The sequence below is a fragment of the Corynebacterium sp. LK10 genome (assembly GCF_008042455.1).
Classification (GTDB): domain Bacteria; phylum Actinomycetota; class Actinomycetes; order Mycobacteriales; family Mycobacteriaceae; genus Corynebacterium; species Corynebacterium jeikeium_D.
The window spans coordinates 57,672-115,342 of sequence record NZ_NOVT01000018.1 but is presented as its reverse complement, the minus strand read 5'-3'; the positions used below and the strand labels follow the sequence as shown (position 1 = coordinate 115,342).

53 protein-coding genes, 1 pseudogene and 1 riboswitch (2 of these 55 cut by a window edge) are annotated in these 57,671 nt (G+C 58.5%); of the genes and pseudogenes, 24 read left to right on the top strand and 30 right to left on the bottom strand.

Annotated elements, in window-relative coordinates; all coding sequences use genetic code 11:
* A protein-coding gene (locus CHU70_RS07830) for a M20 family metallopeptidase (RefSeq protein ID WP_049193643.1) crosses the window boundary here: on the bottom strand, positions 1-1,011 show its 5' portion. It extends 405 nt beyond the left edge of the window; 1,011 of the gene's 1,416 nt are visible here — the first part of the coding sequence; its start codon is at positions 1,009-1,011; its stop codon lies off the left edge, out of view.
* A 135-nt stretch (positions 1,012-1,146) separates the two neighbouring features.
* Positions 1,147-2,529, bottom strand: coding sequence for a M18 family aminopeptidase (locus CHU70_RS07825; RefSeq protein ID WP_048732931.1), 1,383 nt, complete (start codon positions 2,527-2,529; stop codon positions 1,147-1,149).
* A gap of 264 nt (positions 2,530-2,793) precedes the next feature.
* Between CHU70_RS07825 and CHU70_RS07820 the strand changes: the two genes are divergently transcribed.
* Positions 2,794-2,991 (top strand): hypothetical protein, encoded by a 198-nt coding sequence (locus CHU70_RS07820; protein ID WP_048732933.1) that lies wholly within the window; start codon positions 2,794-2,796, stop codon positions 2,989-2,991.
* 2 nt (positions 2,992-2,993) lie between these two features.
* On the opposite strand, the gene CHU70_RS07815 is transcribed toward CHU70_RS07820, so the two are convergent.
* From CHU70_RS07815 to thiC, 3 genes are all read right to left on the bottom strand, one after another.
* Entirely contained in the window at positions 2,994-4,469 is a 1,476-nt protein-coding gene (locus tag CHU70_RS07815; protein WP_242451377.1) for a glycosyltransferase family 87 protein, read from the bottom strand.
* Positions 4,470-4,649: 180 nt separating this feature from the next.
* Positions 4,650-5,633, bottom strand: a complete 984-nt coding sequence (locus CHU70_RS07810) for an HtaA protein (protein WP_224784255.1) — start codon at positions 5,631-5,633, stop codon at positions 4,650-4,652.
* A gap of 380 nt (positions 5,634-6,013) precedes the next feature.
* On the bottom strand, positions 6,014-7,720 hold the full coding sequence (thiC, locus tag CHU70_RS07805) for a phosphomethylpyrimidine synthase ThiC (RefSeq protein WP_147719113.1): 1,707 nt from the start codon (positions 7,718-7,720) through the stop codon (positions 6,014-6,016).
* Positions 7,719-7,840, bottom strand: a riboswitch (TPP riboswitch). Its footprint overlaps the gene before it by 2 nt.
* 384 nt (positions 7,841-8,224) lie before the next feature.
* Between thiC and CHU70_RS07800 the strand changes: the two genes are divergently transcribed.
* The gene (locus tag CHU70_RS07800) at positions 8,225-8,755 is read left to right on the top strand and encodes a hypothetical protein (protein ID WP_242451376.1); all 531 of its coding nucleotides are present in this window, start codon (positions 8,225-8,227) and stop codon (positions 8,753-8,755) included.
* On the top strand, positions 8,752-10,599 hold the full coding sequence (locus CHU70_RS07795; RefSeq protein WP_070607617.1) for a hypothetical protein: 1,848 nt from the start codon (positions 8,752-8,754) through the stop codon (positions 10,597-10,599). The genes CHU70_RS07800 and CHU70_RS07795 overlap by 4 nt, the downstream gene beginning before the upstream one ends.
* On the opposite strand, the gene CHU70_RS07790 is transcribed toward CHU70_RS07795, so the two are convergent.
* From CHU70_RS07790 to CHU70_RS07775, 4 genes and pseudogenes are all read right to left on the bottom strand, one after another.
* Complete coding sequence (locus tag CHU70_RS07790; RefSeq protein WP_070546444.1) at positions 10,581-11,060, bottom strand: SDR family oxidoreductase; 480 nt, start codon at positions 11,058-11,060, stop codon at positions 10,581-10,583. The two genes, CHU70_RS07795 and CHU70_RS07790, sit on opposite strands and share 19 nt — an antisense overlap.
* Positions 11,061-11,181: 121 nt before the next feature.
* Positions 11,182-12,420 carry a methyltransferase domain-containing protein gene (locus tag CHU70_RS11510; RefSeq protein WP_083280599.1) on the bottom strand — a complete coding sequence of 413 codons (1,239 nt, stop codon included), beginning with the start codon at positions 12,418-12,420 and terminating at the stop codon, positions 11,182-11,184.
* Between the two features lie 249 nt (positions 12,421-12,669).
* Positions 12,670-13,152, bottom strand: coding sequence for a hypothetical protein (locus tag CHU70_RS07780; protein ID WP_048732946.1), 483 nt, complete (start codon positions 13,150-13,152; stop codon positions 12,670-12,672).
* 125 nt (positions 13,153-13,277) lie between these two features.
* Positions 13,278-14,481, bottom strand: a pseudogene (locus tag CHU70_RS07775) (IS110 family transposase).
* A 384-nt stretch (positions 14,482-14,865) separates the two neighbouring features.
* Here CHU70_RS07775 and CHU70_RS07770 point away from each other — a divergent pair.
* Positions 14,866-16,362, top strand: coding sequence for an MFS transporter (locus tag CHU70_RS07770; protein ID WP_070605523.1), 1,497 nt, complete (start codon positions 14,866-14,868; stop codon positions 16,360-16,362).
* Entirely contained in the window at positions 16,349-16,894 is a 546-nt protein-coding gene (locus CHU70_RS07765) for a TetR/AcrR family transcriptional regulator (RefSeq protein WP_070607818.1), read from the top strand. Before CHU70_RS07770 ends, CHU70_RS07765 begins: the two co-directional genes overlap by 14 nt.
* A gap of 6 nt (positions 16,895-16,900) precedes the next feature.
* Here CHU70_RS07765 and CHU70_RS07760 read toward each other — a convergent pair whose 3' ends face one another.
* Complete coding sequence (locus CHU70_RS07760) at positions 16,901-18,103, bottom strand: alpha/beta hydrolase (protein ID WP_147719115.1); 1,203 nt, start codon at positions 18,101-18,103, stop codon at positions 16,901-16,903.
* Positions 18,104-18,492: 389 nt separating this feature from the next.
* Here CHU70_RS07760 and CHU70_RS07755 point away from each other — a divergent pair, with 389 nt between their 5' ends.
* Together CHU70_RS07755 and CHU70_RS07750 are read left to right on the top strand one after the other, a co-directional pair.
* Positions 18,493-20,082, top strand: a complete 1,590-nt coding sequence (locus CHU70_RS07755) for a Re/Si-specific NAD(P)(+) transhydrogenase subunit alpha (RefSeq protein WP_101738966.1) — start codon at positions 18,493-18,495, stop codon at positions 20,080-20,082.
* 6 nt (positions 20,083-20,088) lie between these two features.
* Complete coding sequence (locus CHU70_RS07750; RefSeq protein WP_147739793.1) at positions 20,089-21,564, top strand: NAD(P)(+) transhydrogenase (Re/Si-specific) subunit beta; 1,476 nt, start codon at positions 20,089-20,091, stop codon at positions 21,562-21,564.
* A 49-nt stretch (positions 21,565-21,613) separates the two neighbouring features.
* Here the strand turns inward: CHU70_RS07750 and CHU70_RS07745 are convergent, their stop codons facing one another.
* The 5 genes from CHU70_RS07745 to CHU70_RS07725 all read right to left on the bottom strand — a co-directional run bounded on the left by CHU70_RS07745 (position 21,614) and on the right by CHU70_RS07725 (position 25,871).
* Positions 21,614-22,081, bottom strand: a complete 468-nt coding sequence (locus tag CHU70_RS07745; RefSeq protein WP_038628248.1) for a GNAT family N-acetyltransferase — start codon at positions 22,079-22,081, stop codon at positions 21,614-21,616.
* Between the two features lie 87 nt (positions 22,082-22,168).
* Complete coding sequence (locus CHU70_RS07740; RefSeq protein WP_147719116.1) at positions 22,169-23,053, bottom strand: biotin-dependent carboxyltransferase family protein; 885 nt, start codon at positions 23,051-23,053, stop codon at positions 22,169-22,171.
* 18 nt (positions 23,054-23,071) lie between these two features.
* The gene (locus tag CHU70_RS07735; RefSeq protein ID WP_147719117.1) at positions 23,072-23,725 is read right to left on the bottom strand and encodes an allophanate hydrolase subunit 1; all 654 of its coding nucleotides are present in this window, start codon (positions 23,723-23,725) and stop codon (positions 23,072-23,074) included.
* 71 nt (positions 23,726-23,796) lie between these two features.
* Complete coding sequence (locus CHU70_RS07730) at positions 23,797-24,570, bottom strand: LamB/YcsF family protein (protein ID WP_147719118.1); 774 nt, start codon at positions 24,568-24,570, stop codon at positions 23,797-23,799.
* 89 nt (positions 24,571-24,659) lie between these two features.
* Positions 24,660-25,871 carry an NRAMP family divalent metal transporter gene (locus tag CHU70_RS07725; RefSeq protein ID WP_147719119.1) on the bottom strand — a complete coding sequence of 404 codons (1,212 nt, stop codon included), beginning with the start codon at positions 25,869-25,871 and terminating at the stop codon, positions 24,660-24,662.
* 148 nt (positions 25,872-26,019) lie between these two features.
* On the opposite strand from CHU70_RS07725, the gene CHU70_RS07720 reads away from it, so the two are divergent.
* Positions 26,020-26,709: a GntR family transcriptional regulator gene (locus CHU70_RS07720; RefSeq protein WP_147719120.1), complete on the top strand. Its 690-nt coding sequence runs from the start codon at positions 26,020-26,022 to the stop codon at positions 26,707-26,709.
* Positions 26,710-26,736: 27 nt separating this feature from the next.
* On the top strand, positions 26,737-27,702 hold the full coding sequence (locus tag CHU70_RS07715) for an NADP-dependent oxidoreductase (RefSeq protein ID WP_242451375.1): 966 nt from the start codon (positions 26,737-26,739) through the stop codon (positions 27,700-27,702).
* Positions 27,703-27,715: 13 nt separating this feature from the next.
* Here the strand turns inward: CHU70_RS07715 and CHU70_RS07710 are convergent, their stop codons facing one another.
* The 7 genes from CHU70_RS07710 to CHU70_RS07680 all read right to left on the bottom strand — a co-directional run bounded on the left by CHU70_RS07710 (position 27,716) and on the right by CHU70_RS07680 (position 32,793).
* Positions 27,716-28,237, bottom strand: a complete 522-nt coding sequence (locus CHU70_RS07710) for a hypothetical protein (protein ID WP_038628219.1) — start codon at positions 28,235-28,237, stop codon at positions 27,716-27,718.
* Positions 28,234-28,551, bottom strand: coding sequence for a hypothetical protein (locus CHU70_RS07705; protein WP_147719122.1), 318 nt, complete (start codon positions 28,549-28,551; stop codon positions 28,234-28,236). Before CHU70_RS07705 ends, CHU70_RS07710 begins: the two co-directional genes overlap by 4 nt.
* Before the next feature lie 92 nt (positions 28,552-28,643).
* Entirely contained in the window at positions 28,644-29,336 is a 693-nt protein-coding gene (locus tag CHU70_RS07700) for a metal-dependent transcriptional regulator (protein WP_038628213.1), read from the bottom strand.
* Positions 29,337-29,339: 3 nt separating this feature from the next.
* On the bottom strand, positions 29,340-30,158 hold the full coding sequence (locus CHU70_RS07695) for a metal ABC transporter permease (RefSeq protein WP_049189328.1): 819 nt from the start codon (positions 30,156-30,158) through the stop codon (positions 29,340-29,342).
* The gene (locus tag CHU70_RS07690) at positions 30,151-30,981 is read right to left on the bottom strand and encodes a metal ABC transporter permease (protein WP_049189327.1); all 831 of its coding nucleotides are present in this window, start codon (positions 30,979-30,981) and stop codon (positions 30,151-30,153) included. The genes CHU70_RS07695 and CHU70_RS07690 overlap by 8 nt, the downstream gene beginning before the upstream one ends.
* Positions 30,971-31,639: a metal ABC transporter ATP-binding protein gene (locus CHU70_RS07685; protein WP_222865490.1), complete on the bottom strand. Its 669-nt coding sequence runs from the start codon at positions 31,637-31,639 to the stop codon at positions 30,971-30,973. The genes CHU70_RS07690 and CHU70_RS07685 overlap by 11 nt, the downstream gene beginning before the upstream one ends.
* A gap of 23 nt (positions 31,640-31,662) precedes the next feature.
* Positions 31,663-32,793, bottom strand: a complete 1,131-nt coding sequence (locus CHU70_RS07680) for a metal ABC transporter substrate-binding protein (RefSeq protein WP_070827871.1) — start codon at positions 32,791-32,793, stop codon at positions 31,663-31,665.
* A gap of 275 nt (positions 32,794-33,068) precedes the next feature.
* Between CHU70_RS07680 and arsC the strand changes: the two genes are divergently transcribed.
* The 8 genes from arsC (at position 33,069) to CHU70_RS07640 (ending at position 42,227) form a co-directional block, all read left to right on the top strand.
* A complete protein-coding gene (gene arsC, locus CHU70_RS07675; RefSeq protein ID WP_147719123.1) occupies positions 33,069-33,413 on the top strand; it encodes an arsenate reductase (glutaredoxin) in 345 nt (114 codons plus the stop codon).
* A 197-nt stretch (positions 33,414-33,610) separates the two neighbouring features.
* The gene (locus CHU70_RS07670) at positions 33,611-35,005 is read left to right on the top strand and encodes an MFS transporter (RefSeq protein ID WP_147719124.1); all 1,395 of its coding nucleotides are present in this window, start codon (positions 33,611-33,613) and stop codon (positions 35,003-35,005) included.
* A 156-nt stretch (positions 35,006-35,161) separates the two neighbouring features.
* Positions 35,162-35,329, top strand: coding sequence for an antitoxin (locus CHU70_RS07665; protein ID WP_016422348.1), 168 nt, complete (start codon positions 35,162-35,164; stop codon positions 35,327-35,329).
* Positions 35,330-35,471: 142 nt separating this feature from the next.
* Complete coding sequence (locus CHU70_RS07660; protein ID WP_242451374.1) at positions 35,472-36,569, top strand: iron ABC transporter permease; 1,098 nt, start codon at positions 35,472-35,474, stop codon at positions 36,567-36,569.
* Positions 36,566-37,426 (top strand): ABC transporter ATP-binding protein, encoded by an 861-nt coding sequence (locus CHU70_RS07655; RefSeq protein WP_147719126.1) that lies wholly within the window; start codon positions 36,566-36,568, stop codon positions 37,424-37,426. Before CHU70_RS07660 ends, CHU70_RS07655 begins: the two co-directional genes overlap by 4 nt.
* A 111-nt stretch (positions 37,427-37,537) precedes the next feature.
* Positions 37,538-38,563, top strand: coding sequence for an ABC transporter substrate-binding protein (locus tag CHU70_RS07650; protein WP_070439421.1), 1,026 nt, complete (start codon positions 37,538-37,540; stop codon positions 38,561-38,563).
* A 117-nt stretch (positions 38,564-38,680) separates the two neighbouring features.
* Positions 38,681-40,399, top strand: a complete 1,719-nt coding sequence (locus CHU70_RS07645) for an ABC transporter ATP-binding protein (protein ID WP_242451373.1) — start codon at positions 38,681-38,683, stop codon at positions 40,397-40,399.
* 1 nt (position 40,400) lies between these two features.
* Positions 40,401-42,227, top strand: coding sequence for an amino acid ABC transporter ATP-binding/permease protein (locus tag CHU70_RS07640; protein WP_070429479.1), 1,827 nt, complete (start codon positions 40,401-40,403; stop codon positions 42,225-42,227).
* Positions 42,228-42,234: 7 nt separating this feature from the next.
* On the opposite strand, the gene CHU70_RS07635 is transcribed toward CHU70_RS07640, so the two are convergent.
* The 3 genes from CHU70_RS07635 to CHU70_RS07625 all read right to left on the bottom strand — a co-directional run bounded on the left by CHU70_RS07635 (position 42,235) and on the right by CHU70_RS07625 (position 45,389).
* Positions 42,235-42,879, bottom strand: coding sequence for a bifunctional 2-polyprenyl-6-hydroxyphenol methylase/3-demethylubiquinol 3-O-methyltransferase UbiG (locus tag CHU70_RS07635; RefSeq protein WP_069359606.1), 645 nt, complete (start codon positions 42,877-42,879; stop codon positions 42,235-42,237).
* A 104-nt stretch (positions 42,880-42,983) separates the two neighbouring features.
* Positions 42,984-44,279, bottom strand: coding sequence for an alpha/beta fold hydrolase (locus CHU70_RS07630; RefSeq protein ID WP_070429480.1), 1,296 nt, complete (start codon positions 44,277-44,279; stop codon positions 42,984-42,986).
* 15 nt (positions 44,280-44,294) lie between these two features.
* Entirely contained in the window at positions 44,295-45,389 is a 1,095-nt protein-coding gene (locus CHU70_RS07625; RefSeq protein ID WP_147739792.1) for a trimeric intracellular cation channel family protein, read from the bottom strand.
* A gap of 57 nt (positions 45,390-45,446) precedes the next feature.
* Between CHU70_RS07625 and CHU70_RS07620 the strand changes: the two genes are divergently transcribed.
* Together CHU70_RS07620 and CHU70_RS07615 are read left to right on the top strand one after the other, a co-directional pair.
* Positions 45,447-46,043: an HD domain-containing protein gene (locus CHU70_RS07620; RefSeq protein ID WP_070866550.1), complete on the top strand. Its 597-nt coding sequence runs from the start codon at positions 45,447-45,449 to the stop codon at positions 46,041-46,043.
* Positions 46,044-46,213: 170 nt separating this feature from the next.
* On the top strand, positions 46,214-47,248 hold the full coding sequence (locus tag CHU70_RS07615; protein WP_016422338.1) for an NADP-dependent oxidoreductase: 1,035 nt from the start codon (positions 46,214-46,216) through the stop codon (positions 47,246-47,248).
* Here CHU70_RS07615 and CHU70_RS07610 read toward each other — a convergent pair.
* Entirely contained in the window at positions 47,245-48,570 is a 1,326-nt protein-coding gene (locus CHU70_RS07610) for an MFS transporter (protein WP_242451372.1), read from the bottom strand. The genes CHU70_RS07615 and CHU70_RS07610 overlap by 4 nt on opposite strands.
* 142 nt (positions 48,571-48,712) lie before the next feature.
* Here CHU70_RS07610 and CHU70_RS07605 point away from each other — a divergent pair, with 142 nt between their 5' ends.
* The 4 genes from CHU70_RS07605 (at position 48,713) to nagB (ending at position 52,718) form a co-directional block, all read left to right on the top strand.
* The gene (locus CHU70_RS07605) at positions 48,713-50,470 is read left to right on the top strand and encodes an ABC-ATPase domain-containing protein (RefSeq protein WP_147719128.1); all 1,758 of its coding nucleotides are present in this window, start codon (positions 48,713-48,715) and stop codon (positions 50,468-50,470) included.
* A gap of 111 nt (positions 50,471-50,581) precedes the next feature.
* Positions 50,582-51,370: a MerR family transcriptional regulator gene (locus CHU70_RS07600; RefSeq protein ID WP_147719129.1), complete on the top strand. Its 789-nt coding sequence runs from the start codon at positions 50,582-50,584 to the stop codon at positions 51,368-51,370.
* 89 nt (positions 51,371-51,459) lie between these two features.
* A complete protein-coding gene (locus tag CHU70_RS07595) occupies positions 51,460-51,771 on the top strand; it encodes a hypothetical protein (RefSeq protein WP_070767398.1) in 312 nt (103 codons plus the stop codon).
* Positions 51,772-51,932: 161 nt separating this feature from the next.
* A complete protein-coding gene (gene nagB / locus CHU70_RS07590) occupies positions 51,933-52,718 on the top strand; it encodes a glucosamine-6-phosphate deaminase (RefSeq protein ID WP_147719130.1) in 786 nt (261 codons plus the stop codon).
* A gap of 63 nt (positions 52,719-52,781) precedes the next feature.
* Here the strand turns inward: nagB and CHU70_RS07585 are convergent, their stop codons facing one another.
* The gene (locus CHU70_RS07585; RefSeq protein WP_147719142.1) at positions 52,782-53,405 is read right to left on the bottom strand and encodes a cation transporter; all 624 of its coding nucleotides are present in this window, start codon (positions 53,403-53,405) and stop codon (positions 52,782-52,784) included.
* A 32-nt stretch (positions 53,406-53,437) separates the two neighbouring features.
* On the opposite strand from CHU70_RS07585, the gene CHU70_RS07580 reads away from it, so the two are divergent.
* Positions 53,438-54,523: a biotin/lipoate A/B protein ligase family protein gene (locus tag CHU70_RS07580; protein WP_147719131.1), complete on the top strand. Its 1,086-nt coding sequence runs from the start codon at positions 53,438-53,440 to the stop codon at positions 54,521-54,523.
* Between the two features lie 279 nt (positions 54,524-54,802).
* Here the strand turns inward: CHU70_RS07580 and CHU70_RS07575 are convergent, their stop codons facing one another.
* The 3 genes from CHU70_RS07575 to CHU70_RS07565 all read right to left on the bottom strand — a co-directional run.
* Positions 54,803-55,375 (bottom strand): histidine phosphatase family protein, encoded by a 573-nt coding sequence (locus CHU70_RS07575; RefSeq protein ID WP_049172631.1) that lies wholly within the window; start codon positions 55,373-55,375, stop codon positions 54,803-54,805.
* 77 nt (positions 55,376-55,452) lie between these two features.
* Positions 55,453-57,036 carry a cation:proton antiporter family protein gene (locus CHU70_RS07570; protein WP_126107934.1) on the bottom strand — a complete coding sequence of 528 codons (1,584 nt, stop codon included), beginning with the start codon at positions 57,034-57,036 and terminating at the stop codon, positions 55,453-55,455.
* A gap of 76 nt (positions 57,037-57,112) precedes the next feature.
* Positions 57,113-57,671: the 3' portion of an ankyrin repeat domain-containing protein gene (locus CHU70_RS07565; protein ID WP_147719132.1), read on the bottom strand. Its footprint extends 458 nt past the window's final position; 559 of the gene's 1,017 nt are visible here — the last part of the coding sequence; the start codon falls outside the window, past its right edge; its stop codon occupies positions 57,113-57,115.

Below are 57,671 nucleotides of genomic sequence, written 5' to 3'. Positions count from 1 at the left end.
AGGAGCCCACGGATCGGCAGCGAACACCTTGGACTTGCCAACCGCCTTCGTCGCCGCATGCCACGCACGATTGACCGCAATGTCGGCGTTGACCACCATCGGGTACGGAATCTGCCAGTCGAAAGTCGCCTGTGCACCGTGAGCCTGGCAGACGCCGTTGACGACGGCCTCGATACGCTGGCAGACAATCTCCCAGTCGGCCTCATCCACCGAGCGGATGGACACTTCCAGGTTGGCCGTATCCGGAATCACGTTGCCGGCCTCACCTGAATGCAGTGAGCCGACATTGACAATGTTCATGTGCTTCGGATCCACATCGCGGGAGACAATCGTGTTCAGCATGAGAGTCGCCTCGCTGGCGATGAGCACCGGGTCAATCGACAGCTGCGGGTTCGAGGAGTGTCCGCCACGGCCACGAATCGCGATGGAGACGATGCCCGACATAGTTGTCACTCGCCCAGCGCAAATCCCCACATGCCCCACCGGATGCGGCGCGACGTGGAAGGCATAGACCTCATCTAAGTCATCGGCGGCGCCCTTGTCGACCAGCTCACGAGCACCGCCCGGCAGCATTTCTTCGGCGTGCTGGAAGATGCACAGCACCTTGCCGTGCAGTTGATCGCGCATTCCAGAGAGCACCTTCGCCGTGCCCAGCAGCATCGCCGTGTGAACATCATGCCCACAGGCGTGCATCACACCTGGCGTGCGCGAGGCGTACGGCAGTCCCGTTTCCTCCTGAATCGGCAGGGCGTCAATATCCGCGCGGTAGCCAATCACACGGCCAGTGCTGGGGTCGCCCGCTGTTCCCTCGATGACGCCAATTACGGACGTCGGGGTCAACCGGTACGTCGGGATGTCCCACTGATTGAGCAAATCCTCAATCATGTCCGAGGTCCTGTACTCCCGGAAGCTCAGCTCCGGATTCTGGTGCAGTTGGCGACGCCATGCCACCGCCTCTTCGATAGGTACTTCAAGGCGGTGCGACGGCAGGGTGTCGTTAGCATCAGTCATGGTTCATAGCATGACAGAAAATAGGCTCCACGACGAGCAGCTACGGAAATTCCCTCACCCATTTTCGCTTCACGACGGCCACAGCGCCCCAACATCTCCACTGCTAGAGACGACTTCAGCGCTGCCAGCGAGCTGCTAGTGTCCGGCACCCCAGAAATCCACGGTGAGTTCGGCCAACCACCATGGATCAATCGTGCCGCACATCTCACGCGCCGAGTGCATGGAGACCATCGCAGCTCCGATATCGATGGTGTCGATACCCAGTCGCGTTGCAGTGATCGGGCCGATAGTGGAGCCGCATGGCTTGTGGTTCGCAGATACAAAATACTGCACCGGCACTTCCTGGCCAATGCGCTTGGAGGTTTCCGCTGCGATTCGGACAACCTCGGCCTGACCAACCGCCGTGGTGGCGTAGCGCTGGTTGGCATTGATCTTTACCACTGGGCCAGCATTGAGCTCCGGCTGGTGCCCCGGCTCGTGTTCGCCTGCATAGTTCGGGTGCACACCGTGTGCGCCGTCGGCCGAGAGACAGATGGAACCGCGGTAGAGCTGCTGGGTGCGTTCCAGGTCAGCGCCTGTAGCCGCTGCGATGCGGGACAGAACGTCGGCAAGCAGTGGACCTGCAGCGCCCGTAGTGGAGGCGGACCCGACTTCCTCGTGGTCGAAAGCGACCATGACGGGGATGGTGGTTGACGTGCTCCAGTTTTGGCGGAGCAAGGTCTCGAAGGCAACCAGGGAGGAGTGGACGCTGAGCAGGTTGTCGAGTCGACCTGAAGCCAGGAACTCATCGTGAGCACCGAAGGTGCGCGGCTGCTGGGTGTCGAAGGAAATGAGGTCCCAGGCGACGATGTCGTCGATAGACAGGCCCGCAGCATTGGCGATGACCTGGTACACATCGGTGCCGAAAGTATCCAGTCCGATGATTGGTGCAGTGTGATTCTGCTTGTGGAGCTTCAACCCCTCTTCGTTAACCGCACGATTGAGGTGGATAGCCAACTGCGGAATACGCGCAACCGGGCCAGTGCGAGCAAGGTGCTCATTGCCGCTTTTATCAATTACCCGACCGGCGAACTCAATTTCGCGGTCGGTCCAGCTTCCCAACAACGCGCCGCCGTAGACTTCAACGGCGACCTGCGTATAGCCTGCGGCGGAGGTGCGCGCGTTGGGCTTCACACGAAAACCGGGCGAATCCGTGTGGGAACCCACAATACGGAAACCGGTGAAATCGGCAGCCGGCGTCTCCGGGACGATCCAAGCAACGGCAGCGCCATCGCGACGCAGGACGTAGGCACCGGGTTTACTTGGCCACTGTTCGTGCTCATCGATGACCGTGGCACCGGCTGCACTCAGACGGTCAACGACCTGTTGTGCCGCATGAAATGAGCTTGGCGACGCAGCCACAAAATCAATTAAATCCTCAACGTGACTGAGCGCTGCCGCCGGAACTCTGCGCGATGCCGCTTCCGAGGTATCCGCCGAATCCGGGGACTCAGGGGTGGGTGCCGAAGAAATAGCCATAACCAAACTCCTACTTCACATTTGATTCCGGATTTCATTGTATTGGAGCCCACAACTGACCGTGACCGAGCATTGAGCCGGTCCACAGTGTGATGCAGCTTTCATGTTGGGAACGGTATCCACTTAGTCACTTTTGCCCGTTTTAACTCGATATCGGGCATATTCAGACATATAGTGGCAACCGCATCAAAGAAAACCATTTGAATACAGAACCTCTCAAACCGGAGTCCCGACCGGATTCCGACCACAGAAAGGGTTTATACCGTGAGCCTTGAAAACCTGTTCCCCCGCTCTTTCACTACCAAGCGCGCCTTTTTCTCTCAGCCGCTGCGCGAGGCTCTTACCCGCGACACCAGCAGTGACGCTAACGCAGTCCACTTCGGCCACCAGGTTAAGAGCGCCCGAAACGAGATCTACAGCGACATGTCCGCCCGTGACATCGTCTCTATGCTGAGCCGCTAAATCTAGCGCTTCCTCAAGTCGAATAAGACCATTGGCTCTGGCTGAGGAAATTTCAACGTCTCCGCGGCAGCTAATTCACTGCCAAAACCAGCTCCAACCTCGCCTGCATCACCATCGCCGTACCGATGTACCGCAAATGCGTGGCAGCCACCAACAACTAGCATCAATGCCAGCGTCAAGAGCATCGCAGTAATCCCCGAGTACACAAATCCGCCGGTATACGGCGTAGCAGCAATCGGGTTTGTCACAGGAAACGTCAGCAGGACCACTAGCAACGCAATACCGATATACGGCCACTGTCTGGTCAATCGGGTCCGCGCCATGGCGGCCAAACCGAACACAGACGTGACCAGCATCAACATGTAGTGGGTCCAAAGAATCGATGAGAATGTAGCTGCAATAAGCCACGCGCCCGTGATCAGAAATTCAAACCGGTAGACCGGGTTCAACCACGCAACTGCCGTGACCATCAACACCACGCCAAGCGCAATACACAGCGGAATCGTTTTCACGTGACTCGGGTAATCACGAACCACTGTTACTAATAAATCAGGTTTGCCCAGGTCTGTGGCTAAAGTCGACGCCAACGACTGATTCGCACCGCCGACCAAGACCGATGAACCAATGTCGCCGATTCGATCAATCCAATCCGAAATTACCGACATATCAACGCGGATAAACATCCAGACCGCCAGTACCGCCGTGGTGGCCAGCGACCAGAGGGCTGCGCGCCGTCGATAAGCGAAAAAGAGCATCACAGCGATGAGCGCATACGGAGTCAATTTAATGGATGCGACGATGCCGAGCACGATGCCCGCGAGCCAAGGACGAGTGCGCGAGGCAGCAAGACCATAGGCGACACCCGCGACGATCAGCGGTGTCGTCTGACCGATCCAGAACGAATTAATAGTGGTCGGCAGAGCGAATACGCATGCGGTAACCAGCGCTGCGATACCCCAGGGCATGGTGGACCGAAACCACAGGTGGTAGGAAGCTACGACGAGGACCACGACGGCCATTCCGGAGAGAAACAGCAACCAAGCAACCGAGGTTTCAAAGCTCATGACGTGGGATATCACTCCCAGAGCCTTTGCGAACAAAGGGTTTTGCACAAAGGGATGCGTAAATGGCGCAGACACTTCCTGCGCCAGGCGTGGCCAGACCTCTCCACTCATGGCAGTGAAATCGATTGGATCGGCGTCATAAAGATGGGACTCAAGTCCCCTGTCCATAAGTAGCCCGCCTACCCAGAGCGAAGCCCAATCGTCCGGCTGAGTACGACCATTCCAGGCCAACAGCGAGGCAAGACCACCGAGCTGCGAGACCAGAATAAGAGGCCAGCTCATCACAGGCGATTGCGCCAGCGCGGGGGTCTGACTGGGTTTGCGAGCCCGCATTTTTCGCGAGACCTGTGACCGAGACTTCGCAGCAGCACGTTGCGACTCCGCAGCCTGTGACGATGCGCCATCCTGTGACACAGGTCCTTCTGCCTGACTATGCCGTCCCACGTTCCTCCTCATCGCTGGTAAGCGCCTCTATCTAATGTAGTGATTCCAATACGGCAGTGGTTACACCCCGCAAGAACCCACAAGGTATGACGGCTTACTTTGAACAAAGTGCCAGGAGGACGACAGTTGGCGGCCGTGATGGCCGGAGGACTATCGAATCTGTGAAATAGTGCCGATGGTCGTAATCAGCTGATCTCCATCGCTGTCGACCACGGCGGCTATGGGCATGCGCTCCATCTCATCCGGGCCGACATCGTAGCCCTGCGAGACCTCTGCCGTAATAATCTTTCCGGTCGGGCCTTCCTCAATGCGCGGATTACGAACGACCACATGAACCAGACTGAACTTCGCGGTGATGTGAACTTCTCCGCGGTAGCTCTCCCCTTCGACATCACTGTTGTCATTGTCGCGGGTGAATGAGACGACACCGGCCTCAGGCTCTAGGGCACCGTTCTTGGCAGTGACGCCACCACCCAGTGCGCCGAATACCTTCTCCAGCGCAGATACAGAAATTACTAAATCCTCGCTGGAGGGAGCCGGGGCATTCTTGCCCGGAGCATCCGAATAATTCAACGGGATGTAGATTTCCTCGGCCTCATTAATGGAGCCGGCTGCCGGGTAAACATAAATGCCCCAGTTTTCACCAGCTGGGGTCTCTGGCGGGTCAACAACAATGCGAGCCTCAAAGCTGCCGTCATCTGTCATCGGAGTGGCTTGACGAGCGATAGAACGTCGCATGTCGACGCCCTGGTTCGGTATCGCCTCGAGAGTTCCAGCCGGCGTGACCCAGGCAATGTTGTCGTGCGGATGTTTCCGCGACGAGGACGGAGCACCTTCACTTGGCTTCCAGGAGTCTGGGAACGCACTGTAGAGAACGTAAACGCCATTGGGCACACCCGGAGGAATTGGAAGCGGGTAACCACCACGGTTGGCCGACGGATTAAAACCACTGCCGCGAACAATGAGAACATCGCCGCGATGAACTGTGGCGCCTTCAGCTGGTGTGCCGTCCTCAAAAGTGACAGAAACTTCCGGGGATTCGACATACTGCGGATCCTGCGGCTGGAAGTTCTCCGCTGGATTAATCACATTGGGAAAGTTGTCTGGCACGATTGGCTTCGCAGTTTCAGCCATTGCTGGGGACACAAACGCTGAAAGGACCATGGCGCCGGACAGCGAAACCGCAGTAACACCTCTGCGCGCACTCTGCCTCACCGGTCGACGCTTGCCTTCTCCAACGGGCGATGATTCGGAGCCGGACGAAAGGCGAGTTTCGTGAGCCCCCGCAAGATGGCGGTGGGAATGATCGAAAGTCAAGAACTTCAGACTGTGCATACAAGCAATGTACACCTGCATATTAGGCTCACCTAACGCATTTATTAAGGCGCGCCTTATCCACCCCCGTTTGAGTCTCAACGCTGGGATTGGAAGAAATAGCTGAGAGCAAAAGAAAGCCGCGGCCAAGCCCAATAGAGCTCGACCGCGGCTTGCTTCAGCAGCTTTGAGGCAACCAATTACTCCGCGGTAATCGGCAGGTAGACGCGACCACCCTGATCAGCGAACTCCTGGGACTTCTCAGCCATGCCGGCCTCGATAGCTTCAACGGAGTCCAGACCGTGTTCCTTCGCGTAGTCCTGCACATCCTTGGAAATACGCATGGAGCAGAACTTCGGACCACACATGGAACAGAAATGCGCGGTCTTTGCCGGCTCTGCAGGCAGGGTCTCGTCGTGGTAGTCCAGCGCAGTGTCCGGATCCAAGGCCAGCGCGAACTGGTCATGCCAACGGAACTCGAAGCGGGCCTTCGACAGCGCGTCGTCACGCTCCTGAGCACGCGGCAGCCCCTTTGCCAGGTCAGCGGCGTGCGCGGAAATCTTGTAAGTAATCACGCCGACCTTGACGTCGTCGCGGTTCGGCAGACCCAGGTGCTCCTTCGGCGTGACGTAGCAAAGCATGGCGGTGCCAGCCTGCGCAATGATTGCCGCGCCGATAGCCGACGTGATGTGGTCATAGCCCGGCGCGATGTCGGTTGCCAGCGGGCCGAGGGTGTAGAACGGAGCTTCCTCACACCACTCCTCTTCCCACTTCACGTTGTCAGCGATCTTGTGCATCGGAACGTGGCCTGGGCCTTCAATCATGACCTGGCAGCCGCGGGACTTGGCGATCCTGGTCAGCTCGCCGAGGGTCCGCAGCTCAGCCAGCTGGGCCTCATCGTTAGCGTCGGCAATGGAGCCCGGACGTAGGCCGTCACCGAGGGAGAACGCGACATCGTACTGTGCCAGAATGTCGCACAGCTCAGCGAAGCGCGTGTAGAGGAAGCTCTCCTGGTGATGCGCGAGGCACCATGCGGCCATAATCGAACCACCGCGGGAGACAATGCCGGTAACGCGGTTGGCGGCCAGTGGCACGTAGCGCAGCAGCACACCCGCGTGAACGGTCATGTAGTCCACGCCCTGTTCGCACTGCTCAATGATGGTTTCGCGGTAGATTTCCCAGGTCAGCTTGGCCGGGTCACCCTTAACCTTCTCCAGCGCCTGGTAAATCGGCACCGTACCAACCGGCACCGGGGAGTTACGCAGAATCCACTCGCGGGTTTCGTGAATGTCCTTACCGGTGGACAGATCCATGATGGTGTCCGCGCCCCAACGAGTCGCCCAGACCATCTTCTCCACCTCTTCGGAGATGGACGAGGTCACAGCCGAGTTACCAATGTTGGCGTTGATTTTGGTGGCAAAGCGCTTGCCAATAATCATCGGCTCGGTCTCCGGGTGCTTGTGGTTGGCCGGAATCACGGCACGCCCCGCAGCAACCTCTTCGCGAACAACTTCCGGATCCACATTTTCACGAGCGGCAATGAATGCCATCTCCGGGGTGACAATTCCCGCTCGGGCCCATGCCAGCTGCGTCTTGACCTTCGGGGCCTCCTCAGAGCCTGCAACCGCCGGCACTGCCGGAGCCTTCGGCCAAGAGTCACGAGTCTTAGCCAACCCCTCCTTCAGGTTCAGTTCCGGGTTTTCCTCGGTGTAAATACCCGAGGTGTCGTACGCATCGAAGTGAGTGCCGTCCGTCAGGTTGATTCGACGGACTGGAATGCGCAGGTTCGCCTCACCGAAATCGTTGCTAAACGCAACCTCGTCGTAATGCTTGTTGCTGCGGTAAATCGGGCCAGTTGTAACCTCGCCCTCTTTCGGCGGAGCGGATACAGATACACGTGCGGCCATGAAGCAACACATCCCTTTCCTACGCTGGTATTACCCAGATTCAGGTTCGTCCGGTCGACGCTCGATCCCTAGCGTCCTCTCAGTGCCGGAATTTCGGTTGGCACTCCCGTGGTTTTGTAATGCGCCTCATAGTCTAACCAATCGTTCGGATTACTTCGGTCATTACACCCACGATTGCCGCAAATGCTTAACGACGGCGCGGAGAACGCACCCCAAAGATGCAGGTTGTGGCTACGCAGAGGCGTCGTTTTGCACGGCGACCGCGTTGTCCACACCCCCTAAAAGTTATCCACAGCCGGTCTATTTTTTCGGCTTCTCAGCAAGCGCAATTGCGACCGCGGTGTTATATCTTTCTCACACAAATTCTTTGGGGAGGGAAAATTGAAAAAGGCGACTACTGCCGCCCTACTGTCAGCACTTCTATGGGGAATAACGGGGACTAGTTGCGCATCGACCGAGGCATCCGGCGAGGACGTTCAACCTGTCGGCGACAATGCGACAACCATGACTACTGACTCGGGCGTGACGTTACCTGCGGGTGTGCTTCCACCCAACAATCCGCCGGAGCCCGGTGATGCTCCACTTGGTCCCGATGGGCACTACAACTACGACGCACCCGAATTCGTCCTGACCAATCCGTGTGACGACCCTGAGATTATGGGGCGCCTCGACAGGCTGGGGTTCCAGGAGCAGTCTGAGGTTTCAGAGCGAATTAAAGGTGTCAAACAAATAGGTTGCGGGCTTCAAACCAGTCATATTTTGCCACTCGGGCTCTGGCACACATCGGTGGCCCATTCCCGGCTCGAGAACTATGACGCTCACCCCACCACGCACCACTCAGAAGGCCTCCATTGGGTGACTTTCAAACAAACCAACCCGATTGGTCTCTCGTACTGCATTGCATCCGTAGAGACCCCGAAAGGCGCACTGGGTTTTATAACGCACATCTCAGAGGAAGAATCCACTGATTTCGATGAAACCCTCTGCAATCCTGCCAATGAACTCATGACCAATTACCTGGGGGAAATGTCTTGATTTCTGCAAATATTTCGACGATTGATCACGCAATTAGCGGACTAACTGGAGCAATCATGCTTCCCGGCTCGTCTATGACGATGCAGCCAAACCTGGCCGGCTACTCACAGGTTCCGTCACTCCAGCTGGTGGCGACAGAGCACAGTCTGGCAATTTCCGGCAGTTCAGGAAGCTCTGCAGCCGTCGGCTTGTCTCTGGGCAAACAACTCACCTGGGCGCAAACGAATCTCGCTGACTTCCGTCGCGTGATTACTGAACACGAATCCACTATGAACCGGATTCTTCGAAGCATTAACCCGTTCAATGGTGACGGCGCTTCCCTTGCTGAAGTAGCGCGCACAAGTGGTGTATTTCAGCGTCGGCCGATGTTTGAAGCTGGAAGTCTCACTTTCGCGCCAGTCACTCTTTCTGCGGAACTTGGTCTCGATGCGAAGTCCCTACTATCCATGTTTTCCTCGACAAACGATGGTGCCGTAGCCGAGGCGATCGCCTACTGGAACAACTTCGCTGAAACTATGACCACGTTGGCCAGCAATCTAACCTTCATCTCATCCGGCTTGGTGTCGAGCAACAGCGGTGCTGTTTTCTCTGCTGCGGATACGACAATGAAAGGTCTGGCCGCACGCGCTACCAGCATCGCCACCGCATCTGAGGTCATGGCCGGGCACCTTGCCGTATTGCCATCTGTGAAGGCGATGGCCGTCAATGCACTATCAGCGATCGAAGCCGAATCCAAGGCACTCCAAAACCCTGGCGCGCAAAAGGCTTTTGAACAGGCCGAGGTAGCAGCCTTTCTCTCTGGTCCGTATACCGCACAGCTACAGACAGCTATTCCCCGAATTCCTAACCTGGTTTCTGCCGATGCGGGAAGTGGTGTGACTGCCGAGGTGTCCGTTGGAGCCACAGTCGCCGGGCGTTCTGGAACTAGCCAGTTCAGCCTTTCGCCTGCGGGGATGACTGGAAGCATGCAGGCCGCCAGCACACCAGTTGGTGCCACCTCAACTGTTCCGGATTCTCCAACACCACAATCCACAACCGCGAGCCCTTCCGCTCCTTCGCACGTGCAACCGAGCACTTCGACTTTGTCGAACCCCACAAATCCGTCTGCTACCCCTGTGCACCCAGCATCACCTAGCAGCCCAACGAGCTCCACAATCTCGCCAACATCCCCGACCAGCACATCAACCATGGCTCAACCGAGCACGGCGAATCCAGCCATGGTCACCCCTTCGGGAGCGAGCGCCCCACTTCAACGCACATCACCGCAAGGAGTCTCGCCTTACGGAGTTCACGGCAACCGGCCGGCTGGCTCCCTCGGCGCAGGTCGCACTGCGGGGCTCACACCAGCGGGCAATATCCCGGCACTGCCGTCTTCTGGAAACGCAAGCCCCCGTCCACCGGCCTCGGGACTTCCGACTTCGAGTCCCGGTCGTATGCCAGCGCCAACAGCGGGGCGCGGGATGGGAACCGGCTTGGGGCCCGGGGTTGCTGGTTCTGCCTTGCCAAACGCCTCGAATAGCCCTGCACAGCGCGGAAGTGGATTGATGAATTCCCTAATCAGCGCGCGCAACAGTACTGCTACCGGAGCTACGGGTACTGCTGGCGGAACCACGGGCGCCGCTGCTGGAAACCGTGGCGCAGGGGCTTTCGCGGCCACCACAGCGGGCAATCGTGGCGGACTGCTCCAAAAGGGCTCCGCACCGTCGGCACGCAAACTGACAAATGTAGCCACCATCAGGGATAACGATGCCGGCGCTTTCGAGCAGAACGAATACCAGAAGGAGCTTTTCGGGGATGCGCCAATTACTATCCCGGCGGTGATTGGTCACAACGTCCGATCGTAAAGCTCCGACCGTAAGCCTCCGAGCATAAAGTCAGCGCGCAAAAGCTGATCTTTACCCGCTCGGGCGCCACGGGGGATCAGGCTGGCAATCGACGACGTCATCACGATCTTCGCGCCCGGCTCCAACAGTGGCACGAACGCACGGCAGCCGCAGACCGCCCCGAGCAGGTTGATGTCGAGCGCGCGGTGCCACGTGTCCATGGTGACGTTCTCGATCGCCCCGCCGACCGCGATGCCCGCGTTGAGCACGAGCACGTCCACCGCGCCTATCGCCGCGGCCGCCGCCTCCCGGTCCGCGTCGGAGGTGACGTCCAGCTCGCGGTAGGTGCACGCATCGCCGAGCTTGACGACGTCCTCGTTCGCCGAGTCATGCAGATCGGTCGCGATGACCGAATCGCCGCGTGCGACGAAGCGCTTGGCCAGTTCGAGGCCGAAGCCGGAAGCGGCGCCGGTGATGAGCACGCGCCGCGGGCCGCGTGGTTCGGGGGAACGGCCGAAGGGGCCCTCGCCGGATGCGGCGGCGAGGCCGGTCCGGGCCGGCGAAATCGCTCCGCCCGTGCGGCGGTCAACCCCGTGTACGGATCTACGTGAGCATCGACAGCAGGAACACGGAGTCCTCGTCTGCGTCGACCCGGTGTGGGACCATGGTGGGCAGGTGTGCGACGGTCCCCGGCGTGAGGACCTCGGTGCGGTCGCCTACGGTGAAGCGCACCTGGCCCTCGATGCATTGCACCATAATCGGGTGTGCAGCGCGGTGATCGGGCAAGGCCTGGCCGGAGCGGAAACGCATGGCGATGATGTTTACCCCGTCGGCCGTCTGCAGACGTTTCACCGCCGGGCCGTCGCCGTCCTTGGCGGGCGGAGCGGCGGCGACGACGTCATGAAGGCTCAGAGCCTCCGGATCGGCGGTCAATTCAGCTTGCTGGTCGTCGTCGAGGAACTCAATCTCGGGCCCGCGTCGGACGGCGGGCGATGCTTCGCGCCCGCTTTCGGAAGCGTTGGAAACGGCACCCGTCGCATCGGCGGCGTCGGCGGAATCGGCGGTGTCGCGCAGACGGGCCACGATGCCTATCGAGGCGAGGGCGTCGTCGTTCTCGACGAAAACGCTGCGCATGCCGAGAACGCGCTTACGCGCCGCGGGGTGCTTGATCATGTTGCCTGCGATGCGGGCAACTCCGGAGATCCCTTCGTCTTCGATCATCTGGGAGGGCTTGAGCAGGCCCATCTCCGCAATGCGGACGTGCTCGACCTCGAATCCGTGTTCTTCGAGGAGGTTTCGCCACTCCGCGACGGTAAGTGGTCGGGCGTTGACCCGGATGGCCTTGGACATCGCGATGCGAATCTCATCTTTCGTCGCCGCATCCAGGTCGTCGGGGGTCAACGCCAGTTCGTGGATCGCGTAGCGGCCGCCGGGAACGAGAATCCGACGAACCTCGTCGAGAATCGCCGCCTTGCCCTTGTCGCCTTGCATGGTGAGCATCGCCTCGCCCACGACGGCGTCCGCCGAGTCATCGCCGAGCCCCGTCGCTTGGGCCTTGCCTTCGGTGACCCGGCCCCTGTGGCCAACGACCTTGCCGGTCGTCTTGGCGGCGTCGGGGTCCTCGTCGATGCCGACGTAATCCCCCGGTGCGCGATTCAAGATTTCCGTCGCCGTAATCCCCAGTCCCGGTGCGAGTTCGACGACGCGGGCGTCGGTGAGGCGAGCCCGGTCGAGAATCCACTCCGTCATCTTCCGGCCACCGGGTCGAAGGACCTTTTTGCCCAGTCGGGCCAGTAGCCAGTGGCCCTGGAGTTGTTCGAAATCTCTGTCGCGTGCATTCATGGTGCGTCTCACTCGTCGTGTGGCCGGGCCGACGGTGTCGGCGGCTGCGCCGGCCCGTTAACCCGCATGTAAAATACTGCTTTAGCAATTAACTTAGCCTTACCTGGCATATTTGTCGAGGGGTTGGCCCGAAACGCCGAACCGGGCCGTTGCAACGTAGATGTCCGACGACCCGGTCGATCCGAAAAAGGCGAGGTACCTGTCCTTCGGCGTCTGGTCTATACCGTCATCCGGTGTCGTTTGGTGGGCTCAGTCGATGCTGCGGTCCATGGTCCAAGCCAGCACCTCGGCATCGTTGATGGCGGTCATGGGCAGCGAGTCGACCTCGTCCGAATCCGCTGAATTCGATCCGTCGGCCGTGATGCGGGCAACGTCGCCGTCGTAAAGCGTCTCGTCGCCGAAGGATGCCGAGCCGCAGGCGACGAAGAAGTGGGTGAACCGCGACAACGGCACGTCGATGGTGCGGCCTGCGGGAACCCGGCCGATGCGCAACGTCGCGCCGGTGGTGCCGATGGTCAGCGGCGCGAGGCCCGGTGTGCCCGACGCGACCGGGACCAGCGTGCCGTCGGTGAGAGCATCGTTGAGGTCGACCTCGTCGTGGGAGGGAGCGGCACCGAGATCGTCGGGCGGCAACCAGGCCTGGACGACCCGCAACTTCTTGCCGTCGAGGTAACCGGAGGCATTGAGCTCGGAGTGGCGGATCCCGCGCCCGGCGCTGATTCGCTGCGCCATGCCGGGGTCCCTATGTGGATTGTCAATAGTCAGGCGGGACTTTCACGTACATCGCATGGGGGTGTTGTAGCCATGACTGATCGCCGGTCCGCATCGTGCGGGCCGGCGGTGATCAGCGCAGCGGCCTACGCAGCCGCGGCGATGGTTCTAGCAGGGATTTCTCGGAAGAACTCACGCCGAGTCAACAGGGCATAGATGACGTTGCAGCGGCTCCGGGCAAGCCACATCACCGCGGCATTGTGCTTCTGTCCTTCAGTCCGTTTACGCAGGTAGTAGTCGCGCGATGCAGGATGGCAGTTCGACGCGATCCACGCCGATCGAAACATCGCGTTTTTCAACTGTTTATTGCCGGCCCTGGTGGGAAACTCTCCGCGGACCGACGTACCCGACTGCCGGGTGATCGGCGCGATGCCAGCGTAAGCGGCCAAGTGCGCGGCATCGGCGAAGTCGGAGCAATCGCCGATGGACAACAAGATGTTAGAGGCAGTCGTGATGCCTACGCCGGGCATCGACATCAAGACCTGGGCAAGAGGGAACGATTCGAGCATCTCCTCGACTTGTCCGGCGATCGTGTCGCGCTGTGCTTGAAGCGCTTTGATGTTCGCCGCCAGCTGGGAAATGACCAATTCCGCCGCCGCAGTGCCGGGTACCGTGACAGTTTGCTCGGCAAGGGCAGCGAAAACTGCGTCAACCAGGGCAGCAGGGGCCTTCTTGGAGCGGTTGCGCATCCACTTCAGGACCCGGCCCCGACCTGCGGCGGCCAGTTTTGTCGGACCGCCGTAGTTGATGAGCAAGTCCAGCACCAACGTGCGCGAGAGAATCTCGGCTGCAAAGACGCGCTCGAGTGCGGGGTGAATCTGTGTGAGCACGCTGCGAAGGCGGTTTTTCGTTCGGGTGGCGTCTTTGGCGATGTCGTCGTGGAATCCGGCGAGCATCTTCAGCGCTGCTAGTATCTCGTCGTCGCGGTCGACTGCCCGCAGTGTGTGCAGCATGGTGCGGGCGGTGTCGGCGATGATGAATGCATCCCGGCGGTCGGTTTTTGATCGTCCAGGGTAGAGATCGGCTGCTTTTCGCATGGCTAGGTCGGGGAGAGCCGCAGTCGCGGGCCACGGCGATGGGCAGGGCGCCGATCGTGTTGGGTTGATCGACGACCATGAGAACGCTGCCGTGGGCCTGCATGGACGCGAAGATTTCACGCCGTGCGGCTTCGTCTTGGGGCAGTGGTTTGTCGTAAATTCTCTCGCCGGTGTTGGTCAGCGCGCAGGCATGGTGGTCGGTTTTGCCGACGTCGAGGCCGATGATGATGTCGGGTGTTGCGGACGGTTCCATGGTGGTGCCCTTCTGTTGCGGCTGGTCACAGGTGTCTTGGACATCCGTTGCAGGCACCCACGTTACGACGAGACCTCTGTTTGGTCCGTGTCCCTATTAGCTGTCAGCGGTTGTCCCCGGTGCCCGGTGGCAACACCCCCGGATTATGGAAATGTTCACGCAGATAAGCCATACCGGGCCCGGTGACCGCGCCCCGTGAGGGGGCACCATCACGGTAACGGATCGAACGGCGTCCGTGAATTCGTACCTCAACAACGCCTTCAACTTAGGCACTTTTTCACCGGCTCCTTGGGCGGGGTTGGCTTACTTTTCTTGAAGTTTTAGGCCTACATCGGCACTCTTCAGAAGTTGTAACTAAACCGAACGTTCGTTACAGTTATTGGAATGACAAGTACCGACCACGCCGCTTCCACAAGGGCTAATCCGCCCACTTCAGTCACCCACAGGTGGATCTTCCTCGCTATCATCAGCGCCGGCCTACTACTCATCGGCATAGATAACTCGGTGCTCTACACTGCTCTGCCGGTTCTGCGCGAGCAGCTCCACACAACCGAATTGGAGGGCCTGTGGATCATCAACGCCTACCCACTGGTGATCTCCGCACTCCTCCTCGGCACAGGCACCCTGGGCGACCGCATCGGTCACCGCAAGATGTTTCTTGTGGGCCTGACAATTTTTGGCTTCTCTTCCCTGGCCGCGGCCTTTGCGCCGCACGCCTGGGCGCTGGTCATCGCCCGCGGCTGTCTAGGACTGGGCGCCGCGACCATGATGCCGGCGACCCTCGCACTGCTACGTGAGACCTTCCGCCACCCTCGTGAACTTGCCACAGCTATTGGCATTTGGTCTGCCACGGCAACACTGGGTGCCGCCGCTGGCCCCGTCGTTGGCGGTTTCCTATTGGAGCACTTCTGGTGGGGCTCAATCTTCCTTATCAACATCCCTGTCGTAGTTTTCGCAATCATTGGCACGCTGATTTTTGCTCCGCCGAATCAGCCCAACCCAGCCAAGCGCTGGGATTTCCTCACCAGCCTCTACGCGATGCTGGCCATGTTGGGCCTGGTTTCGCTCATTAAGGAACTCGCTGGTCATCGCTCCTCCACCGTCATCGTCGCAGCTATCGCCTGCGGGCTAGTGGGCGCGGTACTGTTTCAGCGTCGTCAGGCACGTCTCACTGAACCCCTCATCGACTTCTCCGTCTTCCGTTCGCGGATGTTTTCCGGTGGCGTGCTGGCAGCCGCGCTTGCCATGTTTGTCCTGGCAGGCGCCGAATTGATGACGACGCAGCGCTTCCAGATTTCCGTCGGATACACACCACTCGACGCGGGCTTGCTAGTTGCCACCGCGGCACTGGCGTCCTTGCCAGTTGGTGTCATCGGCGGCATGGTGCTGCATCGAGTGGGTTTCCGCACACTCATCACCGGCGGATTCCTCCTCAACGCCATCGGCCTGGCAGGCATGTACTACGGTGTTTCCTCGGGCAATTTCCCGCTCATGATCGCAGGATTGATACTGCTCGGCGCGGGCGCAGGTTCTGTGATGTCGGTGTCGTCGACCGCGATTATCGGCTCAGCCCCGAGGTCAAAGGCCGGTATGGCGGCGGCGATGGAATCCGTGTCCTACGAATTTGGCACACTGATCACCGTCGCAATCACAGGCAGCCTCCTACCCATGTTCTACGCCTTGTTCACGCCTGTCGACGCCAGCATCTCACTCACCGATGCACTTCACACGCCAGCGCTTAACGACGGCGCCCGCGCCGGCCTCGACAGTTCCTACCTGGCCATTTTGATTATCCTGGCTGTCGTTGCTGTCATTGCAGCGATTGCGACTGCGGTGGCATTCCGCGGCAACCCGAAGGAGACTGAATATGCGCACGAGTAAGCGCACTGCCATTCTCGACACAATCGTTGAGATTATCGAGACAAACGGCTTTTCCGAGGTCACCTACGAAAATGTCGCAACTCAATGCGGAATGAGTAAATCAGGGTTGATTTACCACTTCCCCTCCCGCGAAGACATGATTCGCAGCGTCCATGAGCACATGGCGCAGCTATGGGAGGAAGAACTGATTGAAGCCGCGGGCGGGCCCGCAGAGGAGGTCTCCCCCGCCAACCGCCTACGCGCAAACCTCCAGGTCTCGCTGGATACAGCAACGAGGGCCGAGCTACTCATGTCCATCGACTCTGCCGCCGAACCGGAGCTGCGCGAGATCTGGACGCGCCTTTTGCGCCGGTGGAATCCGCCGGTAGAACAGATTGCCACCGATGAGGAAGCCTGCATGGCCTACGTTGTCCAAATGATTTCCGATGGACTCTGGGCCAACGACTATCTCAACGGCAATCAGCTCACGAAAGCACAGCGTAAGGCAATCGCCGAGGCCGCGGCAAAGCTGATTCCAGAGTCGATGGAGTAGCCAGCTCTAAACGCCCTTGCGCTGAACGTCCTTGAGCTCGGAGTCAGTAGCCAGGCCGTAGTTAGCACCCTCATAGACGGCCTTTGCTCGACTCGTTCCGCCGAGCACATACTCACTAAAGGACAGCACCAGCGAGCCAAGCACATTCTTGGACGGATCATCCAGGTAGGTGCCGTGGTAGGAACCGGTGACTACCGCTTCCCAGGCGGGCCCTTCAGCATCGCGGTAACCACGTCGATCCGCATCAAAAGGAACGATGTCCTCGTGCTCCGCAATGGCCACCAGGCTTGGAATCTCCGGCGGTGTGGAGATTAGTCCAGCGTCGGAAGGCCCTGGGTTGATGGCGACCAGACCGCGGGTGACCATGTCAATCCCCGCAGCCTGGAAGGCCTTATCCATCCTGTTGTTCAGGAAGATTGCGGAGCCACCACCTGCGGAATGCCCGACCAGCATCGTGCGGGAGAAATCGATCTTGCCTGCAAGTGGTGTGGACTCGTCCTCATTGGCCGCTGCGGCAACTGAAGCTGCCAGCACCATCTGTGGCGCGAACCAGTTGGTGAAGTTGTAGCCAAGAGCCACGACGTATCCGTGGCTTGCATAGAGTCGCGCTTGCGCGTCGTACATACCCGGCTCAGTACCAATGCCAGGGCTGAGAACCATCAGTGGCGCAGACTCCATGGAGTCAATATCCGCCGGGTAGATAAGCTGTGCGCCAACTGGGGAGGCGTTGGCCGATTCAGGCAATACGTCATAGCAGCCGGTGGTGCCGTGGAGACCGTGGAGGTCCCGCAGTACGCGGTTATAGATGGTGTAGACGACACCATCACATGGCATTGCTTCGCGGGTTGCGGCAACTGGATGGGAGCCCATCGCTCCGAACTCCTTGCGCAGCTGCCCCGCCTCTGGGGCGAACGGCTCGGTGATATGGCCACTTTCGCCACCGGAAATGACACGGTTCACGCCACCCATGACATCCACCAGACCACCGCCAATTTTGTCCACGGTTTCCGAGTTCTGGTAGTCAATAGTGCTTTCGCGTGCAGTGATATCCGGCAGCTGACCAATGCGCGGTGCCGCCTGCGCTGGCACCTGTCCGCCGAGAACTACACCAGCTGCGAGCGAGAGAGCAGCCACCTTCGAGAACGTACGCCCCTGCCCTCGGCGGGATGCCGACACGGTCTTTCCGGCGGCACTTAGTGAACCAATCATCGTTTTTCCTTAACTCTTGCCAAAAGCCTTGGAATACGAATCTACCTAATGCGTAAAGACGTACGTAAAGACAGAATCACCCTCCCCCATACTTCACCCCTCAAACAATCATTCAGGGCGCTACAAATGTTCACTCTCGCCCACAATTAGCACTATTACCCCCATTTCCTACCCCCTTTCTAAGAGTGCGCAAACTCAGAAAAACCCACCTCACCACCGTTACCCACATATTTTTATTACCTTTTTCCACAAACGCCTCCGCTGCCTCCCCGCCAGCGCATACCTTATTGACACCAAGGAGAAAGCGGTCACGCCCACGCTCACTGTTAACCGACAACCGAGTGTGCATGGCCCTTAATAAAACCCCCGAACAGAAAAGAACTCCCACAATGAGAATCGGCATCCCTTTAGAACCCGATCCCCAGCAAACAATTGTGGCTGCGACCCCGGAGACCGTCGGCAAACTCGTCAAGCTTGGCTACGAGGTCGCCGTGCAGGCTGACGCCGGCCTGGCTGCTAAGTTCACCGACGCGGACTACGAATCCGCCGGCGCCACCATTGTCGACGAGTCTGTCTGGCACAGCGATATCGTCGTAACGCTCGACACTCCGCCGGAACAGTTCCGTGCACTGCTTAACGACGGTGCCATGCTGATTAGCCGACTTGCGCCAGGGCGTAACGAAGAGCTGGTCGAAGAGCTCGCGCACCGCAACATCACTGCCCTTGCTATGGATGCGGTTCCCCGTATTTCCAGGGCACAGTCGATGGACGTGCTGTCGTCGATGGCCAACATCGGTGGTTACCGCGCAGTAGTCGAAGCGGCTGCTGCGTATGGTCGCCTTTTCACTGGTCAGGTGACTGCCGCAGGCAAGATGCCGCCAGCTACCGTTTACGTCATCGGCGCTGGTGTCGGCGGACTTGCCGCAATCGGTACCGCCAACTCTATGGGCGCGATTGTCAAGGCAACAGACCTGCGCCCTGAAGCCGGTGAACAGGTCGAATCGATGGGTGCAGAGTTCATCCCGATTCCGGCCGCCACTGAGAAGTCCGAAGATGGCTACGCCAAGGAAATGACCAATGATCAGGCTGCCGCTGCCGCGAAGCTCTACTCCGAGCAGTCCGCGCAAGCTGACATTGTCATCACCACCGCGAATATCCCGGGCCGCCGCTCTCCGCTGCTGCTGACTGCTGCCGATGTTGCAGCTATGAAGCCGGGCAGCGTCATCGTCGACATGGCTGCCGCCGGTGGCGGTAACTGCGAGGTGACCGTTCCAGGTAAGACCATTGTCACTGACAACGGGGTGACCATCATCGGTTACACCGACCTTGCAGGACGTCTGCCCGCACAGGCATCGTCGCTGTACGGCCAGAACATTTTCAACCTGTTCAAGCTGATTACGCCAGAAAAGGATGGCTCTCCAGTTCTCAATCTCGAGGACGAGATTATCCGTGGCATCACGGTGACAAAGGCTCGCCCACAGAATGGCGCCGGCGCTACCGGAGCTGAGATTCTCTGGCCACCACCGCCAATCAAGGTCGCTGTCACCCCTGCTGCCCCGCTGCAGGAACAGCAGGCTCAGCAGGCTGCATTAGAAGAGAATGCGCCGGAGAAGGTTTCCTTCATGGGATCGGGCCTGGGCTCGAAGATTGCTCTGGGTCTGACGGCACTGCTGGCAATTGTGGTTATGCTCAGCGCGCCGCACAGCGTGAGCGCCAACTTCATGGTTCTCACCTTGGCTATCGTGCTTGGCTTCTACGTGATCTCCGCGGTCACGCCGCGCCTGCACACACCTCTGATGTCTGAGACCAACGCGATTTCCGGCATTGTTCTGGTGGGTGCGATTCTCCAGGTGGGAAGCTCCAACCTGCTGGTTTCCGGTCTCGCGTTCGCGGCCATCGTGGTCAGCTCCATCAATATCTTCGGCGGTTTCGCCGTCACCGACCGCATGCTTGGCATGTTCGTGAAAGAGGAGGCATAAAGTCTAATGGCTAGCATTGATACTGCTTCGCTTCTGGACTGGACCTACCGCCTGTCCAACGTCGGCTACATTGTCGCCGCTGTCCTGTTCCTCGCTGCCCTCTCGGGCCTGTCCAAGCCGGAGACCGCTCGCCGCGGAAACGCCTTCGGTATTGCCGGCATGGCCGTCGCCGTTGTCATTGCCATCTTTCAGGCACTCGTCACCGCTGACACCAAGCCGGATACTCACTTCTCCCCGCTGATTACCCTGATTCTCATCGCTGTCGCTATCGGCATCGGTGGTGTCATCGGTATCACCCGCGCACGCAGCGTTGCCATGACTGGCATGCCGCAGCTGATTGCACTGTTCAATGGTCTGGTCGGACTCGGCGCTATCTTCATCGGCTTCAACTCCTACATCTTCGCCGAAGATGTCGCCCCCGATGCCCTGAAGTTCCACTTCGGCGAGGTCTACATTGGCGTCTTCATCGGCGCTGTGACCTTCACTGGTTCCATCGTCGCTGGCCTGAAGCTGTCTGAGAAGATCAAGGGCTCGCCGCTGCTGCTGCCAGGCCGCAATGCTCTGAACATTGCCATTCTGGTGGTCACTCTGGTTCTCCTGGCTGTCTTCATCGCAACCGGCACCGAGGGCGGCACCATCGCATGGGCATGCATGGTTGCTGTGACTGCTTTGGGCCTGTTTTTGGGCTGGCACTTGGTCATCGCCATCGGTGGCGGCGACATGCCGGTTGTCGTGTCCATCATGAACTCGTATTCCGGTTGGGCCGCTGCTTTCACCGGTCTCATGCTTGGCAACCCGCTGCTCATCATCACCGGTGCGCTGGTTGGTTCCTCCGGCGCCTACCTGTCGTACATCATGTGTGAGGCCATGAACCGCTCCTTTGCCAACGTTATTCTGGGTGGCTTTGGCTCCGAAGCTACGTCGGCAAGCGCTGTGGAAGGCTCCCACACTGAGGTCAACCACGAGGACACTGCAGAAATCCTGCGCAACGCGGACAAGATCCTCATCGCTCCGGGCTACGGTATGGCTGTGGCACAGGCTCAGTACGCCGTCGCCAATCTGGTACGCAATTTGCGTGCCGACGGTAAGGAAGTGGTCTTCGGTATCCACCCAGTCGCTGGCCGCCTGCCGGGTCACATGAACGTGCTGCTGGCTGAGGCCAAGGTTCCCTACGACATCGTGCTGGAGCTGGACGAGGTCAACGATGATTTCGCTGATGTGGATGTCACCCTGGTCATCGGTGCAAATGACACCGTCAACCCGATGGCAGAGCAGCCGGGCTCCCCGATTGCGGGTATGCCGGTGCTGAAGGTGTGGGAATCTGAGCGCGTGATTGTTCTCAAGCGGTCGATGGGTTCGGGCTACTCGGGCGTGCAGAACCCGCTGTTCTTCAACGAAAACACCGACATGCTTATCGGCGATGCGAAGGCCAGCATCGACTCCCTGAATCGCATCCTGGCGGATTCGAAGGTCAACGCTTAAACCCGAAAGTAAGCAACGCCGTACAAACCGGAGTCTAGGCGATTAATTCCTAGGCTTCGCCACGGGCTGCATCACGAACCATGGTGATGTGCTCAATGCCGGCTTCCATGAAGGTCTCCCCGACCTCATGGAAGCCGGCTTTTGCGTACACAGCCTTCGCCTGCGTCTGGGCATGCAGAATTAGCCCCGTATCCGGGTGGTCAGCGATGACCTGCTGCAGCAGTTTCGAGGACAACCCCCTACCCCGGCTCGCAGCATCGACGACAACTCGGCCGATGGTGCGCGGGTAGCTCGAAGAGTACTCATCGAGCGTGTCAATTACACGCAAGTACGCAATAATCTTGCGGGAGTCATTGTCGTCGCGGATGAAATAGTGCTCTGCGGTATCTTCCAGGTCGCGCCAATCCATTTCCGGCTCCTCACAGGACTGCTCAAGATAGAACACGTCGGTACGCAGCGCCGAGATGGCATACGCATCGGTCGCGCTGAGGTCGGAAAAAGAAGCTCGCTCAATCATGGTGCCTGATTTTACTGCGGAGTGCTGTGCGACTCTGACAGCTGGCAGACGTTTTGGCGCACCATAGCGCAGGATGACGCCGCAGACCTATGCCGCCCGCACCCGGCGGAATTTTACCTTCCCGCCGGGCACCAATTGCCCGACTCTCGACAATGACGGCTCCGTCAGCACACCAATGACCGGATATCCCCCCGTCGCCGGATGATCAGGACCGAAAATAATCGGCTGCCCCGATGCGGGCACTTGTATCGCACCGGGAACCATTCCCTCGCTTGGCAACTCATGGGTGACCTGGCGCTCAAGAGTAGTCCCACTCAGCCGAAGTCCGACGCGGTTGGCCTCTTGCGTCACGGTCCATGTCTCGTGAAAGAAATCATTGACGCTTTCCGACGTAAACCAGTCCGCCCGAGGGCCAGGAACAACATCTAGGCGCGCAGCCTCGCTCGACCAATGAGGCGCGGGATAAATTGCGATTGACGACCCCGTCGAATACTCCGGGTCGCCGACCTGCAAAACCTGACCAGCCTGCAAAGGCGCTGGGCCGAGCTTGCCGAGCGTATCGTATGACCGCGACCCCAGCACTTCCGCGACATCGATGCCCCCTCGAATCGCGACGTATCCACGAAGACCTGCATCGAAGGTACCAAGCCGCACAATTGCCTTCGCCCCGACCACAATTCGGCTATTCATCGAGGTCTTGATGACCTTGCCATCCTGCTCGACAGTCACCTCACCGTGGGCTCCTGCAAAGGAGATGATTGCTCCCTCCGCTACTTGGAACTCCAACCCGCCGACGACGCACTCAAGCACCGCCAGGCTTTCTTCGTTGACAACCATCCGGTTAGCAGCTGCCGCGGAATCGCGGTCGAACGCACCGGAAGTACTCACGCCCAGGCTGCCTTGCCCTGCACGGCCCCAATCCTGAATCGTCGTCAAAATCCCGGGTCGAATAATCTCGATAGAATTCTTCATCTCTTCCGCACCCTTTTTCTACGCCGCACTCGCCGTAGAAGTCGCCTCAAATTGAACCTCAACCCCGGGCTCAAGCAGCGCCGGATTGGGCCGATTTAAGTCCCACATCTCCACATCTGTATGCCCCAAGAGTTGCCAACCACCGGGCGAATCGATGGGATACACACCTGCGAATTGGCCTGCAAGTCCGACAGAGCCCTTGGGAACTCGGGTGCGCGGCGTCGCAAGGCGGGGAATATCAAGCGGCTCTGGCCACCCCTGACCGCTCCCCCGCACCATGTAATAAAAGCCCGGCGCAAATCCACCGAACGCGGCCGTCCAAGGGCGCTCGCAGTGCCAATCAATTAACGCTTGGGGGCTCATCCCAAGGCTTTGTGCCAAAGACTCAAGGTCCGCGCCGTCATAGTGAACGGGAATCGTCACTGTCTTTCGCTTGTCGACGGTCTGCTTCTGCGTATTGTTGCCCCGCAGCGCGGTTTCGACTGCGCCAAGGTAACGACGAGCCGGTCCGCGAAAGCGAAGCAGGAGCGTTTGGGCTGCAGGTACCCTGTCAACGAGTCCCTCGATCTCGGCCGCAGCAGAGTGTGCACGAAGTACCTTCGCCAACGGATTGGCCGATGATGAATAGTCGATAAGCAGCGCATTTGTTCCCATAGGGCGAATCTCGGCCATGGCGGTGCTGATCCTTTCTTTCTTGCGGGGTTGAAAAACTGCGGTTAATAAGACCGGTGTGCGAGTCCGCGCTATACGTGGGCAGCGACGGTGACTCCGGCGTCGACGAGCCCTTGGCGAATCATACGGGAGAGTTCGACCGCGCCAGGGGTGTCTCCGTGCAAACAAATAGAGTCAGCCTGCACGGTCAACGGTGAACCGTCGTAAGCGGCGATTGGTTCCCCACTAGCCATTGCAATGACGCGTTTGACGACGGCATCGGGGTCTACAATGACCGAGCCCTCGAGTGCTCGGGACACCAGAGTTCCATCGGAGTTGTATGCGCGGTCTGCAAAAGCTTCCCGAATCACAGGGAGGTCCGCGTCGAGGCTGAGCCGTTCGATGACCGACCCCGGCTGCGCCATAATGGCAAGCCCATCTCCGCAGGTGGAGCGAGCGAGCAGGAGCGCCTCCACCACTGCAGCGGCCTGATTTTCATCCACTGCGATGCGGTTGTAGAGGGCGCCGTGGGGCTTGACGTAGGAAACTTCGGTACCCGCCGCCCGTGCACATGCCGAAAGGGCACCAATCTGGTAAACGGTTTCGGCTCGCAATTCTCGATGTGAGTAATCCATGCGTCGTCGTCCGAACCCGGCGAGATCACGGTAGGCGACGTGCGCGCCGATGCGAATTCCGCGTGCGGCAGCTGCCTCACAGGTCTCCATCATGACGCGAGCGTCACCCGCGTGATACCCGCAGGCAATATTCGCACTGGTCACAATGTCCAGCAGAGCGATATCATCCCCCATCTTCCATGAGCCGAAAGCTTCCCCAAGATCAGAGTTGAGATCGATAGTGGCGCCCATAAACGTCGCCGCTCCTTCCAGGTAGTAATGCTGGTCTTTGTACCGTTGTTATGTTGGTTCTCATCTGCACTGTGCGAGAAACCGGGTGATTAGCCGAGCATTTCAAACACACCGCCGAACGAACGCCACGCCAAGAACCAGGCGACTGCGACACCCAAGATTCCGATAGCCGCCAACCACTTCGGGTACTTGTAGCCATTCATGAGGTCCGCACGGAACAGCGCGATGTAAATCAGCACAGTAACGCCAATTGGTAGAACCAAACCGTTGAAGGCTCCGGCGAAAACCAACAGCGTCGCTGGAGCCGTACCGATGACACCGAACAGCAGCGTGGAAATTGCAATTAGGACAATGGTGATCGTGTTTTGAGTCTTGGCACCAGCACCCGAGGAACGAGTCAGAAACGTTGCCGAGGTGTAGCTGGCACCCACAATCGACGAGATTCCCGCAGCCCACAGGACAACGCCAAAGAATCGCATACCCCAATCGCCTGCCGCAGCTTGGAATGCCTCTGCAGCGGGGTTTCCATCCGTATTGAGGACCACGCCACCCGCGACCACTCCCAAGACAGCTAGGAAAAGTAGGAAACGCATGATAGCCGTGACAATGATGCTCGTAACAGATGAGCGAGTGGTCTGCGCGAGGTGCTCCACACCGCCGGCGCCAGCGTCAAGCATGCGGTGAGCGCCAGCGTAAGTAATGTAACCGCCAACAGTGCCGCCGACCAGCGTGATGATTGCCAGCAAGTCAATCGCGTCGGGCATGACCGTGTTCTTCAGTGCTTCTCCTACTGGTGGGTTAGAACTGAACGCCACAATTGCAGTGACCAGAATCATCACTACACCAAGCACGACGAGTGCCTTGTCCAGCGCCATACCCGCCCGTCGGGAGAGAAAGAAACCAATGGCGAGGATTGCGGTAACAATGCCGCCAATTTTTGCGTCTACCCCCAACATCGCGTTCGCGCCAAGTCCAGCACCGCCGACGTTGCCAATATTGAAGACCACACCACCGATGACAATGAGAATTGACATAAGCCAGCCCAACCCCGGAATCACGGCGTTGCCGAGCTCCTGCGCGCGGCGTCCAGAGACAGCGATTACTCGCCACACGTTGAGCTGAATCGCAATATCAAGTAGCACCGAGATCAAAATGGCAAACGCGAAAGCCGCGCCAAGCTTGGCCGTAAAGGTTGCGGTCTGGGTGAGGAAGCCCGGCCCGATAGCACTGGTCGCCATCAGGAATACAGCGCCGAGGAGTGCCGTTCGACGCGCCTTGTGGGCAGATATTGAAGCGTCCATAGCGTAAGGCCTTTCCCTACAAATCTGACGATTCCCACGTTGAAGGATTCCTGCGTTGAAGATCGTCTGCACCGAGATTGTTGAACAATGTCTCGTATGTTAATTGGTGATGGCCGCCACACAAAAGTGCTTTAGTAGTCTGTATTACATGACTACCCCCGGAAACATCCTCAACGATCAGACCCACACGTCCTCTGGGGAAAAACAACATGACGTTTCAGTAGCGGATGTCACCGCAACTGTCCTGCGCCGAGAGATTCTCGCCGGAAAGCACTACAGCGGCGAGCAGCTCCGTGAAACCCAACTTGCTGCGCGACTACAGGTCAGTCGCAACACCATTCGACAGGCGTACCGGAAGCTGGAATCTGAGGGGCTACTTACTCACATCCCTCATCACGGCGTTTTTATCGCCTCCTTCGATAAAGAACGCATCCGCGAACTGTATGCTTTTCGCCATGTCGCCGAATGCGGAACACTGCGGTCGCTAAGCACGAGTCAGGCAAAGCTCCTCGGCGAAGAGATTCTTTCTATTTGTGGTTCGCAGTCATCATTGAACCTTCCCGAACGGAATAATGCCTTTCACCTCGCCATCGTCAGGGCTTCCGGGTCTCCCGACCTGTTAGCAACCGCCGAATCCATTCAGGCCCAACTCCGTCTTTGCTTCCTCTCCTACCCCCAAAGCATCGAACTCCATGCCCGATACGCCGATCGCCACATCAGTATCGCCAAGGGTCTCATCGAAGACACCCCGCACCACGCCGCCGACCTCCTCAGCGCCTACCTCAACGAGTCCTTCGACGCCGTCACCGCTTCCCTCCCACTTGCCACCGGTTCATAATTAGCAGCTAGGACTACAGTGATGGACATGGCAGCAAATTCAGGCAACGCATACGCAATGACTATTACGGAGTTCGGCCCCGCTGACATTTTCACCAGGACATCTATCGAGCCTGCAGAGCCCGGCCCCGGCGAAATCCTGGTCAAGACCACAGCCATCGGCGCGAATCCGCTGGACTACAAGATGCGCGATGGCTCTTCCGGTCTGTGCGCAAAGTTCGCCCCTCCCGCAGTGCTCGGACGCGAAGCTGCTGGCGAAGTCGTTGCCGTCGGCGAAGGTGTGGACAGCTTCGCCCCCGGCGACCGTGTCTTCGGTATGCGCAGCTTCGACGACTTCCGCGGCACCTACGCAACGCACAACGTCTTCCCCGCCGACGGTGTGGTCCGAACGCCCGATTCGCTTGACGACGTTACCGCTGCGGGCCTTGCCCTAGTGGGAATCACGGCGACCGTGGCTGTCGAGCAGCTTGCAAAGGTAAAAAGCGGGGACACCGTACTCATCCATGGTGCCGGTGGCGGTGTTGGCCAGCTGATGACGCAGCTGGCGGTCGCCCGTGGCGCAACTGTGTTGGCCAGTGCGTCGTCACGCCATCATGAAAAACTAGTGGGCTTTGGTGCACAGCACATTGATTACACAGCGGAAGATGTATTCGAGGCTGTGCGCCGGCGGTTCCCCAAGGGCGTGGACGTTGTCCTTGACGGCGTGTATTTCGACACTTTCCTGCCCTCACTGGATGTGTTGGCATCGGATGGCCGGATTGTGGCGCTGCCTTCGCTGGCCGACCTGACACCGGCGAGGGAACGTGGCATTGAAGCACACATTCCGGCTATTTCGAATGACACGACTATTTATGCCGACCTGGCCGACCGCGTAGTTGCCGGTGAGATTTCACTTCCTATCGGCCTGACTAAGAATCTCACCGAGGTCGCGGAGGTCCACCGAGTATTGGAAGACGGACACGCTGACGGCAAGATTGTGATGACCGTCGACTAATTCAAGTGCGTTACTACAGCTCGCGACGAGCGTTCTGATATGTCTTCGTCAGCGAGCACCAGAGCTCGTCGGCATCAGAGATGGCTTCCACTAGCTCCCGGTTGGTCATAGTTTCGCGCTGCTCGCGCAGTCGGTTGTTTAGCTTTCGAGCACGAGATAGCTCACCGCGTAGTTCGATGAGCTCCGGCGTAGCCTCTCCGGAGGCAAATACATCTTTGTAGATGGTGCCGACACCCATTGTGGTGTTCACGTTGTCCCAGGCAGAGAGGATTGCGGTGAGCTGGTACTCGGTGTCCATGGCAATCTGTTGCAGCTCAGCGTGATTACGCTCGGCGAGCTCGTGCGCCTCAGCGCTGCGGCGCACACCGACCCACGCCTGGTATGCGATGAGAATCGCAAGCACCAAGCCCGCAACTGGCAATGCATATTGCAGAATCCACAGCGTGACACCGAAGAGCTGAACAATCAGGCCGAAGAAGAAAAATACGACAATGACCGTCGCGCACCCGTTGTCGGAGCCTGAGCGTTTACTCATCGCGGCGTCACCTCCGCCGCAGCATTCAAAATCGCATCGGCCCCCAGGTGGCTGGCGTAGCCAAGTCCGATGGCTGCTGCCAAAAGGAGTATTGCCAGCAACGTATAGACGATTGCCTCTTCGACGGTGCTAGTGACCTCAATGCGCTGCTCTTCGTAGTCCAGCAGTGCCCGCATGTCTTTGGTCGAGGCATTCAAGCGGCGTTCGAGATTAGCCATGTGTTCCTGCTGCTCAGCAGGCGAGATAGCGATGGCATTGAGTGGCACATCAACGCTCTCGACACTGGCATATGCCTGTCGACGAGCACTCTTCACGCTGTCGAACGAAACTGACGGTGCGGGTGGCACTTTAGTTGGCCCAGTGAGATTCCGCGACACCTTATAGTAAGAGCGCGCTGCGGCCCTCGTCAGTTCGTTGTTGGAGTCGCCTTGATTGCCCATAGTGCCGAGTCTGCCACATGAATTTTCTTTGGCTCGGTATCGTCCACCTCATCGAGGATGGCAAAGACATGCATGCCTGCATATGGTGCGGCTTCGGCTCGGAGCACGGTCCCCGGTCCTACCCCTGATGTCGCCAAATAGCGCAGTAGTTCAGGGTCGGAGTCGTTAATGCGATCGACTACCACCATCGCGCCGGCTTCGATATCCGTCAGGTCGGTGCGCACTGCGCTGGCGATGGTACCGCTTGCGCTGGGAATTGGATCGCCATGCGGATCGCGCTCAGGGAATCCCAGCATTGCATCAATGCGACTAATGAAATCATCCGAGACCGCATGTTCAAGCTTTTCGGCTTCCTCGTGAACCTCATCCCAGGTGTATCCCAGAGTCGAGACCAAGAAGCTTTCAATCAGCCGGTGGCGACGCACCATGATTAGCGCAATGTCTCGCCCACGGTCCGACAGGCTAATGCCCCGATACGGCTCGTGGTTGACAAGGCCACGTGCAGCTAGCTTCTTCACGGCCTCGCTGGCGGTGGGCTTCTTTTCACCCATCCGCTCAGCGACATCGCCAAGTGCCACTTTTTCACCGGTGCGCTCGTGCAAATCCCAAATGACCTTGAGGTAGTCCTGGGTCTTTGCTGGTAAATCCTCCACGTGCATTCTTTAGACTTTAGCGTTATTGCGTGTTGCCGCAATCTTGAGGGGGACATAGAAACAGCCGGCGCACACGCCAATGCAGCCGCCAACTGACAGATTCGCCGCCACCGCAATGAATAGCCCCACCAGGCCAATCGCGATACCCATCAATGGCGCCAACACGAATAGCAAACGGGTATCGTTCACTACCCCAACGAGCGCAGCTGCCGGGGCAGCTAGCAGCGCGATGGATAGAATCGTGCCGACAGCCGGAATCAGCGCCACCAGAGTCAGAACGATTAGCCCGCTGATGACCAGCTGTGCTTTTCTCCTCGAATGCGCGACTCCGAAAGACTCCGGGTCGAAGGTGAAGTAAATCAGCTGACGCCACCGAGCAAGCAGCACCAACGCCACCAGCAGCAAGAGGCCACCCGACAGCGCAATATCAATCTTGTTCACGTTGAGTACGCTGCCGACCAGGAAACTCTCAACCTTCACCGGCAACGGGGCGAACCACTTGTTCAGGAAGTAGCCCAGTGCGAACCCAAATGTCAGCACAATTCCCGCCGCCGAGGACGTTGTTCCCACCTTTGACAGACCAAACAGTGCCCCAATCGGAATACACATCAGAAATGCTCCGATAAAGAGGAACACCGAAATCCACGAGTGGCTCAGGCCGAGCGCTGCCGCAATAACAACGCCCACAACCGCGCCGGGAAAAGTCGCATGTGTAATCGCTTCTGCGAAGAACACTTGTTTTCCCAGCACCGCGAGCACCCCAACTACTCCAGCCAGGGCTCCTACCAGTATCAGTTCGATAATTGGCAAAATCAGGATGCTAGACACGGTCTCCTCCCAGCACGACGCGCAGCCCCAGTGCCATGAAATACAGTCCCACCGAGGTCAGCGCGACGACTGCCTGAGGCGACACCGGCCCCAAAGGCACCAGTGCCAAACCAACGATTCCGCTGAGGCAGCCCACTGCAATCGCAATCGGCACCATCACATGAACTCGGCGAGTCAGCAGTCTCGCCGCCGCTCCCGGCACGACCAGATATCCGACTACCAGCAGCACGCCCACAGCGCTTGCCGACGACACCACGACCGCAGCAATCGCCGCGTTAATGGTGAGGTCGATGCCCCACACATTGACGCCTGCGGCTTTGGCACCGAAGCGATCAAAGGCAACAAACACCTGCCGGCGCCAGGTCACTGCGATAAGAACCAAGGCGATGGCACAGACAATCAGGGCGCTGGTGAGACGGGAGTCAGTGACTTCCAGCAGTCGCCCGAACATGAGCGCTTCCAGCTGTCCTGACTGGTCACCTTTCTTCAGCGAGAGAATCACACCGATGGAAAAGAAGCTGGTCAGTACAACTGCAACTCCAGCTTCCGACATGTGCGAGCGCGATACTAAGGTCAGTGCTACTGCCACTACCACCGCACATGCTGCAGCCACCGGGATAATCATGTCGATGCCACCGAATACGGCACCGGCCACAATTCCGGGAAAAATCGAATGCACCATGGCCTCGGCATTGAACTCGAGGCCACGCAGGTTCACGATGACACCGACCAGGCCAGAGACCGCCCCGAGGGCAATCAGCAGCACTAGTGGCCTGAACATGAAAGGCGCTACCCCAAGCTCATTCGCAAGCTCAGTCCACATAGGCTGGCACCAACTTCGAGGTCGCACCAAAAGCTGGCTGCTCTGCCACGATTAATGTGTTTTCGCAGGTGTCCTCAGCAAGCACGAGATCATGGGTGGCCGCGATAATTGCCGTGCCATTTTCCTTCAGTTCGTTGAGGAGATTCAGCAGCATCGCCCGATTTTCAGTGTCGAGGCCGTTGAACGGCTCGTCGAGAAGCACGAGTTGCGGACGTGCGACGATGGCGCGCGCCAACAGGACGCGTTGCTGCTGACCACCGGAGAGGTTGCCGAAACGTTCACTGGTGCGGTCGGCAAGCCCGACTTTGGCTAGCGCTGCGTGGATGCGTTCTTTGCGGTGTCCAAGCGGTTGGAAGGGGCGCAGTTCGTGCAGCACCCCCATGGCGACGACATCGAACGCCGTGACAGGAAAAGTGCGATCGAGGTCTGCCGACTGCGGGACGTAGGACACAATCTTCGCGTTGTTGTGCATCTCACCAGAGAGAAGACGAGTCCCACCCAGGATTCCGCGCAGCACGGTCGTTTTTCCAGAGCCATTGGCGCCGATGAGTGCAAGCCCGGTACCCGGCGCGACATTGGCGGTGATGTGATTGACGATGGGTACCGCCGTGTAGCCGAATGAGGCATCGCGGAGCGTGACTATGGGCTCGGCAGACATGGGGTTGGCTAAGTGGTTACCGCTCACTTGATGCCCTCTGGCAGCGGCGCGACAGTTCCGTCCCATGCCGTCACAACCTGAGTGACGTTGTGGATGATGGAACCGATGTAGGTCTCGCCATCACTGCCAGCCGGACCTAGCGAGTCGCCGTAGAGTGCGTCCTCACCAACGATGGCCTTGACACCCGCGGCCTTGGCAATCGCCTCAATTGACTTCGAGTTGTTCGAGTTTTCCGCAAACAGCGCGGTTGCACCCGAGTCCTTCACGGTCTTTGCCGCCTCGGCGATATGCGCGGCCGTGGCATCCTGCTGCTCGTTGAAATCAGACAGCGCTGCGCCGATGAAGTTGATATTGAACTCGTGGGAGAAGTATCCAAAGGCGTCGTGGCTGGTAAACAGTACAGGGTCCGACACAGTGGCGATGGACTTATTTGCCCACTCATCCAGCTGATCCAGCTTCTCCTGGTAGACCGCAACGTGGTCGGCGATGGTGGACTTCAGCTCATTGTCACCACGTTCCTCGGCGACCTTTTCCAGGGCGTAGCCGATGTTGGCAACCTGAATCTTGGCGTTCTTAGGCGAGGTCCATACGTGCGGATCGAAGCGAAATTCCGCCTCCTCACCGGGCTCTTCCGGCGGGAATGGCCATGGGGAGACATCAATCTTTTCCACACCTCGGTCAATGGTGTAGTTACCATTCTTCGCCTTCTCTGGCGGCAGTGGCTTGGTTTTGTCCATATCCTTGGCCGCCTTCATGGCATCTACGTCACCTGCAGTGAGAACGCCACTGGTCACTGCCATCGTTCCGGAAAAGCCCGAGGACTCAATCGCCTGGTCCAGGAAGTGCTCCAGATCGACTCCGTTGACGAACAAGAGATCCGCGTTACCAGTCTTGCTCAGCTGCTCATGGGTCATTTCCAACTCATGAGCCGTTGCATTCGGCGCCAACAGGCAGGTCAGATCCACTTCATCGATGTCCAGCTGCTTCACGTAATCACAAATCTGCGTCGTGGAAGCCACGACGTTGATTGGGTTCTCGCCACTGGCTCCCTCACTGCTATCGCCACACGCTGCAAGGCCAGCGCCGGCTAGCAAAATCGAAAGGCCCACACACATGGACTTGGCTGATCGCGAAAGCTTTCCGGAAATTGTCATGTTGGTGTCCGCTCTTGATTGTTTGTTCCTGCTTTACGACGGCTACGCTGACCGGCCGCTTCAGTAAATCGGGTCACCTTAGGGGCGGTTGGGGCGCACTTCGCCGTTCATCTATCACGTGTGAGAGTAAACCTAACGACAGCGATTTTCAACCTATTGAACTTACGTGTTTTCGGTATGACATTTTTTAAGGATAAACATTGAACAAACCCTATCCACAGGCCGTCACGCCACAGCGCCAACCTTCACGCCACAACATCAGCCATGATGGAGACATGGAAGCGAAGATTTATCACAACCCCCGCTGCTCAAAGTCCCGCCAGGCTCTCGCCGTATTACGCGAAGCCGGAATCGAGCCGGAAATCATCAAGTACCTAGACACTCCTCCAACCAAGGCCGAGCTGCGCTCGCTAATCGAGGCGGCAGGCCTGAACGTCATCGATGTCGTGCGCACCAAGGAAGCGGAGTTCAAGGAACTGGAACTCTCCAAGGACTCCAGCGACGAGGAACTTCTGGACGCAATGGTTGCGCACCCACGCCTAATTGAGCGCCCATTTGTCGTCACCAATAAGGGGGTAAGGATGGCGCGCCCCACCGAGGCTATTAACGACATTCTCTAACCAATGACATGCGTTAATCGCCTTTACATCAACCCCCTCCACAGGCCTCCAAGACCAGGAGGTTAACAACCCATTAACAGGGGCTGAAGTCACTGTAAACTCACCGCTGAAACGATAAAGCTCTCCGCCTGCTGCCCTAGCCACCCGCACAGGTTGCGCTAGAGGCAACGGCGGCCTTCAGCGAAAGGACTCTCATCATGAGCAGTCAGAGGCTCGGCTGGCTCAGCGCCCCCGGCCCAGCAGCTCCCCTTCCCGAGGAAAAGATCGCCCCGACCTACCGGACCTGGCGGTTCAACGTCTTCATGGGCATCTTCATCGGCTACGCGGGCTTCTACCTCATCAGAAATAACATCCCCCTCGTGTCTGCCGTGCTGGAAAAGCACGACCTACTGGGCGCAGCCGGAATTGGCATCGTAGCCAATGCGGTTCTGTTTTCCTACGGCCTATCCAAATTCTTCATGGCCATGCTCTCCGACAGGGCCAATGCCAGGTACTTCCTTCCGCTTGGCCTAGCACTGTCCGCGGTCGTAAACCTCTTTGTTGCGTTCGTCCCAGCGATTAGTGCCTCTGTTGCGATTTTCGCGACAGTCATGTTCATCAATGGCTGGTTCCAAGGCATGGGCTGGCCTCCTTCTGGACGCGTTGTCGTCCACTGGTTCTCGACATCCGAGCGCGGCACTTTGATGTCGATCTGGAACACTGCCCACAATGTCGGTGCCGCCGTCGGCGGTGCTCTGGCAGCCTGGGGCTTGCATTCGTTCGCCACTTCCGATGCCGACTGGACTCCCGCATTCTGGCTACCGGCGATTGTCGCGCTCGTGATTGCTGCCATCGCATTCCTGCTGATTCGAGACAACCCGCAATCCATGGGACTGCCTCCGGTAGAGGAATACCGTAACGACCCAGACAAGGTCGAAGGAACTAATGACGAGGCACAAGAACCCTGGTTCACAATCGTCAAGAACCATGTTCTTACCAATCCGGTTATCGTCATGTTGGCGCTGGCCAATGTGTTCGTCTACGCACTTCGTTACGGCGTTCTCAACTGGATTCCGATTTACCTGACAAACGAATTGCACAAGACCAACGTGACGGGCGGAATCATCGGATTCATGCTCTACGAGGGCGCAGCAATTGTGGGCACCCTGCTGTGCGGATGGGTCTCCGACAAGGTCTTCAAGGGTTGGCGCTCAGGCGCCGGCATGCTCTTCCTGATCGGCACCGGCATCACCATTTTCGCATACTGGCAGCTACCCGCTACGGCACCATTGTGGATGTTCTATGTGCTCATCTCCCTGATCGGCGCACTCATTTACGGCCCAATCATGCTCATCGGACTGCAGGCCATCGACCTCTCGCCTAAGTATGTTGCGGGAACCGCAGCTGGTTTCACCGGATTGTTTGGCTACCTTCTCGGCGCAACACTCGCCTCCACTGGTGTCGGTCTCTTGATCGACTTCGCAGGCTGGAATGTCACATTCGCAACCCTCATTGGCGTTGTCGCTATTGCGTTTGTCCTCATGATCTTCGTCGGCAAGTACGAGCGCGATGTCATGCACAAGGCAGATGAAGCCCGCACCAAGACAGCTTAATAGCCACTCAATAGCCGTCAGTCACGGTGTTGCCAGTCGAATCCCGGATCCGCTCCGTAAGTCCAAAACGGTCGCAACGTCGCCAATTCATCGGTACACTCTATGCCGCAAACGAAAAAACGCGAATAGACATTAAAAATGGAAGGAGTCTTCACCATGGGACTTATGGACAAGGCCAAGGAAGCACTGAGCAACGAAGAGAACACCGACAAGGTTCTGGACAAGGCTGAGCAGCTGGGCAAGGACAAGCTCGGCGAGGACAAGGCCGACCAGATCAAGAAGGTTCGCGACATGGCAGACGAGCGCCTGGGCGACAAGAAGTAAGCTACAGAGCTTCTTCACCCCGCATTAGCACCCTGTTTTCACAAGGGAGCTGGTGCGGGGTTTTGCTGTTCTTAGGGGACCTCACAGCCCCACCGACACGCCTTTATTGACAATTATTTTCAAATTGTCCATCATTAACCAAGTGAAAACTATTGTCGATAGAGCTTCTCTTCCGCGCACTCGAAAACAAAAACTTCGAGCCCGGCTCTTCGGCTTTCTACTTTTCCTGGCCGTCCCCGCCACAATCCTCCTGGCGATCTCCATCGGCCCCGCGGGAACAGGTTTGAGCAACGGCATCATCGCACTGCTCACCCCGCTCATCAATACGCTTTCCGACGACCTCCCGGCTCTCAACCACCTTCTGCCAGAGATATCCCCTGCCACGCAATCACTTGTCTGGAGCATCCGGCTGCCCCGTGTCCTCCTTGCGGGACTGGTCGGCGCCTCGCTCGCTGTCGCAGGTGCAACCATGCAGGCAGTTTTTCGCAATCCGCTGGCCGAACCCGGTGTTACCGGTGTCTCCTCCGGTGCAGCAGTGGTAGCCGTCATTCTCATCGTCACTGGCGTGGCCGCGAAAGCACCGTGGGTTCTTTCGGCTGGCGCATTCATAGGCGCGTTGCTGGCTGTCATATTTGTCCAAATCGTCGCCGGTCTCAATGGCGGCAGTGGAGCCACCCTGTTGCTCGTCGGTATTGCACTCAACGCGTTCCTCGGCGCAGTCATCTCCGCCACCATCGCGAACGCGCCACACAGCGATGACGCTCAACAGGCCATGTTCTGGCTCAACGGCGATTTAACTGCTTCGAATTGGCAGGACATTGCACTGGCAGTCGGCCCCATTACCGTCGGCACGGTTATCTTGATGATGCTCATTCCCGAACTCAACCTGTTCCTCCTCGGCGAAGAACAGGCCGCTGCCACTGGTATGCGCACAGTGTGGATCCGGCAACTGCTGCTCGCCCTGGCTGCGTTAGTCACGGCAGCGGGCGTCGCTGTCACTGGCGTTATTTCCTTTGTCGGATTGGTCGTCCCGCACCTGATTCGCCTTGCCATCGGCCCCGATCACCGCAGTCTGCTGCCCATTTCTATGTGCCTCGGCGCAGTGTTTCTCATTCTCGCCGATCTCGTCGCCCGCAGTCTCTTTTCCCCAGTTGCACTGCAAACTGGCACAGTCACCGCGTTCCTTGGTGCACCTGCGCTACTCGCGTTGATTCTTCGGCAAGGTGGCCGCCAGTCATGAGCAAGCAGACACAAAACCTCAGCGACCACGTCACTAAGCCAGACGCCGACAACACCGCGCTGCTGCGGGCTACCGACCTCAGTGTCGGTTACCGCAATCGGACCGTCGTAAGTGGCGTGAACCTCGCTATTCGACCTGGCGAAGTCCACGGCATCATCGGCTCCAACGGCACCGGAAAATCCTCCTTGCTCCGTGCTATGGCGGGCATTGTGACACCGAGTTCGGGGCAGGTTGAGCTCCTCGGTGCGCCGCTGACGAAGCTTCGTGCCCACGAACGCGCCACCCGGTTGGCGTACCTGCCGCAGCACACACCGGCCGATGCCGCTATTGACGTTCGAACTGTCGTGGCACTCGGCAGGTACGCGCACCACCGTCGGCGTGACCGTTTCCGCAGCTCACTAAACTCCACGGATCACGATATCGTCGCTTACGCCCTCGACCGCGTTGGTGTCACCGCACTCGCCGACCGTCCCATCACGGCTCTGTCCGGCGGGCAGCGGCAATTGGTGTTCATCGCAAAACTATTGGCACAACAGGCCAAGGTCATGCTTTTCGACGAACCCACTGCGGCCTTGGACATCGGGTTTCAGCTGGAAATCCTCGAGCTGCTCGGCGAGCTTGCCGACGAGGGCCACGGTATCGGAGTCGTCCTTCATGACCTCAACCTCGCGGCCCGCAGCTGCCACCGGCTCAGTGTGATTCACAACGGCGGATTGGAAGTCACTGGTTCCGCCGAAGAAGTGCTGACGCCTCCCCGAATAGATGCGATTTATCGCATCTCCAGCGCTGTCGATACCGATCCACATACCGGTTCGGTGCGAGTGACGGCGTTGGCTCGGGCTCGCCCGGCTGACTGATTGCAGTTGGCTGTTTCAGACTGTCTGACTCACACTGTCTGATTCCAGCTAGCACCAACGCAACCGAAAACTCCCCAACAATCAAAACTCAACACTCAAGGAAGTACTTTCGTGTTTTCACCAACTTCTCCTATCTCTGCCTTGAAGCGAAACTCTAAAAAGGCCGTCACTCTGCCGTTGATTGCAGCACTCCCCCTCGCTGCGGTGGTCGCTTGTTCTTCCTCGGAGGAGACGGCGCAGCAGTCGTCGTCAAGCGAAACTTCGACAAACCAGCAGGCGCAGTGGCCGCGTACTGTGACCGTCGGCGATCACGACGTTACGGTGCAGAGTCAGCCGAAGCGCATCGTTGCACTGTCGACCGAGGTTGCGGATCTGGCGTTGGAACTGGTTGGGCCAGAGCGTGTCGTAGCCGTGACGAAGAATGCGCTCGATGAGAGCTCGGGTAATCAGGTTGAGCTGGCGCGTCAGGTGCCTAACGCGATTGCCAACTCCACGAAGCCGGATCCGGAGCAGATTCTGTCCTATGAGCCGGACATGGTGTTGATGACCAGCCGCCATGATCAGGAGCAGTCGGCAAGTGAGCTGCTGGGTGCCAGCGATGTTCCGACCGCGGCGTTTGCCAGCAGTGATTTCGCCTCGCCGAAGGCGCTGGCAGAGTCGGTGACCAAACTCGGCAAGTTGCTCGGAGCCGAAGATAAGGCGGCCGAGATGGTTGCCAAGATTGAATCGGAAACCGAAGAGATTCTCTCGGAAATTGACTCCACAACTAAGCCAAAGACGCTGGTCCTGTTTGCCCGCGGTGGTCAGAAGATGATTATGGGCATGCAGTCGGCGACGACGAATCTCGTTGAGCTGGCCGGTGGCGAGCCGATTTCGCCAAAGGGTAAGCGCCCGGGTGCCGTTCCCGCTGATCCGGAAACAATTGTGCAGCTGAATCCGGATGTCATTTTGATTCAGGATTTCCACGGCCAGGGCAAGGCTCCATTCCAGGAGTTGCTGGATAATCCGGCGCTTGCCGACGTCGCTGCGGTCAAGAATGATCGAGTGCAACTAATTGATGCGAAGACGACCTCTGGCACCGCCGGAATGCACATGCCCGATGGACTGCGTGAGATCGCTGACGCACTGGCTAAATAGAAAATAGGTTTTCACGTCGCTATGTGGATTCATGAAGCACTGACTTCCCCACCCCGCCGAATGCACTGGGTTTTGTTATCCAGCTGGGGGCGCAGCTTTTTCTTCGCTCTCAGCGCCGTGTCTCTTGGATACACGCTCGATGCTCTCAGCAGTTTGTACGGCGGTGTCGCAGACACCAGTGGCGGCAACTGGTTTGGGCAGTGGGGACTTCATGAATCCCTGTCCGCTGCAATTGTGGCGGTCATTCTGGGAAGCCTCTGTGCTTATGTCACCGAGGCATTGCCACCACGGCTTGCTGGCGAGCAGGAAAAGCTGTGGCGCTCACATGTGGTTGGCAGTGTGCTGAAGCCGGAGTTTTCCGCTCCTGAACAAGCCCCGAAGCACGCGCATGGAAGAGGGCACGGCGCAGGGAAAGCTGGTCACGCACACCGAAGCGCGTCCAACACAGGCGAAGGCCTACTCTTCGATGCCGCGACCACAAGCGTCGAACAGACCGCGAATTACCGAGCGACATTTCTCGCTCCCACGTTGGCCTCGTTTAGTGCTCCACTGATCATTTTGGCGGTGTGGGCTTTGTGGGTGGATACGAAAACCGCCTTGTGGCTGGCACTATTTTTCATTTTCACGCCGTTGATCATTATTGGCGCTGGAAAGATTCTGCGGAAATCCAATGCGACGTATCGCCGAAAGCAAGCGAAGGCCACGCATGCCTACTTGGAGATGCTCGAAGGGCTGGGAACATTCAAAGTTCTTGGAGCAATTGATCGAGTCATGGCACGTTTTGCCAGCCAAACTCGCACTGCGATGTCTGAGCTCACCGCCCTGCTCGCCCGCAATCAGCTGATGATCATTGTCAACGACGCGGTTTTTGGCATTGCAATGTCGACTACAGCAATCGGCCTTGTCCTGCTGCGTTTGCAGGCAGATGCAATCAGCGTTGGCACAGCCCTCGCAGGTGTTTTCCTATCCGTTCTGCTCTATGAGCCCGTTAATCGCGTCGGCCGCACTTTCTACATCGGACTCGGCGGTCGCACGCATCGAAATGGAATTGTGGAGGTATTCGGCGAGCCTGCCGCTGAAGCGTTCACAGCCGGAACAGCGCATTCCACCAAAGCCACCGCACCGCACGCACCGGAGATTTCCCTCCGCGATCTGAGCGTTGACATCGGCGAAAAGCGCATTCTCTCCGATATTAACCTGACAATTCCAGCCGGCAGCAGAGTCGGCATCGTTGGCCCCAGCGGTTCCGGAAAGAGCACACTCCTGCGTGTACTCGCAGGCCTGCAGCCGCATTCCGGGGAAGTCTGCCTCGACGGCCACGCGCTTTCGACCCCGGAGTTGCTCGCCAACTCGCTGCTCATCTCCCAGCAGCCAGCCATTTTCGGCACCACCGTCGCGGACAATCTTCGCATCGCATGCCCGGACGCAACGGCCGTCGATATGCGAAAAGCACTTCGCGACGTGCACTTACTCACCGAAATCGAGCAGCGCCCTGGTGGTCTCGATTCGGAGGTCGGCGATCAGGGCAATTGGCTCTCAGGCGGGCAACGACGTCGCCTGGCCATTGCGCGTGGTCTGCTCGGCGCCGCTCCGATTGTGCTTCTCGACGAGCCGACAGCGGACATCGATCGTCGGACGGAAGGTCTCATCAAGGAGTCCTTGACCCGCCTTGCTGAAGGACGAACGAGCATCATGGTCGCTCACCGCATGGAAGCGCTATCGGACGTTGATCTGGTCATTGTCGTCGCCGAAGGCCGGGTCGTGGCTGCGGGCAAACCCGACCAACTGAGCACAAGCAATGAGTATTACGCACGAGCGCTGACCGAGGAGAGCTGACATGAACAACATCATCTGGTTGCTGCGCTTTTCCGCACAGGCTCGCGGAGCGCTCAGTGCATCTATCCTCGCACGCGTGGCTGGGCACATTCTGGGTGCATTGATGCTGGCTGTGCCCGCCTGGGCAATTGCCACAATTGCGCTGTCGAAGTGGGACGCAACCGACTCGTCGCAAAGCTTGAGCATGCAGTGGACGTGGGCGGTCATTGGCGTGGTTGCAGGGCTGGCGCTGTTGAAAGCGATTCTGCGGTATGTCGAGCAGTACCTCGGGCATCTGGCTGCGTTTCGGCTGCTCGGCGAGCTGCGGCTGTGGATCGTCGAGCGTCTTATCCCGCAGGCGCCCGCGGTAACCGATGGGCTGGGTACTGCCAGGATTCACACAATTGCGATTCGTGATGTTGACCGAGTGGAAGTCTTCTTCGCGCACACAATTGCGCCCGCGGTGACGGCCGTACTGATTCCGCTGATGGCGGTCGTGACAGCGGCATCGACTGCCGGAGCCCTGCCTGCGATTGCTCTGACGCTGACCTTCGCGGTTGGCTTTGTGATTGCGCTCGCAGGCTCTAAGAAGGCGACGACGGAGGCTTCCGCAACGAACTCCACACGCACGGACATTGCGCAGTACATTGCCGATACGCTGCGCCTTCGGGAGGAAATCCTCATCTACGGCGCAGCCGAGCAGCGGCTGCGGGGATTGCGTGAGCTCGATGAACAGCTTGCTCAGAAAATGCGTGCAGGCGGCAAGCGGGCTGGACTGCGCTCTGGCGCGACCGGACTTCGGATTTGGGGTGGCAGCATTGCCGTCTTTTGTGCTGGTATCCCGGCGCTTTCAGCCGACTACCGTATGCTCCCTGCTGTTTTGGTGACGACGTCCCTGGTGGCGGGAACTGCTTCATCAATGGATTCGATCGAGCGCCTGGCATCTTCTCTGCCAGCGGGACTCAATGCAGTCACTCGGATCAGGGAGCTGGCCGCGCAGCCGCCGACTGTGGAAGAGCCGAAGCAGCCGGAGTCGCTGGACCTGCACCACGCGCAGACCGCGAGGGCCAACTCCGGCGACTCAGTCCCTGCCCTCGAACTGAGCGATGTCAGCTACCGCTACCCTGGCGCCGATAACCCTGCACTGACCAAGATCAATCTGCGCATTGCCTCAGGCCAGTTCATCGGTGTGGTCGGCCCAACTGGTTCGGGCAAGTCCACACTCTCCCGGCTAATCCAGCGGCATGTCGATCCGGATGTCGGCGAGGTCATCATCAATGGCCACAATGCCCGTGACCTCGGCTCAACCAATGTCTGCCGAACGGTTGTTGTCGCAGATCAGAATCCCTTTCTCATGGAGGCCACCATCGCTGAGAATCTATGTCTCGGCGCGCCTGATGGCTGCGAGGTTCCCGAATCACTGATGCACTGGGCGCTCGAACTCGCCGCCATCAACCCTGCTGAGATGCCGTTGGACAGGCCCATTGGCCGCCGCGCGCAGCGGCTCAGCGGTGGTCAGCGTCAACGTCTGGCGCTGGCCCGCACCTACTTACGCGCGGTACTAGCCGACGGCACTAAGCCCAATGACCTCGCTGCACACCTCGCCGGAAAGATTGTTATTTTCGACGAAGCCACCAGCCACCAGGATCCACTGACGCAGGCTCGTATCGTGGACAATGCCCGCGCATGTGGAGCGACCTGCATCTTTATTGCGCACCGACTTCAGACACTGGCCGAGGCCGATGACATCCTGGTCATCGAAAACGGCCAGCTCATCGAACGCGGCACGTATGACAACCTCCTGAACGCAGACGGCGCATTTGCTCGACTTGCGCGCGCCGAGGTCTAGGCTCCTTCTAGCTCTCCGCGCAGGTCTTCCGCAGCACCACCACGGTGTCGACAACGTTCTTGCCATCGATTTGCTTGACGACGTCACGCTGCGCCACCACCGCTTCGAGACTCTGCGGCTCGTGCGCAAAGAAATCAGTGACCTCATCCGCGCTGTAGAGCAGCTCGGGGTCTCCCGGGCCGTGGACTTCGTTGTCCGGATGGTGTGAGACTGAGACAAAGTAGCCACCCGGAGTGAGAGCCTCAGCGACGGCTCGCCAGAGGTTCTCCCTGTCCCTGCGCGGCAGGTGAATAAATGCGGCGACTACCAGCTCAAAGCTTCCTGCTTCCGGCTGCCAGTCTGTTAAGTCTTGCTGGACCAGGTTCGCAGAGAGCCCTTCAGCTGCCAACGCGGCTCCAGTGTGTTCGAGCCCGACGCTGGAGAAATCCATGCCGGTGACATCCCAGCCCTGGCTGGCTAACCACACCGTGTGACGGCCACGGCCACAGCCTAGGTCGAGCGCACGTGAGGGGTCGGAGAAACCTTTCCGGATTACCTCAACATGCTGCGCGATTGTCGGATTCGGTTCGCCGCCAAAGAAAGAGGGCGAACCGTCACTTGCGGCCTCGCGATCTGCGGTGAATTTCCCATCCCAGAACTCTGCTGTCGACATGCTCACCAGGATAGACGGCACCGAGAGGCAATGCTGGACTACATGAGGTTCTGCGGAGGTTTGAAGTTCTACGGGGAGAGAATCTCCACCGGCAAACTGGCATCCTAGTGATCCTCGACGAGCTCGCGGAGCCGCGCGAAGATGGCCGCGCCGTCGTGGCGAATACCGTCATGCTGGAATGCATTGGTCACATGTGGCCGCAGGTCCCGGTAGCAGTTGGCTGTCTCCATGGAGTACTCGAACGGCACGAAAATATCGTCGAGGTAAACCGCGGCTGCCGAGGTTGGGGCGTCGGCAAGCAAGCGTGCGGAATCATACGGCGAGCTTTCCCAGGTGTGCTGCGCAAATGCTTCCGCCTTTTCCTTGAAAGGAACGAGCGCGGGGTCCTCGTCGAATTGCCAGGGGAAAACGTGCTCACCGGTGAGGTAGAACGGCTCGTCTCCTGCAGGATTGGCCTTTTCTTCAAAACCTGGGATTTCCTCGCGAATACGGTGAGCTGCCCAATTAGTTGTGGGCTGGTTTCCGACGCCACCATAAATGGATTCGTGAATCGCGGCGTATAGCGGACCGTCGGCGAAACTCACGCGGGATCCGACATCGACTAGGAAATCAGTGCGCAATTGCTTTTCACCATTGCGAATGTGGAATGGCTCTTCCAACAAATACGCCAGATTGTGGAATCCATCTCCACGACCCAATTCAATTCCGATGGTTCGGAATCGGCGAGAACTCAGACGCTCACCTGTGGGAAGAGTTTCTGCAGATTGCTCCAGGTGCGCGCAGATTTCTCGAATGCGGTTTTCGGCCCACGGATACTCGCGATAAAAGCGCTCGTGGCGGGTGCGCAGCTTCCCATATGTCGTGCGATAAAGGTCATCAGCGCCACGGTCCAGAACGGGCAAACCACCTGTGAGGTAAGCGTGCTCCACGGATTTCGGATAGCGGCTGAGATACGAAGTAATGCAAAAACCACCAAAGGACTGCCCATACAGCGACCATTTCGCAATGCTCAAATGCTTTCGCAATGCTTCCGCGTCTTCGACGATGTATTCCTGACGCAATTGTGCAAGCCGCTCGGCCGGAATATCCGCAATATTGGCCGCATCAATTCGATGCGAGCGCCCCGTGCCACGTTGATCCAAAAGAATCACGCGGAATTCCTTCAGCGCTTCGCCAATTACCCCGCTTGCGCTCACTGGACGCGGTGCCGGGAAGCCTGGACCTCCCTGCAAATAGACAATTGCCGGCGCGTCCTCTTTTCCTGGCGCATAGATCTCCCTTGCGAAGAGCTCAAATGTCGCAGCATCCGCAGCCCCGGTAAAAGGATCCCAGGGAACCTCAAGGGCGTGTTCCTTAATAATGTGCCCAAAATGCCTGCTTGCAATACTCGTCGATGCCATGTCTCTACCGCTCCTCTAATCCCGCTGGTCGTATTTCTTCATTAGCTTTGCGACGAGCAAATCGGTCGCCTCATCGTCAGCAAGAATTTGATCCAACATCTCCCGGTAATCCCGCTGCCGCAGCGCAGTATCTTCCCCGTAATCGTCATAGGAATCGCCGGATAGGTCCACACCGAAGTTGGATTCATCGCTTTCGTCTTGCTCTGTCTCCTGTTGTGCCGACGGAACTTCCAGATCCGCTGGGAAGTCCGCATTGAACTCCTCCAGGAATTCCTCCGCGTTGGCCTCTGCGTCGGAACGCGACACTCCCCTGTCGACCTCAGCCTGAATGCGGCGCTGCAGCGCCTTTTCCATCTGACGGTGGCGCCAACTGCGAAGGCGCGCTGGCTCGAAGCGCCGCCCCACCTCGCGGCTCTTGCCCTCTGCACGACGAGCGAGGACAGCAATCTGCGCCGCGGTGTCGTTCAGTGGCGCCCACTCCGAGTGTGCCGACACTCGCCAATTACCCCAGTACCCCAGCAGCGAAAGCAGGATGCTGACGATAGGACCAATGACCATGGACACGGCCATAAATCCCAAATGGTGGCCTCCGATGACAATGACCGCGCAAGCCACGGCCGGGATGACCGTGGGCTGGTTGCCGCCGAAAACAGCGGGTACTCGCCCGGTCACAATGTCGCGGATCATGGAACCACCAGTGGCGGTGAAAACGCCCATCATGATGCACGGCAGAATGGGCAGACCATACGTGACGCCTTTGACCGTTCCCGTAGCTGCCCAGAGTCCCGAGACCACAGCGTCACCGTGGACCTGAACGTATTCCCAGGTCTTTCCTTTGAAATAGAAAAATCGCGCAATGAGCGCACCAGTAAACGCCAGGATTAGGTACTCCGGCTGGCTCATTGCGGCGACGGTGCCCTGGTTAATCAGAACATCGCGAATCATGCCGCCGCCCAGTGCGGAGAACAGCGCAATAAAGAAGAACCCGATGATGTCGTAGCCTCGTTGCCGGGCGATGGTGCCACCGATGATGCCCATGAGCAGGACACCGCTGACATCGGACCACTGGTACATCGACTCAATGAGCGGATCTACTTCTGCGACGTTCATGATGTTCAAGCTTAGACGCTGCTATTTTTCAAGCATCAACGAAAGGTCGGGATACCCATGGAAAACGCTAACCCCTTTGCTTCGACACGCCCCAGTGGCAGGCTCATGCGCGGCATCGCAACTGCTTCCCGCGCGCACGATGGGCACTACCGAAAGGGATCTGGCGTTCCCTATATCAGCCATCCAATGGCGGTGATGTTGATTGCGGCGAGCGTGACTAACGACGAAGACGTGCTGTTGGCAGCCCTCTTCCACGACATTTTGGAAGACGTGCCGGAAAACTACTCACGTGCCGAGATGAAAGATGAGTTCGGGCTTCGAGTAGTTGAGATTGTCGAGGGTGTCACCAAAAATTCTTCCTTGCCCTCCTGGCAGGAGCGTGCCGATGCCTACCTGGAGCAACTTTCTCGTGGCAGCGCGGAGTCAATCATCGTGGCCGCCGCGGATAAGTTCCACAATCTCAGCCAAACTCTGGAGGATTTGGACCGCAATGGCCACGCCCTGTGGAAACGCTTTCGTTCAACTCCGAGCCAGCAATTGTGGTGGTACACGAATGTCCGCAACGTAGTAGCCGAACGACTGCCCGACATGCCTCTGTTGGACGACTTGGACGTTCTAATTGAGCGACTCGATTCCTGGGTACAGGAGACTTAACCTGCGATTTCCCAATCGCTTTAAACTATAAAAACATATCCAGGCATAGCCCGGAGCACTCAAGCGACGGTACAGTGGCAGCCTACGTGGCTCAGATATTGATGCCGTTATTGATGCCGCGCGACAATAAATCCGAAATTAAGTCCAGGAATACGCAAGAGGAGAAAACATTGACTTCCACTGATGCATCGTCCACAACCGAACTGCCCACTACCACTCAGCAGTGGGTTCTGGCTTCCCGCCCGACTGGCCTGCCGACTGACGAGAATTTCCGCCTCGAGACCGTCGATTTGCCAGAGCTTAACGACGGCGACATTTTGGTAGCCAACTCGGTCGCTACCGTCGATCCCTACATGCGTGGCCGTATGAACGACACCAAGTCGTACGTTCCTCCTTTTCAGCTTGACCAGCCAATGACTGGCGGCGCTGTGGGCACTGTCCTTGCGTCCAAGTCGGATAAGTTCCAGGTTGGCGACGCTGTCCGCCACTCTTATGGCTGGCAGACCAATGCTGTTATTGCCGATTCCGAGGCAACACCGGTTGACCTGAACGTTGCACCGGCTGCTGCCTACCTGGGCATCCTTGGTCTTACTGGCCTTACTGCTTACGTTGGCCTGACTGCTGTCGGAGAGATGAAGGAAGGCGACGTCGTCTTTATCTCTGGCGCTGCTGGTGCGGTCGGCTCGGCTGCTGGTCAGTTTGCCAAGCAGATGGGCGCATCCCGTGTCATTGGTTCCGCCGGCTCGGACGAAAAGGTTGAGCGCCTACTCGAACTCGGCTTTGATGCCGCCTTCAACTACAACGACGGCCCGGTTGCAGAACAGCTGGCACAGGCAGCGCCGGAGGGCATCGACTTCTACTTCGACAACGTCGGTGGCGACCATCTCGAGGCAGCCATCGGCGCGATGCGCACCTTTGGCCGTGTCGCTATGTGTGGCGCAATCTCCCAGTACAACAACACTGGAGCTCCGACCGGACCACGTAACTTGGCTCTAGCGATTGGCAAGTGCATTACTCTGCGCGGCTTCGTCTTGGGAAAGTACCTGCACCTGGCAGGTGAATTCCAGGAGCGAATGGCTCCGCTCGTGGTCAGTGGCAAGGTCGCCTACGATGTCACCACTCGTCACGGCATCGAGAACATGCCAGCTGCATTCCTCGAGCTGTTTAGCGGAGGCAATACCGGCAAGATGGTCGTAGAGTTCTAAATAACTGTCTTGTGGGGCGCCGAGACTTCCTTCAGCCTGCTCGACATAGCGACACCGACCAGTCCCATCAGCGCCAGGAAGATCAAAGCCGCCGCGGGACCGAAGCTGGCAATAACACCTGACAACGCACCGACGATGAGCAGGACAACACCCATAATGGTGTTGGCCGCTCCGACGTACTCGGTGCGCTTGTCGCCTTCTGCCATGTCCACAACATAGGTCGAACGAGCCACGCGAACACCCGCGTGGACGACCGACATTGCGAAGAAACCGAGTGGGAAAATCCAGGCATTGGCACTGGTGGAAAGCCAGTGCGCACTGGCGACCAGCAGGAAAAGAACAATCGAGCCGACCAGCGAAGAGTAGGTCAGGACCTTCTTCGAGGATTTATCCGACCAGATTCCCGCGACTTTTCCACCAACCAAAGAGGCGAACCCGGCGGCGAGCATGAAGATACCAACGTTGGCGCTTACTCCCCCGCCACCACCATCAGCGGCTTCCAGGTCAGCACCCACCTGTGCACTTAGGGTCACAATGAACGACGTGGACAGTGCTGTGACCAGCAAGAGGCTTCGGACAATCACAAAGTCACGAAAGTTTTTATCCTCTGCAAAGAGCCGCCAGGTGTCCTTCCACCAGGTTTTATTCGGTTCTTCCTTGTCCCCCTCGTTTGTGGGCTCAACAATTCCCCGGAAAATCACAACCGCAACCACCCACGACAGTGCCGCAACAAAAATGAGGCCCGCCACGATTGGTTTGGTGACGTTGTCGCGGATGATCCACAACACCGCACCGACAATAATTGCGGCGACACCGCCCAACATCGCAGCTCGGCCACTAATCTGCCCGCGCTGTCCCTTCGGAATCGTGCGTCCCTGAACATCCTTCGAGGCCATCGAGCACAGGGCTCGGGCCGTCGCAAAGCCTGCAAGCGCGATGATGACAGCGACACCGAGCGCGGTGCCTTCCAGGAACAACGCCGCCAGACCAATCAGCGCTGCCGCGACCGCTTGCCCCAACGCGCCAGCGATCCAGACGGTGGTGCGGCGCGGGCGAGACTTCACCCACGGGGTGAGCGCAGCCTGCGGAAGCATCGAGCCAGACTCGCGCACCGGCACAAGCATGGCGATGAAGAAGCCCGGCGCACCAGCAGAATGCAGCAACCATGGCAGCAACGTCTTGGCTGCCACAATCTGGTCGCCGATATTCTGCAGACCGTTCGCCCAGACATAGCGCTTGGCGTTCGAGCGGGCATGTTTCTGCACTAGCTCTGGGTTGTCTCCTGCGTCCGTGGGTTTGGCATCTTCCGAGCTATCAGTCATGCCTTTCACGCTACCTGCCTGTAGCAACGGCGCTACCGCACGCGACCGTCTGCCCAGGCTAATCGAAGAATGAATCGCGCCTGTCCTCTCTGCCGCTACACTCGCGGGAAGAACACCTAACATCTCCAACGAAAGTAGCAATATGCCCGCTGACCTTTATCGACGTCTCTCCAACCTCGATGGCAAGAGCTACGGTGCATACAAATCTCTTCGTGGCTCCCACGACCTGCCGGACCTGAACGCGACGCTGTTCATCGACAAGGTCCAGTCCGACCCCTACGCCCCAGCATCTCGGGCACGAGTCCACATTCCGCTATCAGTGCTGGACTATCGCGGCGCATCCCGCGCACAACCGGGCAGGTTCAGCACGGCAGAGCTCGACTTATTGAACCGTCGCCTCGTGCGCGCGTTTAAGAAGTATGGACGCGGACTGTTCATCGATTCCCCAGGTCAGCAGGTTTTGCGTCGAGCAGCTGTCGCTGAGCTCCGTGGGGATGCGCACGACGTCGATAAGCATGATGATGCCCTCCAGATCTGCCTGGAAATCCAACTGCCCGCCCGCGGCCGACGCATTCTCGGCCGTGAGGCAGCGCGTCTGATCTGTGAGGATTTGTTGGACGCGCTTGACGACGCCATCGTGAACGCACCCATCGATGCGCTCGAGGAAGCCGCGGAATTAGAGTATGACCAGCTCTTTTTACGCCGTGCGGTGGCGGACGCGGACCTGATTGGGTTTGTGGCAGACGGGTCGGTGTTGCCCCGTCAGGCGGGCAATAGCCAGCTGCCGAAGCCCGGTGCGACTGCGTTTACCTCGCCCGAATCGCTGCAGCACAGTTTTCAGCTGCCATCGGGTAAAACGGTGCACGGCATGGGCATTCCGCGGGGCGTGACGTTGATTGTCGGCGGTGGCTACCACGGCAAGTCCACATTGCTGTCCTCTCTGGTCACGGGTGTTTATAACCATGTTGCTGGCGATGGCCGCGAGTTTGTCGTCGCCGACGAAACTGCGGTTGCGCTGCGTGCCGAGGACGGCCGGGCCATCACTGGTGTGGATATCTCACCGTTTATCAACGGTCTTCCCTCCGGTGATGACACGACCCGGTTTTCCACGGCGAACGCATCGGGGTCGACCTCCCAAGCTGCGGGTCTGATGGAGGCGCTGGGTTCCGGTGCTCGAGTGCTGCTCATCGATGAGGACACCTCCGCGACCAACTTCATGATTCGCGATGAGCGCATGCGCCGACTCATCCCCGATGACCGGGAGCCGATTACTCCACTGGTCGCACGGGTCCGCGAGCTCTGGGAGAACCACGGGATCTCCACGGTCATCGTCGCGGGTGGTTCTGGTGCTTTCATCGATGTCGCGGACACCGTGATTGCTATGGATGCGTACACGCCTTACGACGTCACCGAGCGCGCCCGTGAGCTCCGCGAATCTGCCACTCCGGCTGCACCTTCGCCAGCTTTTGCGCAAATTGGTGAGCGCTTACTGCAGGCAGACTTCCCTGTCGGTGAGAGCCGTGGTGGTCGCGGACGTGGCGGTCACCGCGGCGGACGCGGCGGCAGGCGTAATAGTCGTGGCCGCGGTGCGAAACCGCCTAAGCCACCGCGTGCTCGTGGACTCGAGCTGATTCAGGTGGGCAAGGACAATCTTGACTTGCGCGCTATCAGTCAATTGATGGATTCCTCCCAAACAGAAGCCATTGCCAGGATTCTGGGTGCCGTCGTAAAACAGCTCGATGGGCGTACTGACCTCACCGAGCTTATCCAGCACGAGTACGACAACTTTTGTCATTCGCTCTTCGACGCGGCAGCTGCGTCTACCAATTCTGGTCATCTGGCCGAGCCTCGTTTCCAGGAGGTGGCGGCGGCAATCAACAGGCTTCGGCTCTTGCGGTAGGAGCCCGAAGGTTGGCAATCGCGGGAACGACATTCCTGCGGCTGCCGCAGCAAACTTCCTCATCTGATTCCGGCGTTAGGTATTGACCTTGACGCGGCGTCAAACAGAAAGATGATTTCCGTGAGCAACAACGACAACGAGTACACCATCGGCGAGGCAGCCGAACTCCTGGGCGTTACCACGCGCACGCTGCGACACTGGGATGCCATCGGGCTGCTCAGCCCGCAGTATCGCACGTGGTCCGACTACCGCCTCTACACCGATGAGGATATCGACACCGCGCTGGAGATTCTGGTCTATCGAGCCGCTGGTGTGCCGTTGAAGGCTATCGAGGAGTTCATCCACGACGATTCTTCCCCGAGAAGTCGGAAAGATCGTTTGCTCGCACAGCGAACAGTTCTCACCGAGAAGATCGCTGACCTGCACCATATGGTGCAGTCTCTGGACAAACTGATTGAGGAAGGACACACAATGGAAGCAAAGACGAAGGCAAAGCTCTTGGGCCGCGATTGGCAGAATCTAGAAGCCGAAGCTGAGGAACGCTGGGGCGACACTACCGAGTGGGAGCAGTCCCAGCAGGCCCAGGAAAAAATGGACGATAACGACTGGGCTGCTCTTGAGGCAGAGGCTAAGGATTTTGCCGATGCGCTTGCCGACGCTGCCGAGCGACACGTGGAGCCAGGTTCCGAAGAGGCGGCCGAGCTAGTTGACCGTCACTTGGCCTCTATTGCCCGCTTCTACGAGGCTGGCCGAGAAAAGCAGATTCTGTTGGCACGCATGTACGTCGCTGATTCCCGGTTTGACCGGTATTACCGTGGCAATGCTGGCTACCTGCTGGAATTAATCGAAGCTCAGGCTCGTAAGGAAGGCATTGACCCGGCTACTGCCGAGTGGCGGTAAGTGGCAGGTGGCGGGTGACGCTAGGCGGCGGGCGGCAGCCGTTCATCCAGGCCTTTCCACCCGGGCCTGAATCCGCTTAGAATTGACTCATGAAATTCTCTCGCTCTTTCGCCGCTGTCGCCATCGGTGCCGCTACTGTGCTGGGCGCTGTTGCTGCCTCTCCGGCTGTCGCACAGGCTATTGGCTGCCCCTTTGCACCAGTGCACAAGTATGAAGAACACCGTTTCTCCGGTTCTTCAACTTCGGCAGATGCTTTCAAGGTTTGGTTTAACGGTGGTGTCTACATTGAACCAATCGTCGAAACGCTGGATTTGGTTGAGCTTCAGGTTAATGACACCCAGGTCGCTCACGCTGGCGACATCATCTACAAGGACGGAGACGGCAACTTCTGGGTGAAGTAGCCTACGCAGGAAAAACAGGGCTCAATTACGGGTCTAACCCCATGGCAGATTAACCTCATCTGAATAGGGCTATAGCACTTAGCGTTGTGGAGTCACTGGTACTCTGTCTCGCACCTTTTGCAATTTCTGCCAAGAGCCCTCGTTTTCAGGAGTGTTCCACCATGGAAATCATCATCGTCGATTCTGAGGCTGAAGTCGCGAACATCGCTTCGGACTACCTCGCGTACTACGCCAACAAAGGTGGAAACCTCGGTGTAGCAACAGGATCGACCCCGCTTGCGACGTATCGAGAACTGATTCGTCGCCATCGGGCTGGTGAAGTCACCTTCAAGGACTGCAGCTTCTTCGCACTCGACGAGTATGTGGGCCTGCCCATCGAGCATGAGCAGAGCTACTACCACGTGATTCACAATGAGTTTTCCGATCACGTGGATGTCGACCCGGCGCGTGTCCATATTCCCGATGGTCTCGCAGACGACATCGGCGCAGCCTGCGAGGACTACGAACGCAAGATTATCGAGGCCGGTGGCATCGACATTCAGTTGCTCGGCATCGGCACCAATGGGCATGTCGGGTTTAACGAGCCCTCCAGCTCTTTTAGTTCTCTGACCCGCATTAAGACGCTGCACCCGCAGACCGTGCTGGATAACGCCCGGTTCTTCGACTCCGCGGACGACGTGCCGTACCACGTGGTCACCCAGGGGCTTGGCACCATTTCACGTGCGGGGCACCTCCTGCTGCTGGCCACAGGTTTTGCAAAGGCGCATGCCATTGCCGCCTCCATCGAGGGCCCGCTGAGCGCCTCGATGCCCGCGTCCGTATTGCAGCTGCACCCACGGGCCACGGTTGTCATTGACCAGGCCGCAGCAAGTGAGCTGAAGAACAAGGAATACTACGAGTTCACCTACGCCCACAAGCCACAGTGGCAGAAGGATATGTGGAAGTAGGCCCCAGCCTCCTCCCCTGCCCGACCTCACTATTCCCCAGCCCACGCACACGACTAGTCGGCACTAGTCGTCATCATTATCCATCTCCAGCTCGGGGTCTTCGGCGCGCGCCTGCTCGTAGACTTCCTTCGCAGCCGTCAGATTAATGACACCGATGACTAGTCCCACGACGATATCCGGCCATGCGCTGAACCAGAAAATGGTGACCACTCCGGCGGCGAGAATGAGCAGGTTCGCCAGGACGTCGTTACGCGCCGCCAACCACGCGCCGCGCATGAGCGCACTGTCGGCCTTGCGCAGGTTCATCAGCAAAATCGCACAGACCAGGTTGATGACCATCGCGATAATTGCCGTCACCGACAGCGTTAGTGGCTCTGGCGGCTCACCGCTAATCATCTTCCAAATGGCGGTGCCGAACGCCGCAATCGCCGGAATCAGAATCAGCCCGGCAAGGCCGAAGCTCGCTTTACGACGGCTCGCCAGCGACCACCCCAATGCGGTGAGAACCAGCAGGTTGATCAGAAAGTCTTCAAGAAAGTCTGCAGCGTCGGCGAACAGCGCTGCGGAACCAATAATTGAGGCAACAATTAATTCAATGAAGAATCCGAGAAGATTCAGGCCTGCTACCCACGCAACAATTTTGCGGGCGCGTTGATCCAAAGTTGATGAGGTAAACACGGAGGACATCGTAACGCCCGGCGCGAGTACCATCGAATCCTATGACGCACCCGCAGAAATTCCACTCAGAAATGAAGGTTCCCGGCGGCAAATTGGTTGTTGCCGACTGCGAGACCACCGGTGACACTATTTCGTCGATAAGCATTTCGGGCGATTTTTTCCTCGAACCCGATGAAGCCTACGACATTATTAATGACGCTCTCCTCGGTGCGCCTGCCGGGGACAATACGGAACGCCTACAGGCTCGCCTCGATGCGGCGCTGAAGGATTTTGAGGAGCAGTCTGGTCGCGAGGTGCGACTGCACGGTTTTGATACCCACATCATTGCGCAGGTCGTTCGACGTGCACTGACACAGGCTGTCGACTTCACTGATTTGGAGTGGGAGGTTTTGCAGCCGGGAGTCCTGCCGACGGTGATGAATGTTGCCCTCGACGAACTCCTCCTTGACCAAGTCAATTCCGGACAGCGCGGACCAACTCTGCGCTTCTGGGATTGGGATGATCGTGCCACCGTCATCGGTTCCTACCAGTCCTATGTCAATGAACTCGAACCCGAGGGCGTAGAGAAGCACGATGTGCAAGTGGTGCGTCGTCTCTCCGGCGGTGGCGCGATGTTCATGGAGGGTGGCAACTGCGTCACCTACTCGATCTATGTTCCGGAGAAGCTGGTCGCCGGCCTCAGCTACGTCGAATCCTATGAGTTCCTCGACCGCTGGGTCATCGCCGCACTCGCACAGCTCGGCGTCAATGCGTGGTACGTCCCCATCAATGACATCACCTCCGATGGCGGCAAGATTGGTGGTGCCGCACAGAAGCGCCGTGGTTCGACAGTGCTCCACCACGTCACCATGAGTTATGACATCGATGCCGACAAAATGATGGAAGTCCTGCGCATTGGCAAGGCCAAGATTGCCGATAAGGGCCTGCGCAGCGCGAAGAAGCGCGTCGATCCGCTCCGTCGCCAGACCGGTGCCAGCCGCGCGGAAGTCATTGACACGATGAAGCAGACATTCATCAACCGCTACGGCGCCACCGAGGCATCGCTTTCCGACGAGGACTTCGCTGCGGCGCAGCATCTTATTGACACCAAATACGGCACGGAGAGCTGGACTCACCGAGTCCCCTAAACGTCGCACTGCTTACTTGTATACGACAGCTGGTCGGGAAAAGGAGTTAACTAAAAGAGACAATTAAACAAAGGAGAGTCGACGTGGGCGGCGAGCGTGCAATTGGGTCCTATCCTGCGAATATGCACCAAAACCTGGTGAAGGGTTCGGCGCGCGCCGTAACAACACCGCCGTGGTGGTCTCCCCGATATCGAAGGCACCGGAATTGTGATTCACGGGCGCCCACTACAGAGCTTGAATAGCGTCGGCGAATTCACTGAGGCACCGGCCACAACGCCGCTACAGCCCCCGCGAGAGGTTCCAGCGCAGAACCGCAGGCCGGTCATGGTAGCGACCAAGCACTGACAGGGACGCAGTATTCAATGGGAAGGACTGGCCAAGTTCAATGGGCAGTTCCAACCAGGCCGTAGTGAGCGCACGCAGCGAGTGACCGTGGGCGAATAGAATCGCCTTGTCTTCACCCGATTCACGAACCCTTTTGACTACACGTTCAACGCGCTTGCGGACTTCTTCCGCGGTTTCGCCATTGGGCACACCGTGAGTCCAAATCTGCCAGTCGGGAACAGTCTTCTGCACTTCCTTCGAGGTAATCCCCTCGTAGTCGCCGTAGAACCATTCCGCGAGATCCTCTTCGACTTCGAAGTCGTGGAATCCTGCCAATCGAGCGGTCTCTTGGGCACGCTGGCGGGGTGATGCCAGCACTAGCCCAAAGTCCTTCGGATCCAGCCAGCCGTTCAGGGCCTCGGCTTCTTCCCGACCGTTGTCAGTCAGAGGAAGATCAGTTACCGATGTGTGCTGTCCAGTGCGCGACCACTCAGTTTCGCCGTGCCGCACGAGATATAAATCAGTCATAGTTCCAGCTTAGGCTTATCTGAAAGTGCGGTTAGCCGTGGCAGCCCTGCTAGCCCATCACGGGGTCACGGATCCGGCTACGAACGCTGCTTAAGTGTTTCCACTGCGCGGTCGGCAAGCTCCTCGCCAGCACCGTCATAAAGGTAGACGGCCATGTCGGCACCAACGTTGAGAAGCTGATCCTTAAACCTCTGCACCTTAGTGGTGGTAGCAACCACGGCTTCGGTGTCCTGCTTACGGATGTTCTGAATCATCGCGTAGGTCTCAGCGTGCTCAGACAGCGCCAACACGTACAGCGCTGGTTTCTTCTCCAACTCGATGTGGTGCCACAGCTCTGGGTCTGTCACATCACCCGGGATAACCTGGTAGCCCTGCTCACGCAGCTCTTCGATGCGATCCTCATCGAAGTCAACGCCGAAGACGTTCATGCCGTACTCATTAACCAACCTGCCGTAGACACCGACGCCGACGCGCCCCATACCCATGATGAGGGCATCAGCGTTATCAATAATGACCGTTGCCTCTTCTGGGACCAGGCGGTCCTCTGGGGTTTCTGGGACGAACTTCTGCAGGAAGCTGACCAGCTTGTCCTCATGCGGGACCATCAGCGAGCTGGCAATGAAGCTACCCGCCACGGCGACCGCCATGATCGAGGTCCACTCATCGGGCAGAATGTCCTGTTGCGTCGCCGCAGCCATGACAATGAGACCGAACTCCGAGTAGTTACTCAGCGTCAGGCCCGCCAACGCGCTAGTGCGCAGGGACAGTCCGGTGCGCTTGAGGATCCCGATGAAGATAGTGACCTTGAACACCAGGAACAGGACCATAATCGCGGCGATAACGTAGCCGCCAGCACTTGGCAGACCACCGAGGCCAATTTGGATAAAGAACGCGACCAGCAGCAGCTCGCGGATACTAATCAGAGCTTCCGACAGACGGTCAGAAATTGGGTGCGAGGACAGCAGAATACCGGCGACCAGGGACCCCAGCGAGCCGGACAACCCTGCCAACTCAAATGCCGAATACGAGGCAACCGCAATGCCGATACCGGTGAGAACCAGCAGCTCAGTGCGGAACATGCGGTTGGGAAGCCGCGCTGCCAGCGGGCGAATGAAGAACAATAGCGGAAGCGCCAGCGCCCACAGCTCCGGGGTCTTACCCGACGATGCCACCAGCACGCCGACCGCAATGATGTCCTGCAGAATGAGCACACCAATCGCGATGCGTCCGATGGCCGAAGCACCGCGGTTCTGCTCCTCCAAGTGGCTCATCACAAACACCGTCGACGAAAATGAAGTCGCGATGCCGATGTAAATTAGCGCGGTCACCGACAGTCCCGTGAGTTCACGCAGCGGCAGGAAACTGGCGACACCGAATAGGACGGCAAAAACTACCGTGTTTAAAAATGCGTGGCCCAACCCTGAAAAGACCACTCGCGGCGCCACGATATCCTTCGGATTTAGCTTCAGACCAATCGTGAACAGCAAGGTGGTAACACCGAGCTCGGCCAGCGAATCAATAAACGGGATTTCCTCAAGCCCCATTGCATGAACGGCAAAACCGGCCCCAAGGAAACCAATCAGCGGCGGCAGCCGAAGCAAAGAAGCACCGAGTCCGCCGATAATCGAAAACAGTATTGCTGTTAGGTATACGGATTCCACTCATCAAAGATAACGGCTGACACTACCGATTGATGCAGTGGCCAACCATTAACAGATTTTTAACACCTAACCGGGGCTAGCGCCGGTACGGGACCTCGCCCAACGCAATCGGCTGCGGGTGCTCCGCAACCCACGCGACCGCCGCCTCCGTCAGCGCATCAATGTCTACCTCACCGGCTTTGCGCTGCGTCACGACGGTCATTGCATCCTCGGCAGCCCCAACCGTCTCCAGCCAGAAGTCGGCCATCTTGACAAAGTCTTCGTCCCAGTTGACGTAGCCCATCTCCAGGGACTCGTACCCGAGCCGGCCAACGATGCGAATAACTTCGCCCTGCACAGTCGCGGCTGCGCCACCACCCGGCACCAGGTAGTTCCAGAGGTATTTAAACTGGCCATTGGTCGACTTGTCTGCGGGGACAATGATGTCACTGTGGCCGTCGTGAGGCGTAATCACGTCCGGACGTTCCGCACCGATGCGTTCGTAGAGGCAATCCATGACAGGCTGGTAAGCCTCGCGCGCCTTGTCTGACATGCGGTTGTAGCGGCGACCGAACTTGGTGAACTCTTCGCGGGCTTCGTTGTCGATTTCCGAGCCAGCTTCCAGGAGCACCTCGATGCTTTCTAGGACTCGCCGG

Coding starts and splice junctions, on each gene's coding strand:
- CHU70_RS07770 (WP_070605523.1), top strand. CDS start 14,866: ATGACAAGTACCGACCACGCCGCTTCCACAAGGGCTAATCCGCCCACT.
- CHU70_RS07810 (WP_224784255.1), bottom strand. CDS start 5,633: ATGGCTGAAACTGCGAAGCCAATCGTGCCAGACAACTTTCCCAATGTG.
- CHU70_RS07620 (WP_070866550.1), top strand. CDS start 45,447: ATGGAAAACGCTAACCCCTTTGCTTCGACACGCCCCAGTGGCAGGCTC.
- CHU70_RS07630 (WP_070429480.1), bottom strand. CDS start 44,279: ATGGCATCGACGAGTATTGCAAGCAGGCATTTTGGGCACATTATTAAG.
- thiC (WP_147719113.1), bottom strand. CDS start 7,720: ATGGCCGCACGTGTATCTGTATCCGCTCCGCCGAAAGAGGGCGAGGTT.
- CHU70_RS07780 (WP_048732946.1), bottom strand. CDS start 13,152: ATGGCGCAGCGAATCAGCGCCGGGCGCGGGATCCGCCACTCCGAGCTC.
- CHU70_RS07665 (WP_016422348.1), top strand. CDS start 35,162: ATGGGACTTATGGACAAGGCCAAGGAAGCACTGAGCAACGAAGAGAAC.
- CHU70_RS11510 (WP_083280599.1), bottom strand. CDS start 12,420: ATGAATGCACGCGACAGAGATTTCGAACAACTCCAGGGCCACTGGCTA.
- CHU70_RS07745 (WP_038628248.1), bottom strand. CDS start 22,081: ATGATTGAGCGAGCTTCTTTTTCCGACCTCAGCGCGACCGATGCGTAT.
- CHU70_RS07750 (WP_147739793.1), top strand. CDS start 20,089: ATGGCTAGCATTGATACTGCTTCGCTTCTGGACTGGACCTACCGCCTG.
- CHU70_RS07655 (WP_147719126.1), top strand. CDS start 36,566: ATGAGCAAGCAGACACAAAACCTCAGCGACCACGTCACTAAGCCAGAC.
- CHU70_RS07740 (WP_147719116.1), bottom strand. CDS start 23,053: ATGAAGAATTCTATCGAGATTATTCGACCCGGGATTTTGACGACGATT.
- CHU70_RS07680 (WP_070827871.1), bottom strand. CDS start 32,793: ATGACAATTTCCGGAAAGCTTTCGCGATCAGCCAAGTCCATGTGTGTG.
- CHU70_RS07610 (WP_242451372.1), bottom strand. CDS start 48,570: ATGACTGATAGCTCGGAAGATGCCAAACCCACGGACGCAGGAGACAAC.
- CHU70_RS07605 (WP_147719128.1), top strand. CDS start 48,713: ATGCCCGCTGACCTTTATCGACGTCTCTCCAACCTCGATGGCAAGAGC.
- CHU70_RS07685 (WP_222865490.1), bottom strand. CDS start 31,639: ATGTCTGCCGAGCCCATAGTCACGCTCCGCGATGCCTCATTCGGCTAC.
- CHU70_RS07710 (WP_038628219.1), bottom strand. CDS start 28,237: ATGAGTAAACGCTCAGGCTCCGACAACGGGTGCGCGACGGTCATTGTC.
- CHU70_RS07755 (WP_101738966.1), top strand. CDS start 18,493: ATGAGAATCGGCATCCCTTTAGAACCCGATCCCCAGCAAACAATTGTG.
- CHU70_RS07725 (WP_147719119.1), bottom strand. CDS start 25,871: ATGGACGCTTCAATATCTGCCCACAAGGCGCGTCGAACGGCACTCCTC.
- CHU70_RS07700 (WP_038628213.1), bottom strand. CDS start 29,336: ATGCACGTGGAGGATTTACCAGCAAAGACCCAGGACTACCTCAAGGTC.
- CHU70_RS07640 (WP_070429479.1), top strand. CDS start 40,401: ATGAACAACATCATCTGGTTGCTGCGCTTTTCCGCACAGGCTCGCGGA.
- CHU70_RS07720 (WP_147719120.1), top strand. CDS start 26,020: ATGACTACCCCCGGAAACATCCTCAACGATCAGACCCACACGTCCTCT.
- CHU70_RS07625 (WP_147739792.1), bottom strand. CDS start 45,389: ATGAACGTCGCAGAAGTAGATCCGCTCATTGAGTCGATGTACCAGTGG.
- CHU70_RS07580 (WP_147719131.1), top strand. CDS start 53,438: ATGACGCACCCGCAGAAATTCCACTCAGAAATGAAGGTTCCCGGCGGC.
- CHU70_RS07800 (WP_242451376.1), top strand. CDS start 8,225: ATGACTACTGACTCGGGCGTGACGTTACCTGCGGGTGTGCTTCCACCC.
- arsC (WP_147719123.1), top strand. CDS start 33,069: ATGGAAGCGAAGATTTATCACAACCCCCGCTGCTCAAAGTCCCGCCAG.
- CHU70_RS07735 (WP_147719117.1), bottom strand. CDS start 23,725: ATGGCCGAGATTCGCCCTATGGGAACAAATGCGCTGCTTATCGACTAT.
- CHU70_RS07765 (WP_070607818.1), top strand. CDS start 16,349: ATGCGCACGAGTAAGCGCACTGCCATTCTCGACACAATCGTTGAGATT.
- CHU70_RS07635 (WP_069359606.1), bottom strand. CDS start 42,879: ATGTCGACAGCAGAGTTCTGGGATGGGAAATTCACCGCAGATCGCGAG.
- nagB (WP_147719130.1), top strand. CDS start 51,933: ATGGAAATCATCATCGTCGATTCTGAGGCTGAAGTCGCGAACATCGCT.
- CHU70_RS07825 (WP_048732931.1), bottom strand. CDS start 2,529: ATGGCTATTTCTTCGGCACCCACCCCTGAGTCCCCGGATTCGGCGGAT.
- CHU70_RS07760 (WP_147719115.1), bottom strand. CDS start 18,103: ATGATTGGTTCACTAAGTGCCGCCGGAAAGACCGTGTCGGCATCCCGC.
- CHU70_RS07690 (WP_049189327.1), bottom strand. CDS start 30,981: ATGTGGACTGAGCTTGCGAATGAGCTTGGGGTAGCGCCTTTCATGTTC.
- CHU70_RS07600 (WP_147719129.1), top strand. CDS start 50,582: ATGATTTCCGTGAGCAACAACGACAACGAGTACACCATCGGCGAGGCA.
- CHU70_RS07575 (WP_049172631.1), bottom strand. CDS start 55,375: ATGACTGATTTATATCTCGTGCGGCACGGCGAAACTGAGTGGTCGCGC.
- CHU70_RS07585 (WP_147719142.1), bottom strand. CDS start 53,405: ATGTCCTCCGTGTTTACCTCATCAACTTTGGATCAACGCGCCCGCAAA.
- CHU70_RS07715 (WP_242451375.1), top strand. CDS start 26,737: ATGGCAGCAAATTCAGGCAACGCATACGCAATGACTATTACGGAGTTC.
- CHU70_RS07670 (WP_147719124.1), top strand. CDS start 33,611: ATGAGCAGTCAGAGGCTCGGCTGGCTCAGCGCCCCCGGCCCAGCAGCT.
- CHU70_RS07730 (WP_147719118.1), bottom strand. CDS start 24,570: ATGGGCGCCACTATCGATCTCAACTCTGATCTTGGGGAAGCTTTCGGC.
- CHU70_RS07595 (WP_070767398.1), top strand. CDS start 51,460: ATGAAATTCTCTCGCTCTTTCGCCGCTGTCGCCATCGGTGCCGCTACT.